The organism is Nocardia exalbida NBRC 100660, assembly GCF_000308575.1.
GTDB lineage: Bacteria > Actinomycetota > Actinomycetes > Mycobacteriales > Mycobacteriaceae > Nocardia > Nocardia exalbida.
The window spans coordinates 113,817-170,544 of the sequence record NZ_BAFZ01000099.1 but is presented as its reverse complement, the minus strand read 5'-3'; the positions used below and the strand labels follow the sequence as shown (position 1 = coordinate 170,544).

Annotated in this window: 54 protein-coding genes (2 of these 54 only partly in view); 25 read left to right on the top strand and 29 right to left on the bottom strand. The window is 69.1% G+C overall.

The genetic code is table 11. The features are described 5' to 3' along the window. Nucleotides 1-700, bottom strand: the 5' portion of a protein-coding gene (locus tag ON29_RS24015) for a helix-turn-helix domain-containing protein (RefSeq protein WP_040869652.1). It extends 482 nt beyond the left edge of the window; the window shows 700 of its 1,182 coding nt (coding positions 1-700); it begins with the start codon at nt 698-700; its stop codon lies beyond the left edge, outside the window. 390 nt (nt 701-1,090) lie between these two features. On the opposite strand from ON29_RS24015, the gene ON29_RS24010 reads away from it, so the two are divergent. Next, nucleotides 1,091-1,270: a hypothetical protein gene (locus tag ON29_RS24010; RefSeq protein ID WP_157172881.1), complete on the top strand. Its 180-nt coding sequence runs from the start codon at nt 1,091-1,093 to the stop codon at nt 1,268-1,270. 429 nt (nt 1,271-1,699) lie between these two features. Here ON29_RS24010 and ON29_RS24005 read toward each other — a convergent pair whose 3' ends face one another. Both ON29_RS24005 and ON29_RS23995 read right to left on the bottom strand, forming a co-directional pair. Then, nucleotides 1,700-2,479: a hypothetical protein gene (locus tag ON29_RS24005; RefSeq protein WP_157172880.1), complete on the bottom strand. Its 780-nt coding sequence runs from the start codon at nt 2,477-2,479 to the stop codon at nt 1,700-1,702. Nucleotides 2,480-3,313: 834 nt separating this feature from the next. Next, nucleotides 3,314-4,117 (bottom strand): SDR family oxidoreductase, encoded by an 804-nt coding sequence (locus ON29_RS23995; RefSeq protein WP_040869647.1) that lies wholly within the window; start codon nt 4,115-4,117, stop codon nt 3,314-3,316. Nucleotides 4,118-4,580: 463 nt separating this feature from the next. Between ON29_RS23995 and ON29_RS23990 the strand changes: the two genes are divergently transcribed. Both ON29_RS23990 and ON29_RS23985 read left to right on the top strand, forming a co-directional pair. After that, entirely contained in the window at nt 4,581-5,984 is a 1,404-nt protein-coding gene (locus ON29_RS23990) for a three-helix bundle dimerization domain-containing protein (protein ID WP_245549086.1), read from the top strand. Between the two features lie 96 nt (nt 5,985-6,080). Further along, nucleotides 6,081-6,416, top strand: a complete 336-nt coding sequence (locus ON29_RS23985; RefSeq protein WP_051175533.1) for a hypothetical protein — start codon at nt 6,081-6,083, stop codon at nt 6,414-6,416. A gap of 6 nt (nt 6,417-6,422) precedes the next feature. Here the strand turns inward: ON29_RS23985 and ON29_RS23980 are convergent, their stop codons facing one another. The 5 genes from ON29_RS23980 to ON29_RS23960 form a co-directional block, all read right to left on the bottom strand. Further along, complete coding sequence (locus ON29_RS23980; protein ID WP_051175532.1) at nt 6,423-12,500, bottom strand: non-ribosomal peptide synthetase; 6,078 nt, start codon at nt 12,498-12,500, stop codon at nt 6,423-6,425. Nucleotides 12,501-12,775: 275 nt separating this feature from the next. After that, nucleotides 12,776-13,327, bottom strand: coding sequence for an Rv2240c family protein (locus tag ON29_RS23975; RefSeq protein WP_040869757.1), 552 nt, complete (start codon nt 13,325-13,327; stop codon nt 12,776-12,778). A 137-nt stretch (nt 13,328-13,464) separates the two neighbouring features. After that, the gene (locus ON29_RS23970; RefSeq protein ID WP_040869646.1) at nt 13,465-14,076 is read right to left on the bottom strand and encodes a DUF305 domain-containing protein; all 612 of its coding nucleotides are present in this window, start codon (nt 14,074-14,076) and stop codon (nt 13,465-13,467) included. Between the two features lie 87 nt (nt 14,077-14,163). Continuing rightward, nucleotides 14,164-14,658: a hypothetical protein gene (locus ON29_RS34000; protein WP_051175531.1), complete on the bottom strand. Its 495-nt coding sequence runs from the start codon at nt 14,656-14,658 to the stop codon at nt 14,164-14,166. 48 nt (nt 14,659-14,706) lie between these two features. Further along, a complete protein-coding gene (locus tag ON29_RS23960) occupies nt 14,707-15,282 on the bottom strand; it encodes an AMIN-like domain-containing (lipo)protein (RefSeq protein WP_040869644.1) in 576 nt (191 codons plus the stop codon). A gap of 224 nt (nt 15,283-15,506) precedes the next feature. Between ON29_RS23960 and ON29_RS23955 the strand changes: the two genes are divergently transcribed. After that, a complete protein-coding gene (locus ON29_RS23955; protein ID WP_040869642.1) occupies nt 15,507-16,658 on the top strand; it encodes a class I SAM-dependent methyltransferase in 1,152 nt (383 codons plus the stop codon). A 134-nt stretch (nt 16,659-16,792) separates the two neighbouring features. Then, nucleotides 16,793-17,656, top strand: a complete 864-nt coding sequence (locus ON29_RS23950; protein WP_040869640.1) for a Bax inhibitor-1/YccA family protein — start codon at nt 16,793-16,795, stop codon at nt 17,654-17,656. 57 nt (nt 17,657-17,713) lie between these two features. Here ON29_RS23950 and ON29_RS23945 read toward each other — a convergent pair whose 3' ends face one another. The 4 genes from ON29_RS23945 to ON29_RS23930 form a co-directional block, all read right to left on the bottom strand. Next, nucleotides 17,714-18,934, bottom strand: coding sequence for an acetyl-CoA C-acetyltransferase (locus ON29_RS23945; protein WP_040869638.1), 1,221 nt, complete (start codon nt 18,932-18,934; stop codon nt 17,714-17,716). Nucleotides 18,935-18,974: 40 nt separating this feature from the next. Then, nucleotides 18,975-19,826: an SGNH/GDSL hydrolase family protein gene (locus ON29_RS23940; protein WP_051175545.1), complete on the bottom strand. Its 852-nt coding sequence runs from the start codon at nt 19,824-19,826 to the stop codon at nt 18,975-18,977. A 441-nt stretch (nt 19,827-20,267) separates the two neighbouring features. Continuing rightward, nucleotides 20,268-20,564 (bottom strand): hypothetical protein, encoded by a 297-nt coding sequence (locus ON29_RS23935; protein ID WP_040869636.1) that lies wholly within the window; start codon nt 20,562-20,564, stop codon nt 20,268-20,270. A gap of 20 nt (nt 20,565-20,584) precedes the next feature. Next, a complete protein-coding gene (locus ON29_RS23930; protein ID WP_040869634.1) occupies nt 20,585-21,829 on the bottom strand; it encodes an NsdA family TPR-like regulatory protein in 1,245 nt (414 codons plus the stop codon). Between the two features lie 529 nt (nt 21,830-22,358). Between ON29_RS23930 and ON29_RS23925 the strand changes: the two genes are divergently transcribed. From ON29_RS23925 to ON29_RS23915, 3 genes are all read left to right on the top strand, one after another. After that, nucleotides 22,359-22,862 (top strand): hypothetical protein, encoded by a 504-nt coding sequence (locus ON29_RS23925; RefSeq protein WP_051175544.1) that lies wholly within the window; start codon nt 22,359-22,361, stop codon nt 22,860-22,862. Nucleotides 22,863-23,102: 240 nt separating this feature from the next. After that, nucleotides 23,103-23,414, top strand: a complete 312-nt coding sequence (locus tag ON29_RS23920) for a hypothetical protein (RefSeq protein WP_157172878.1) — start codon at nt 23,103-23,105, stop codon at nt 23,412-23,414. Then, entirely contained in the window at nt 23,414-23,713 is a 300-nt protein-coding gene (locus ON29_RS23915) for a hypothetical protein (protein WP_157172877.1), read from the top strand. The genes ON29_RS23920 and ON29_RS23915 overlap by 1 nt, the downstream gene beginning before the upstream one ends. A gap of 334 nt (nt 23,714-24,047) precedes the next feature. Here the strand turns inward: ON29_RS23915 and ON29_RS23910 are convergent, their stop codons facing one another. Continuing rightward, nucleotides 24,048-24,509 carry a hypothetical protein gene (locus ON29_RS23910; protein ID WP_040869630.1) on the bottom strand — a complete coding sequence of 154 codons (462 nt, stop codon included), beginning with the start codon at nt 24,507-24,509 and terminating at the stop codon, nt 24,048-24,050. 103 nt (nt 24,510-24,612) lie between these two features. On the opposite strand from ON29_RS23910, the gene ON29_RS23905 reads away from it, so the two are divergent. Beyond that, nucleotides 24,613-26,001 carry a cystathionine beta-synthase gene (locus tag ON29_RS23905; protein WP_040869628.1) on the top strand — a complete coding sequence of 463 codons (1,389 nt, stop codon included), beginning with the start codon at nt 24,613-24,615 and terminating at the stop codon, nt 25,999-26,001. A gap of 13 nt (nt 26,002-26,014) precedes the next feature. On the opposite strand, the gene ON29_RS23900 is transcribed toward ON29_RS23905, so the two are convergent. Beyond that, nucleotides 26,015-26,494, bottom strand: coding sequence for a DUF4254 domain-containing protein (locus ON29_RS23900; protein WP_051175529.1), 480 nt, complete (start codon nt 26,492-26,494; stop codon nt 26,015-26,017). A gap of 278 nt (nt 26,495-26,772) precedes the next feature. Next, entirely contained in the window at nt 26,773-28,404 is a 1,632-nt protein-coding gene (locus ON29_RS23895; protein WP_040869627.1) for an HD domain-containing phosphohydrolase, read from the bottom strand. Nucleotides 28,405-28,683: 279 nt separating this feature from the next. Here ON29_RS23895 and ON29_RS23890 point away from each other — a divergent pair, with 279 nt between their 5' ends. Continuing rightward, nucleotides 28,684-29,670 carry a mechanosensitive ion channel family protein gene (locus ON29_RS23890; protein ID WP_245549085.1) on the top strand — a complete coding sequence of 329 codons (987 nt, stop codon included), beginning with the start codon at nt 28,684-28,686 and terminating at the stop codon, nt 29,668-29,670. A 96-nt stretch (nt 29,671-29,766) separates the two neighbouring features. Here ON29_RS23890 and ON29_RS23885 read toward each other — a convergent pair whose 3' ends face one another. Beyond that, complete coding sequence (locus ON29_RS23885; RefSeq protein ID WP_040869626.1) at nt 29,767-30,942, bottom strand: acyl-CoA dehydrogenase family protein; 1,176 nt, start codon at nt 30,940-30,942, stop codon at nt 29,767-29,769. A 231-nt stretch (nt 30,943-31,173) separates the two neighbouring features. On the opposite strand from ON29_RS23885, the gene ON29_RS23880 reads away from it, so the two are divergent. Beyond that, nucleotides 31,174-32,316, top strand: a complete 1,143-nt coding sequence (locus ON29_RS23880; RefSeq protein ID WP_040869624.1) for a cystathionine gamma-synthase — start codon at nt 31,174-31,176, stop codon at nt 32,314-32,316. A 97-nt stretch (nt 32,317-32,413) separates the two neighbouring features. Here ON29_RS23880 and greA read toward each other — a convergent pair whose 3' ends face one another. Continuing rightward, nucleotides 32,414-32,908, bottom strand: a complete 495-nt coding sequence (greA, locus tag ON29_RS23875; protein WP_040869622.1) for a transcription elongation factor GreA — start codon at nt 32,906-32,908, stop codon at nt 32,414-32,416. A 297-nt stretch (nt 32,909-33,205) separates the two neighbouring features. Continuing rightward, nucleotides 33,206-33,676, bottom strand: a complete 471-nt coding sequence (locus ON29_RS23870; RefSeq protein ID WP_083864031.1) for a DUF4307 domain-containing protein — start codon at nt 33,674-33,676, stop codon at nt 33,206-33,208. 102 nt (nt 33,677-33,778) lie between these two features. On the opposite strand from ON29_RS23870, the gene mca reads away from it, so the two are divergent. From mca to ON29_RS23845, 5 genes are all read left to right on the top strand, one after another. Further along, a complete protein-coding gene (mca, locus tag ON29_RS23865) occupies nt 33,779-34,663 on the top strand; it encodes a mycothiol conjugate amidase Mca (protein ID WP_245549084.1) in 885 nt (294 codons plus the stop codon). Continuing rightward, a complete protein-coding gene (locus tag ON29_RS23860; protein WP_040869618.1) occupies nt 34,660-34,938 on the top strand; it encodes a hypothetical protein in 279 nt (92 codons plus the stop codon). The genes mca and ON29_RS23860 overlap by 4 nt, the downstream gene beginning before the upstream one ends. A gap of 159 nt (nt 34,939-35,097) precedes the next feature. Next, entirely contained in the window at nt 35,098-36,408 is a 1,311-nt protein-coding gene (locus tag ON29_RS23855; RefSeq protein ID WP_040869616.1) for an FAD-binding oxidoreductase, read from the top strand. Between the two features lie 424 nt (nt 36,409-36,832). After that, nucleotides 36,833-37,411, top strand: a complete 579-nt coding sequence (locus ON29_RS23850) for a TIGR03086 family metal-binding protein (protein WP_040869747.1) — start codon at nt 36,833-36,835, stop codon at nt 37,409-37,411. Nucleotides 37,412-37,882: 471 nt separating this feature from the next. After that, nucleotides 37,883-39,937, top strand: a complete 2,055-nt coding sequence (locus ON29_RS23845; protein ID WP_040869615.1) for a thioredoxin domain-containing protein — start codon at nt 37,883-37,885, stop codon at nt 39,935-39,937. Between the two features lie 46 nt (nt 39,938-39,983). Here the strand turns inward: ON29_RS23845 and ON29_RS23840 are convergent, their stop codons facing one another. Beyond that, nucleotides 39,984-41,609 carry an adenylate/guanylate cyclase domain-containing protein gene (locus tag ON29_RS23840; protein WP_083864030.1) on the bottom strand — a complete coding sequence of 542 codons (1,626 nt, stop codon included), beginning with the start codon at nt 41,607-41,609 and terminating at the stop codon, nt 39,984-39,986. Between the two features lie 45 nt (nt 41,610-41,654). Beyond that, on the bottom strand, nt 41,655-42,293 hold the full coding sequence (gene trhA, locus ON29_RS23835) for a PAQR family membrane homeostasis protein TrhA (protein WP_040869744.1): 639 nt from the start codon (nt 42,291-42,293) through the stop codon (nt 41,655-41,657). 262 nt (nt 42,294-42,555) lie between these two features. On the opposite strand from trhA, the gene ON29_RS23830 reads away from it, so the two are divergent. Together ON29_RS23830 and ON29_RS23825 are read left to right on the top strand one after the other, a co-directional pair. Further along, entirely contained in the window at nt 42,556-43,335 is a 780-nt protein-coding gene (locus tag ON29_RS23830) for an isoprenyl transferase (RefSeq protein ID WP_040869614.1), read from the top strand. A gap of 60 nt (nt 43,336-43,395) precedes the next feature. Continuing rightward, the gene (locus ON29_RS23825; RefSeq protein ID WP_051175528.1) at nt 43,396-43,986 is read left to right on the top strand and encodes a hypothetical protein; all 591 of its coding nucleotides are present in this window, start codon (nt 43,396-43,398) and stop codon (nt 43,984-43,986) included. Between the two features lie 14 nt (nt 43,987-44,000). On the opposite strand, the gene coaA is transcribed toward ON29_RS23825, so the two are convergent. Further along, nucleotides 44,001-44,933: a type I pantothenate kinase gene (gene coaA, locus ON29_RS23820; protein WP_040869612.1), complete on the bottom strand. Its 933-nt coding sequence runs from the start codon at nt 44,931-44,933 to the stop codon at nt 44,001-44,003. Between the two features lie 181 nt (nt 44,934-45,114). Between coaA and ON29_RS23815 the strand changes: the two genes are divergently transcribed. Beyond that, nucleotides 45,115-46,314: a hypothetical protein gene (locus ON29_RS23815; RefSeq protein WP_040869610.1), complete on the top strand. Its 1,200-nt coding sequence runs from the start codon at nt 45,115-45,117 to the stop codon at nt 46,312-46,314. A gap of 13 nt (nt 46,315-46,327) precedes the next feature. Here ON29_RS23815 and ON29_RS23810 read toward each other — a convergent pair whose 3' ends face one another. Both ON29_RS23810 and ON29_RS23805 read right to left on the bottom strand, forming a co-directional pair. Next, a complete protein-coding gene (locus ON29_RS23810; RefSeq protein WP_040869608.1) occupies nt 46,328-46,777 on the bottom strand; it encodes a nitroreductase family deazaflavin-dependent oxidoreductase in 450 nt (149 codons plus the stop codon). A 16-nt stretch (nt 46,778-46,793) separates the two neighbouring features. Then, entirely contained in the window at nt 46,794-47,252 is a 459-nt protein-coding gene (locus tag ON29_RS23805; RefSeq protein WP_373283909.1) for a PaaI family thioesterase, read from the bottom strand. A 94-nt stretch (nt 47,253-47,346) separates the two neighbouring features. Here ON29_RS23805 and ON29_RS23800 point away from each other — a divergent pair, with 94 nt between their 5' ends. Continuing rightward, entirely contained in the window at nt 47,347-47,925 is a 579-nt protein-coding gene (locus ON29_RS23800; RefSeq protein WP_051175527.1) for a TetR/AcrR family transcriptional regulator, read from the top strand. A 114-nt stretch (nt 47,926-48,039) separates the two neighbouring features. Then, entirely contained in the window at nt 48,040-49,335 is a 1,296-nt protein-coding gene (gene glyA, locus ON29_RS23795; RefSeq protein WP_040869603.1) for a serine hydroxymethyltransferase, read from the top strand. A gap of 111 nt (nt 49,336-49,446) precedes the next feature. On the opposite strand, the gene ON29_RS33995 is transcribed toward glyA, so the two are convergent. From ON29_RS33995 to ON29_RS23770, 5 genes are all read right to left on the bottom strand, one after another. Beyond that, nucleotides 49,447-50,187 (bottom strand): ESX secretion-associated protein EspG, encoded by a 741-nt coding sequence (locus tag ON29_RS33995; RefSeq protein ID WP_051175526.1) that lies wholly within the window; start codon nt 50,185-50,187, stop codon nt 49,447-49,449. After that, entirely contained in the window at nt 50,184-51,380 is a 1,197-nt protein-coding gene (locus ON29_RS23785) for a hypothetical protein (RefSeq protein ID WP_040869602.1), read from the bottom strand. The genes ON29_RS33995 and ON29_RS23785 overlap by 4 nt, the downstream gene beginning before the upstream one ends. A gap of 18 nt (nt 51,381-51,398) precedes the next feature. Further along, nucleotides 51,399-51,938 (bottom strand): DUF3558 domain-containing protein, encoded by a 540-nt coding sequence (locus tag ON29_RS23780; RefSeq protein WP_245549083.1) that lies wholly within the window; start codon nt 51,936-51,938, stop codon nt 51,399-51,401. Nucleotides 51,939-51,991: 53 nt separating this feature from the next. Then, nucleotides 51,992-52,378: a hypothetical protein gene (locus ON29_RS23775; RefSeq protein WP_157172876.1), complete on the bottom strand. Its 387-nt coding sequence runs from the start codon at nt 52,376-52,378 to the stop codon at nt 51,992-51,994. Between the two features lie 199 nt (nt 52,379-52,577). Next, nucleotides 52,578-53,774 (bottom strand): FAD-dependent monooxygenase, encoded by a 1,197-nt coding sequence (locus ON29_RS23770; RefSeq protein ID WP_040869600.1) that lies wholly within the window; start codon nt 53,772-53,774, stop codon nt 52,578-52,580. A 111-nt stretch (nt 53,775-53,885) separates the two neighbouring features. On the opposite strand from ON29_RS23770, the gene ON29_RS23765 reads away from it, so the two are divergent. Continuing rightward, on the top strand, nt 53,886-54,602 hold the full coding sequence (locus tag ON29_RS23765; RefSeq protein WP_040869598.1) for a TetR/AcrR family transcriptional regulator: 717 nt from the start codon (nt 53,886-53,888) through the stop codon (nt 54,600-54,602). A gap of 23 nt (nt 54,603-54,625) precedes the next feature. Beyond that, entirely contained in the window at nt 54,626-55,048 is a 423-nt protein-coding gene (locus tag ON29_RS23760; protein ID WP_040869735.1) for a limonene-1,2-epoxide hydrolase family protein, read from the top strand. Nucleotides 55,049-55,055: 7 nt separating this feature from the next. On the opposite strand, the gene ON29_RS23755 is transcribed toward ON29_RS23760, so the two are convergent. Next, on the bottom strand, nt 55,056-55,328 hold the full coding sequence (locus ON29_RS23755; RefSeq protein WP_039800723.1) for a hypothetical protein: 273 nt from the start codon (nt 55,326-55,328) through the stop codon (nt 55,056-55,058). A gap of 86 nt (nt 55,329-55,414) precedes the next feature. On the opposite strand from ON29_RS23755, the gene ON29_RS23750 reads away from it, so the two are divergent. Together ON29_RS23750 and phoH2 are read left to right on the top strand one after the other, a co-directional pair. After that, the gene (locus ON29_RS23750) at nt 55,415-55,783 is read left to right on the top strand and encodes a DUF488 domain-containing protein (protein ID WP_040869595.1); all 369 of its coding nucleotides are present in this window, start codon (nt 55,415-55,417) and stop codon (nt 55,781-55,783) included. A gap of 266 nt (nt 55,784-56,049) precedes the next feature. Beyond that, nucleotides 56,050-56,728: the start of an RNA 5'-3' helicase PhoH2 gene (gene phoH2, locus ON29_RS23745; RefSeq protein ID WP_040869593.1), read on the top strand. Its footprint extends 707 nt past the window's final position; only the first 679 of its 1,386 coding nucleotides appear in the window; its start codon is at nt 56,050-56,052; the stop codon falls past the right edge of the window.

The window sequence follows — 56,728 nt, the reverse complement described above, 5'->3', positions numbered from 1 at the left end:
CAGCCTCTCCATTGCCTTCGATTCCGTCGAGCGCGTCTTCAACCAGCCGTAGGCCTGTGTCGTTTGCGTTGTGGTACATGAGAACTCGCGCCCGCTTGACCTTGGCTTGCGCCTGATACAGCGGATCGTCCGCTGATTCGGCGGCCCATTCCAGACGGTCGAGCACAGTCGGCGCGAGCTGAATGAACCCGAATCTCCTGCACAGCCGTTCTGTCGTGACGTACGCAGCACACATCAGCGAGAACACTGCACCGCGCTCATCTTCGCGAGCCTCGTGCAGCGCTCCGTACAGGTTCCGCAGTAGGCCGGGAATCCGCGCAAGGGCAATGCGGCCCCTATCATTCCGATACGCGAGGTCCACAGCAGCCATTTCGGCGGCAAGCTCGGCCAACGGGAGCGGTTCAACAGCCCGCACGTATCGGCCTTCGGCAAGCACCGCGCGCAACTCGGCAAGCCCGTCCAGCGGGCCGTCCTTCTCGATGAGATCGCGGTATGGTGCGCCGGTCAGCCGTTCGGGTTCCACCCGGAGCACCCGCGCGGCGGCAGCGAGGAAGGCCGGGCTGGCAGGCTCCCGGCCCTGCTCAACCGCCTTGACCATAGCCAGGCTGTAGTTGGCGCGGTCGGCTAGCTGTAGCTGGCTCAGGCCCGCGATTTTCCGCTCGGCCGCGACGGACTGACCGGCGTGGGGCGAAGGGCTCATGTTTCCAGGGTACGTCCCTATTCCAGGGTGCCGCCCTTGTTCGGATGCGTCCCTATTCCGGACCTATCCCTTCGGGTGATGAAGGTTTACGAGGCTTCTCCTCGGCCCCACCGCCCGGTGCAACGTCGAAGTCCCTCGGCGGTGGGTGCATGCCAACTCATCAGGGTGGAACAGGCGACAGGGGAACGCGATGGAATGGCTTACCGATTCACCGACATTGCGCCGCGTGGTTGCAGGGCTGCGGCGGCTGGAGATCTATCCGCCAGCGTGTAGGTGGACAGACCCATTGCGTGGGCGGTCGCACGCCCATCACGTCATGGCGATCCACGCCGGACATCGCTGCCCTCGGTACTCGATGGCCGTCGCGTACCTGGAAAAAGGGAGTTGGTCGTGATCACTCTGGGCTACGCAGTCGCTATCGGCCTGCCGCTGGTTGTGCTGGTGCTGGCGATCTTCTGGCCGCCGCGCATTCCCCAGGACCGTACCGTGGACGCGATCCGCCAGCGCATCGAGGAAGAGGATGACTCGCCACCTGCGCAGTACGGCCCCAGCTCCGGCCCACCCCGGTAGGGGCTCTGCCGACCCGTACGGGGTCGGTGCCAACCCTCGCAGACCCGGGCAAGTTTGAGGCAAACCCGCGAGCCGAGAGTGACTTTGGGGAGTGTCGTCGGACATTTCCGCAGGTGGCGGGCCGACTTGTCAGGCGACCCGGAGGTTCTTAAATCCGCCAAGTGTCGGTTCGAGTCCGACTCGGGGCACCAGCGAGGTCGCGGATAGATCCGCTTTTTGTCGTCAGGCTTGCCGGTGTCGGCGTCCTCGGTCCGCAATGCGTCCGCAGCAGGGATGAGCGCTCCTCGGTTCATCGAGTCCGCGACCACATCCAGGTCGTCATCGACTAGATGCCTACCGTGGCGGCTCTTCGAACGTCAAAGGTGCACCCGAGTTTTCTCGGGTCGCGCCACTACGTCCGACCTCTACACGGAAGCTTGGGTGCCTGCGCTAGGGCGTCGGCCCGCTCCAGGAGAACTCCGCCGACCAGGTCAACCCTGCCGTGTGGTCGGTAAGGATCAGCTCGAAATCCCAGGGTGGGTCCGCGATGTCGTCCGGAATCGGAGCCTGGAAGGTCCTGATCGTTCGTGTCGCCGAGGTCGATTCACCGGCCACTACCTCCGATGTCCCGAAGTTGGAGCGCAGGACGGCATTGACCTCGTAGTCCCAGATCGAAGGCGCGCGTTCGTCGAGCGCGGTCGCGGTGTAGAGGAACTCGATTCCGTTGGGATCGAGCGTGATCGGTCCGATCCAGGCCTCGATCGGACCTTCATCGTCGCTGACGAAGGCTGGATCCGTCAGCATGGCCAATCGTCCCCGTGGATCGCACAACGGCGCGGAGTAGACGGTGTCATTCGGCCAAGACAGTCGCCTCACCCAGGGGCCGTCGGTGGTGACGTCGTCGATGGTCAACTCGATGTCGACCGGTGCCATATCCACGTCGAGATCCGGCAACGTGAAGGTGGTACCGGCGTGGGTGTCGGACGAGCTAGTGCCCCAGCCGACCTCGGTGGCCACACCGTTGGCCAGTGCCGACACCCCGACCTGGTAAGTCCGCAACGACGGCGCGGCACCGCCGACCGCTTGCGCTGCGAGGGACAACCGCAACCCGGTCGGCGTACGCAGCGCCGGTCCGACCCAGCTCAGAATTCCGTTGCTGCCGTCGGACACGAATTCCGGGGGTGCCCACACGGCCAGGACACGATCGGTAGTGCGCTCGCTCGGTGACATCGTCGGCTGTGCTCCTCTGGATCGCGGTGGTGGACGCGGAAACGGCCGGTTCGGCCCGGCAATCGGCCTCGATCAACGTAACAGTGACGCGCACCGGCCGCTTCTGCTGTGCACCGGTCCCCTCGGCATGGGCGGCGATCGGGTGACGATCACCCGATCACGTCGAACTGGCCGCGGTTATCCTCGCCCCTCGACATCCCCGCAGGGCAGCGAGGCCACCTCCGACGTCCCGGAGGTCGCGTGCTTACCGGCGCTGATCCAGCCTTTCGCCCGGTACCTGTTGGTGGTGTTCGTCCGACACCGATCGTTGTGATACTGCAGGACAACCACCGGCTTCCCTTCATCGAAAGCGGGGCTGCTCCTGCGTAGCACCTGTACCCACGAGTCGCCGACCTGCGTCTCGAGCTGTACGGTGACCTTGTGCGGGTGCCAGTCGTCACCGGTGCACTGGGACGTCAGCCCCCATTCGATGTACCCGTTCACGGCCCTGATCACATGAAAGTTCCCGGCACACGCCCCAGACGCCGCAGTCGCCGTGGCCGGGCCGGTGATCACCCCCGACGCTGTAAACGCGCCGATGGCAAATGCCGTCACAACAGACTTACGAATCTTCATAGACTTCCCACCCCGATAAATTGTGTTGCGCCGTCACCCTTTCGATGTCCGCCCCGCTGAGAACTGTGGTGACACTAAATATGACGCACCGCAACGCCGACCGGTTCCATCGATCCGCGATCTTTTAGAATCCGCCCCGGGTGCCGGTTCGAACTGTCCGACCCAGCGTTATCGTTCCCGATGACGGTCGGATCATCACGGGACGTAGCTGCGGCGCGATCAGCGTGAAAGGCCGTGGGCGCGGGCGATGACGCGCTCCATGACCGTGCGGGGGAGGAGGCGGCGGAGGGTGAAGAGGGCGGGGGCGTTGCTGCCTACGGCGTAGAGGGGTTGGGGGCGGTCGGCTTCGATCGCTTTGACGATCGTGGTGGCGACCTTCTCCGGGGTGATGCCCTTGCCCTGCTTGTCGTCCAGTTTCGCCATGAAAGTTGTGAAATCGGCGGTGTGGGGGGAGTTTTCGGTGAGGTACTTGGTGCGGCGCTCGCGCAGGCCGGTGTCGATCTGGCCGGGCTCTACGGCGGTGATCCAGACGCCGAAGGGGGATTCCTCGAAGCGGGCGGCCACCGCGAAGCCGCGCAGGGCCGCCTTTGTGGCGACGTAGGACGAGCGGTAGGGCATTGGGAAGCTGGCGAGCATCGATCCGACCATGACGACGCGGCCGTACCGGCGTTCCCGCATGCCGGGCAGCACCGCTTTGGTCAGGGCGACCGGTCCGAGCACATTCAGCTGGAACAGTCGTTCGACGGCGTCGGTGGGTAGTTCGGCGAGCGGGCCCGCCTGGCTTTCGCCCGCGTTGTTCACCAGTACGTCGACCTGGTCCAGACCGGCGGTGAAGGCAGCGATCGACGCCGGGTCGGTGAGGTCGAGCGCCCGGTACTCGACGCCGGGCACGACGGCGTCGGAGCCGATGGTGGCGGGGTTGCGGCTGGTTCCGATCACGCGATATCCCCGCCCGGCCAGTGCGGCGGCCGTGGCCTTCCCGATTCCGGACGACGCACCGGTGACCACAGCGACGCGAGACATAGGGCTCCTTTCGACAGCAATATGCTGACGATATCGTCAACTACTCGGTGCGCGCTACCCGGAAGTAACTTTCTGCCGCTGACTAGGGCGTCCGGTGGGGTATGGAACCGAGCGCCACGAGTATGGCGTCGATGAGCCGTCACGTCCGCGCGGCGGCGGGAAACGGGAATACAACATGTGGTGGCGGGTCGGGGATTGCCCATTGAATTCTCCATGGCGGGTTCTGCGCCGCCCGCGGTGGCACGGTGCCGCCGCGAGCGCTCCGCTCGGGTCGATCGCGAGCCTGTGAGCTGGGCAGACGGACCCGCGCGTCGTCGTGAGATGCGCACCGGCGCAGCCGAAATCGTTCACCGGAGGGAAGTCTGCGTGGATGTCGGCGGTCGCGTGATGGGGCTAGTGTTGGCCGGCGCGGTGCAGGCCGGAGACGCTGCCGCGTTACCCCCCCGACGCCGAGGAGACTGTGGTGGTTGTCGATACCGTCCGCGAGGAACAGGCGATCCGTCAGATGACGGAGCGGCTGGTCGAAAACTACACCGAGACATATTCTCCCGAGCATATCGAGAGCACCGTGGGCGCGGCCCGGCGGAAGTTCGCGGGCCATCCGGTGCGGCAATTCGTTCCGATCCTGATCGAGCGAGTGGTGCGACGGGAGTTGGAGAAGTCCCCCGAAGCGGAGGTCCAACCCGCCACGGTCCCGATGGACAAGACGCCCGAGCCCTCCGCGAGCCCTTCGGGGCCACTGTCGCGGCTGCGTGACTTGGGGTCGTCGAAGAAGCGTTTCGCACCCTATGCGGTGGGCGCCGTCGTCATCCTGACGGTGATCGCCGTCGTTCTCGCCGTGCGGCAACCCGGTCCCGAAGCGCCCGCGGCCGCTCCGGCTCCCGGCGCGCCGCTCACGGTTGTGCGCGGCGTGGTCGGGTCGGAGAAGATGCCGTTCTTCCAGGACCAGAAGGTGATCGACGCGCTGGCGCGAGGCGGCGTGCGCGTTGAGGTCGAGCCCGCCGGGTCGCGCCAGATCGCCACGTCCATCGATCTCGCGAAATTCGACTTCGCCTTCCCATCCAGTGAGCAGGCGGCCGAGCGAATCCAGCGGCAGCGCAATGTGACCGCCAAGTACACGCCGTTCTCCTCGCCGATGGCCGTCGCGACGTTCGCGCCGATCACCGATCTGCTCACCCGGGCGGGCGCGGTGCGCCCAGGCCCGGTGCCGACGCTGGACCTGCGCCGCTACCTCGAACTCGTTCGCAACGGCACGCGCTGGGACGAGCTGCCCGGCAACACCGCCTACCCGGTGCGCAAGAACATCTTGATCTCCACCACCGACCCGCGTAGCTCGAATTCCGCCGCCATGTATCTGGCCGCGGCGAGCTATGCCGCGAACAACAACGCGATCGTGCAGGGACAAACCGCCGAGCAGGCCGTCCTGCCCGCGGTGTCGCGGCTGTTCGTGGGCCAGGGCTACACCGAGAACACCACCGAGGGCCCGTTCAACAACTACCTCGCCACGGGGATGGGCCCGACGCCGATGGCGTGGATCTACGAGGCGCAGTACGTCGAGGCGCTGGTGCGCGGCCAGATCAAACCCGGGATGACGCTGGTGTACCCCTCCCCGACGGTGCTGTCCCGGCACACGCTGGTGCCGTTCGGCGAGACGGGTGACCGGCTCGGTCGCCTGTTGTCCACCGACCCGGAGTTGCAGCGGCTGGCCGCCGAGCACGGCTTCCGGACCAACGACGGCGCCCAGTTCGCGAAGGTCGCCGCCGAACGCAACGCTCCGGTGGCCGCGGATCTGCTGGACGTCGTCGCCACCCCGACCTACGACACGCTCGAGCACCTGCTCGAGGGAGTCACCAAGACCTACAACTGAAGCCGGGGGCGGCGGTTTCGGTGTAGATGATGCGGGCATCCTCTCCGCATCAGGTACCGGAAGAAAAGTCCGGTATCGCGGCGGGAGGAAACACCGGTGACAGCGGACGACGGGCCATGGGAGATCCCTCCGATCGATAACGCTCCGGACATCGCGCGCGACCCCGCGCCCGCGCCCGGAGCGACGATGGCCGACACCAGGAACTGGCCGGGCTACGGGTTGCTGCTGGTCGCGGCGGCAGTGGCGATAGCCGCCGCGGTACTGGCGGGCTGGGGGCTCGCCCAGCTATCGGCCGTAGCCGCGATCATCGCGGCCGTCTTCCTGGTGATCGGGGTGGGCCTGATCGTGCTGGAGCAGGTGCGCGCACGAGCGCGGGCCCGCGAGCACGCCGAGCAGCCTGCCGAGCGGGCCACCGTCCCGCCGGGGTACTGAGCCTCCTCAATCCCGGGGCAGGAAACCGGACTCGATGAACTCGCGGACGAAGGTGTCCACCACCGTGCGGTCCACCTTCGGGCAGTCCACGCCGGTGCCCGCCAGCGCCGCGCGGGTGTGCTCGTCGGCCCAGTCGAGGTGACCGGCGAGTTCGGCGAAATCGTGACTCAGCAGCGCCGCGCGCACCAGCGAATCGTCGCCGAGCGCGTCCCGGCGGCGCGCTTCCCTGACCAGACCCGCGCGCACGGCGTCCTCCGGCATCGTCGCCACCGGCAGGCCGTGGGCGCGCAGACTGGCGAGAATGTCGCCGACCGCGACGGGGGCCCGATTGACCAGGTGGAACACGGTTTCCGGACGCGGTCGGGCCGAAATCTCCACCACCGCGCCCGCGACATAGCTCACCGGAACCAGCGATACGGTGGCGTCGCCCACATCGGGCGCCATACCGAGCATCACGGCGGCGCGGACCATGTTCCACAGCGAATCGTCCGGGCTGTTCACCCCGACCTCCGGGCAGCCGCAGATGGTGCCCGGCCGGTAGATGGCGATCGGCAGCCCGCGCTCACCGGCTTGGCGGACCAGTTCCTCGGCAACCCATTTGGACGCCAGATAGCCGTTTTCGGGCACCTGGTCGGCACGCAAGCGGACGCCCTCGGCGACCACCGGAGATTCCGGTGCAACGCCGACGGCCGCGCCCATCGTGGAGATCAGATGGAACGGCTTCACCCGGCGAGTGGTCGCCAGCCGCAACAACTCCCGGGTGCCCTCGACGTTGGCCTGCCGTAGCCGGGCGTAGGGGTCGACGTGATTGACGCGCGCGCCGTTGTGGTAGATCGCATCGATACTGTCGGCCAGGCAGTCGTAGTCGGCAGGATCCAAGCCGAGGCGCGGTGCGGTGAGATCGCCCGCGACGACGACGATCCGCTCCGCGGCGGTCGTCCCGGCGAGCCGGTAGTGGTTCAGCGCACTCAGGATCCGGTCGATGCCCTCTTCGGCGTCGTCGGCGCGCACCACGCACCAGACGCGCGCCTCGGTACGATCCAGCAGTTCTTGCAGCAGGTGCGCGCCGAGAAAGCCGGTGGCGCCGGTGAGCAGGACCTCCTGCGGCGGCCCGCTGTGCGCGGGTGCGCAGCCCCCGATGCCGATTTCCGGCTCGAGGACGGCGTCGCGTTCCGGCGTCGGCGCGGCGGGCGCGCACTCGCCCGTCAGCCGCGCCGCGAGGCCGCCGACGGTCGGTGCCGCGAGAATCGCCGACATGGGCACGTCGCGCCGCAGCCGGTCCGACAGCCGCTGGTGCAAGGTGAACGCGAGCAGTGACGACCCGCCGAGTTCGAAGAAGTCGTCGCCCACCCCGATCGGGGACACGGCGAGCACATCGGTGAAGACCTCCGCGATCGTGCGCTCCAGCGGAGTGCCGGGGCGCACGCCGGCGCGTGCGGTGAACACCGGCTGAGGCAGCGCGGCGCGGTCGAGTTTCCCGCTGGTGTTCACCGGGAACGTGTCGAGCGCCAGCACTGCCGACGGCACCATGTAACCGGGCAGCACCCGGGCCACCGAGTGACGCACCGCGTCCGGATCGACCGTGGCCCCCGGTGCGGCCACCACGTAGCCGACCAGCCGGTCTCCCGCATCGGAGCCTTTGACCGCCACCGCGGCCCGGCCGACCGCCGGATCGGCCAGCAAGGCCGCTTCGATCTCGCCGAGTTCGATGCGATGGCCGCGGACCTTGACCTGGAAGTCGGTGCGACCCAAGTAGTCCAGGGTGCCGCCGCGGTTCCACCGCACCAGGTCGCCGGTCCGGTACATCCGCTCTCCGGGGTGCAGCGGATCTGCGACGAACCGGCCCGCGGTCAGGCCGGGCGCGCCGTGATAGCCGCGGGCCAGCTGAACGCCACCCAGGTAGAGTTCGCCCGCCACGCCCACCGGAACCGGCCGCAAACGGTCGTCCAGGACATGGCAACGCGAATTCCATTCCGGCACACCGATGGAGACGCCGGGAGCCGTGCGGTCGGCCGCCGAGACGGCGTGCCGGGTGATGCTCACCGCGGCCTCGGTCGGTCCGTACAGGTTGTGCAAGTCGGCCCGGGCCACGCTCGCGAAAGCCCGCGCGGTCTCCGGAGGCAGCGCTTCACCGATGACGAAGACCGCGCGCAGCGAGGACAGTTCGTCCTCGGTCGCGTGCTGGGCGAAGACGGTGAGCATCGCGGGAACGAAATCGGTGAGCGTCACCCGGTGCTCGGCGATCAGCCGGACCAGCGCCGCCGGATCGCGATGCTCGTCCGGCCCGGCCAGGACCAGCCGCGCGCCCGCGCGCAGCGGCAGGAAGTAGCCCCACAGGGACACGTCGAAGGTCGCGGGGGTCTTGTGCAGATAGACGTCGGTGGCGTCGACGTCGTATTCGGCCTGCATCCAGGCGAGTTGGTGCACGATCGCCCGATGGCCGACCACCACGCCTTTGGGGCGGCCGGTCGAGCCGGAGGTGTAGATGAGGTAGGCGGGCTGATCGGCGCGCCATGGCGCTCGGCGCTCGGCGTCGGTCACGGGCTCCGGACCGAAGCGGTCGAGGTCCAAGGTGTCGATGTCGTACGCCTCGGCGGCCGTGAAGCCGTCTGCGGCGGTGGTGAGCACGCATCGCGGCGCCGCCGATTCGAGCACGTAGCGGATGCGTTCGGCGGGATGGCCCGGATCGATCGGCACCCATGCCGCGCCCGCCTCCACGATCGCGTTCAGCGCGACCACCTGCTGGATCGACCGCCGCATCGCCACCGCAACGACGGTCTCCGGACCCACGCCCCGTTCGATCAGCCAGCGCGCCAGGCGGGCGGTCCGCTCGCGCAGTCGCGCGTAGGTGAGGGTCTCGGTTCCGCAGACCACGGCGATCGCGTCGGGGGTCGCCGCGGCCTGCCGCGCCGTCGCGGCGGTGAGCGGCTCGGCCGGGACCTCGTGCTCGGCTCCGGCGCCCCAGGAACGGATGCGCTTGTGCTCGACCGGGTCCATGATGTCGATGTCACCGACCACGGCACCCGGGTCGGCCGCGACCTGCAGCAGGATGCGGATGTAACCGTCGAGGAAACGTTGCACGGTGTGTTCGTCGAACAGGTCGGTGCTGTAACCGAATCGGATGATGATCTCGCCCGGCTCGCCGTCGGCGTCGCGGGTGTCGACCACACCGATGTGCAGGTCGGTCTTCGCCGTGTCGGCGTCCACGTCGAGGAACGACACGCTGGGCCCCGACAGCTCGAGGGTGGCCTGCGTGAAATTCTGGAACGCGAAGCCGACCTGGTAGAGCGGATGACGCCCGGGCGAGCGGGTCGGATCGACCGCGTCGACCACGTGCTCGAAGGGCACCTCGGAGTGCGCGAAGTTGACCAGATCCCGCTCCCTGGTGCGCCGCAGCAGGGCGGTGAAACTCTCCGCGGGCTCGATCCCGGTCCGGGAGACGGTCGTGTTGACGAACATGCCGACGACGTCGGTGAGCGCGGGCTCGGCCCGGTTCGTCATCGGCACGCCGATCGCGATATCGGTACTGCCGGACAGACGGCAAAGCAGCACGGCGAGCGCCGAGCGCATCACCATGAACAGCGTCGCCCGGTGAGCGCGGGCGACGGTGAGCAGGTCGCGATGCAGGGTCGCGGGCACCGTCCGCTGGGTGGCCGAGCCGCGCAGCGTGGCCACCGGCGGGCGCGGCCGGTCGGCGGGCAGGTCGAGTTCGTCGGGCAGGCCCGCCAGCTCGCCGGTCCAGTACGCCAGTTGCCGCGACAGCGGAGAATCCGGGTCGTCGCGGGAACCGAGCAGATCCCGCTGCCACAGGGCGTAGTCGGCGTACTGGACGTCCGGCGGCTGCCAGGCCGGAGCGGCGCCCGCGCTCCGGGCGGCGTAGGCCAGGGCCACGTCGCGGGCCAGCGGCGCCAGCGAGGACCCGTCGGCGCCGATGTGGTGCAAGGCGCAGACCAGCACGTACTCGGTGGGGGTGCGCAGCAGCCGGACACGCAGCGGCACCTCGGCCGCCACGTCGAACCCGTGCCGCAGGATCGCGCGTACCCGGCCGGGCACCGCGTTGTCGGACAGTTCCTCGACCGCGAAGTCCTCGACCACCCGTTCGGTGTCGAGGATCAACTGCCGTGGTCCGGCTTCGTCGGCGGGGTATCTGGTGCGCAACGACTCGTGCCGTTCGACGGTGTCGGCGAACGCCGCGCGCAAGGCGGGCACGTCCAGCTCCGACAGCCGCAGCGCGAAGCCGATGTTGTCCACCGAGGACGTCGTGTCGAACTGGTTGCGCAGCCAGAACCGCAGCTGGGCGGGGGACAGGGGGATGCGTTCCGGCCTGGTTCGCGCACGCAGAACCGGGCGCGCGGTATCGAATTGCTGTGAGCGGATCGCCTTCGACAAGCCCGCGACGGTGGGATGGTCGAACACCAGTCGCGGCGGAATGCGCAGCCGCCAGATTTCGCTCAACCGCGCGGCGACCTGCGTCGCCAGCAGCGAATTCCCGCCCGCCGCGAAGAAATCGGCGTCGGCGCCGAAGCGCTCCCGGCCCAGCACGCGGGCGAGGACCTCGGCGACCGTTTCCTCGCCGAGGTCGGCGGCGGGCCGATAGTCCGGCTCGTCGATGGCGCGCAGGCGCAGTGCGGGCCGATCGGCCTTGCCCGTGGGAGTGCGCGGGATCCGTTCGACGACGGTGATCGTGTTGGGCACCATGTACTTCGGCAGCAGCGCGGCGAGCGCGTCGGCCAGAGCGGTGGGGTCCGGGGCGTGTCCCGGTTCGGGCTGGACGAACGCGGCGAGCGTGGTCTCGCCCACGGCGGTCTTGCGGTCGACGGTCACCGCCAGCCGGACGCCGGGCTGCGTCGACAGGATCGCGTCGATCTCGCCGAGTTCGATCCGGAAGCCACGGACCTTGACCTGGTCGTCGGCCCTGCCGAAATAGTCCAGATCACCGCTGGTGGTGCGCCGGACGAGGTCGCCGGTGCGGTACATCCGGGAACCGGGCGGTCCGAACGGATCGGCGAGAAATCGTTGCGCGGTCAGATCGGGGCGTCCGTGATATCCCCGCGCCACGGCGGGGCCGGCCACGTACAGCTCGCCGACGACGCCGATGCCGACCGGCCGCAGCCGGTGGTCGAGCACCTGGCAGCGCGTGCCCGGCACGGCAGATCCGATGGTGACCGGTGTGTCCGGCGACAGCGCCGGGCTGAGTGTCGCCACGATGGTGGATTCGGTTGGGCCGTAGGCATTGTGGAACAGGCGGCCGTCGGTGGCCCAATGCTGCGGCAACATCGGGGGACAGGGCTCACCGCCGACCAGGACCGACCGCAGGGCCGGCAGTCCGGCCGGCTCGATCGTGGCCAGCGCGGACGGGGTGAGGAAGGCATGGGTGATCGCGTGCCGCGCGAGCAGTTCCACCAAGGCGGTGCCGCCGTAGAGGCCGGGCGGGGCGATCACGAGGGTCGCCGCGGAGCAGATCGCGAGGAGCAGCTCCAGGATCGAGGCGTCGAAGCTCGGTGACGCGAAGTGCAGCACCCGCGAGTCTTTGTCCAACCCGTGCCGCGCGGCCAATTCGGTGCACAGCGGGGCGAGCCCGGCATGGGTGACGGCGACGCCTTTCGGGCGTCCGGTAGATCCCGAGGTGTAGATCAGGTAGGCCGCGTGGGTGGCTCGAATTCGCGCCGTCCGTTCGAAGTACGCGATCGGGTTCGCGGGGTTCGCGGCTACCCGCGCGATCACTTCCGCGTCGTCCAGTGCGAGCCAGTGCACCTCGGTGGGCAGCGTCGTCGCGAGCCCGGTTCGGGTCAGGCCCAGCGATGCGCCGCTGTCGATCACTTGGAACGTGATGCGCGACAACGGAAGCGCCGGATCGATCGGGACGAAGGCGGCGCCGGTCTTGGCGATCGCCCACACCGCGAGAACCGATTCGATGGATCGCGGAAGCGCCACCGCCACAACCGTTTCGGGCCCCGCGCCCGCGGCGATCAACGTGCGGGCCAGCCGGGAGGAGCGGGCGTCGAGGTCGCGGTAGGTGATCGTGGTGTCGCCATCCAGAACCGCGACGCCGTCGGGATTGTGCTCCGCGGCAGCGGCCAGCAAGGCGGCGAACGTCGGCGTGGCGGAGTCGGCTGATCTGCGGCGACGGCTGTTCCGAGCGGGTGGACGAGGATTCCGGATACCGCTGGTCATATCTTCGTCCCGTTCCGCGTGGCAGTAACGCGCCAGATGCTATAGCCGTGCGGCGGGATTCTTCACCGATGAGAAGGCGGCTGCACCGGCTTCGCGTCGGATCGGCCGGGACGCGCCGAACCGGCTGGGCCCCGTCGGATCGGCTGGGTCGCGCTGAGCCGGGTGTCGGCCGGAACCGTTACCCGTCAGCGGGTGCCGTGCCCCTGACAGGCGGTCAGCGCGGTGTTCTTGGTGGCGTTGAACCGGTCGATCACCGCGTTCAGAGTGTCGGTGTCGGCGCGGCGGGCCAGCGTGTCGGCCAGGGCGTTCGTGTCGTCGCGGTAGGCGCGCAGTGGGTCGGCGACCACGGACGGCACCTCTCTGGTCACCTTCTGGTCGACCGAGCGCGCGTTGTTGCGCAGCGTCGACACCGCGGTGTCGGCTTTGCTGTTCGTATCGGGATCGCCACGGCCTTTGGCGTTGCTGGCATCGATGTAATCGTTGAATGCCCGTACCGAGCTGCCGTTCGCGGCCAGGAAGGCGTCGCACGCCGATCCGGTCGCGCGTTCGACGGCCGCGGCTCTGGACGACGAGGCGGCGGCCGAGGAGGAAGTGACCTCCGAGGCGTACGCGGCCAGGTCGGTCCGGTTGACCTCCGCCGTGCCGGAAACTTGCTGTGCGCAGGCGCCGATGAGCAGCACGCCGGCCGCGGTGGCCACCGCGGCCGCCAGCAGGCCCGCGCGTTCGAGTCGTCGCATGGTCGGTCCCCTCATTCCCCTCGAAAGTCCGGCCGGGACAGCAGGCGCGCCGGACATTCCGACCGTACGTCGCGTGGGCGGGACACGCCCGCCCGCGCCGATATCGATGGCCAACCGATATCGGCGCGGGGTGGGGTTCAGCGCTGGCCGAGCATGGTGCGCATCTGCTCGATCTCGGTCCGCTGAGCGGCGATGATCGCCTCGGCGAGCGCCTTCGCGTCGGCATTTCGGCCTTCGGCCAGTTCCGTTTCGGACATGGTGATCGCGCCCGCGTGGTGCTCGATCATCATGGTCAGCCACTGGCGGTCGAAGTCCGGACCGGAGGCCGCCTGCAGCGCGGTCATCTGCTCGGCCGACATCATGCCGGGCATCCCGTGGCCGCCGTGCCCTTCGTTCGCGGTGGGAGCCGGCTTGCCGAAGCTTTGCAGGAGGGCGGTAATCTGCTGCATCTCCGGCGCTTGAGCTTGCTCGACCTGCGTGGCGAGCGTCCGCAACTGCGGGTTGTCGGTGTGACTCGGCACCAGCCGCGCCATCTCCACGGCTTGGGCGTGATGCGGATACATCATCTGCAGAAACATCACGTCGGCGTCGTTGTACTCCGCGCGTGCGGGTGCGCTCGTGACGGCCGAGGCGGTTGTCGAGGTGCCGTGCTCGGTGGTGTGCCCGGTGTCGGCGTCGCCGCATCCGGCGAGGCTCACCGCTGCGATCGCGGCGAGGGCGAGGATCGAGCGGGTGCGAGTGATGAACATGGGTTGCTCCTTGCGAGGTGCGAAGTCTGAGGGACGGAGTGGACAACGCCGCGACCGTGGTTCGGACACACGGCCGCGGCGGACCTGTCAGATCCGCAGAATCGCCAGTTCGGCCAAGGTGAGCATGGTCCATGGCGGTGGTCGTTCCCGTCGTGCCCGCCAGTGCCGCGGCCGCGCCGCGCCGCCGCCGGGACGATCGACAGCCATCCGGTAGAGCAGCACCAACGCGGCCAGCGCGCTCAGGCCGGTCAGGATGAACACACAGCTGTGCAGCGCGCTGTGGGCGCCGTCGCACCCGCCGCCCGCGCAGTGCGGGAGTGTTACCCGTGCGGGGCTGTCGGATGCCGAGTGGCTCGACCGGGCTACATCGTGACCGGTGGTATCACGGACTGCGGCATGCCGTGCGAGGCCGTGGGCCGGTGCTCCGGACGCGAGCGCAGGCGCGGCGTGCGCACCGGCGGCGTGGACGTGGCCCGAGGACCCGAAGACCGCCGAATGCATGACGACCACCCCGGCGAGCAGCGCAAGCATCCCCAGCAGCCGGGCAGGCCCGGTGGCGTCGAGTATGCGGCGTTCGACCACGAGCGCACAGTCTACCCCTGCTCGCATACCCGTTGGTGGTACCGGTATCTAGGGGTGCGCGATGTCCACGACGAGCCGGGTCGGGTTGGAGAGCGCGGTGACGGTGAACGGGGGCCGGTCGGCCTGTATACCGATGAACGACTGCGTCACGCCCTCGAACACCGTCGTCCGGTAAACGCCCGCGATGCCGGGGACCTCCGGGTTCACGGCTGGGTCGGGGCCCTCGTACGGCGTCACGCCGCTGTCGAACGGGTAGGCCGACCCGAGAATGCGCACTTCCAGGATCGACCGCCCCGCCACGTCCACCGGATTGCCGCTGCCGTCCTGCACGGCACGGTCGGTGTACCGGACGAGCCAGCCGGGCGTGCCGACCCCGCCGAGGTCGTAGACCACGCGATCGAAGCCGGGCTGGCGCCCCAGGCGAACGTCGGTCACCGTGAGCGCGGCGTCGCCGGAGGGCTTGCCCTGCTTCGGTGCGGTGTCCCCCGGCACAGGGGCTTGCGCGACCGCGGCGGGCGTCGCGGTGCTGGAGGCGACCGGGAGGCCCGGTTGCGAGTCGCCGTCACCGCAGCCCGCGAGCAGTGCCGTCGCGACCGCGACCATGAGCACCATCCTGTTGCGCATGGCCCGATGCTACTCAGCGAAAAGCGCCGGATGGCGTAACCGGAGGGCGTTGCGGCTGATTCGCCTGTCGTCGGCCACGGCATGGCGGCGAGCGGCAGCGCAGTGCCCGCCGAACCGCTTGTCCCGCAGCGGTTCAGTGCGCGAGCCGCGCTGTGGAGAAGGCCGCGAGAACGATTGGGCGGGGTGGGCGCGACTGTTCGGCAACGATCTAGCACACTTGAGGTGTGGGAGATGTCGAGGACGTACTGAGCCGGCTGCGGCGGTATCCGGACGTGGAGGCACTGAACCTCTACGCCGTGGACGCCGCCGATCGGCTGATCCTCGACGTCGCGGCCGATGCCCTGGCGACTGTGGATAGCGGGAAGGTAGCCGTTATCGGTGACGCCTACGGTGCGCTGACTCTCGGCGCCATCGCGGGGCACGATCTGCGCGACGTCCGGGTGCATCAGGATCTGCTCACCGGTGAGCTCGCCCTTGCCAACAACGCTCGCGCGGCGGGTCTGTCCGATCGCTATACGGCGCACCCGCTCGGCCCCGGGTTGCTGCGTGATGCCCGGGTGGTGCTGCTTCGCCTGCCCCGGGTGCTGGCCGGGCTGGCCGAGGTCGCCGATGCCATCGCGCGGTACGCGGATCCGGCGGTCGAGGTGTTCGCGGGCGGGCGGGACAAGTATCTGACCAAGTCGATGAACGACGTTCTGGCGCAATCGTTCTCCGAGGTGCGCGCCAGCCGTGGCAGGCAGAAGTCGCGAACGCTGCTGGTGGCCGGACCCAAACCCGTTTCGGATCGGCCGTTTCCGGTGCGCGATCGGCTGGACGAACTCGGTCTCGATGTGGTCGCGCACGGCGCGGCCTTCTCCGGGGCGCGCCTGGACATCGGCACCAGATTCCTGCTCGAGCACCTGAAGCTGATGAAGCCGGACGCCCGCGACGCCATCGATCTCGGCTGCGGCACCGGCATCCTGGCCGTCGCGCTGGCCACGGCGCGGCCGGGCATCAAAGTGACCGCCACGGATCAATCCGCGGCCGCGGTCGCCTCGGCGCGGGCGACCGCCGAGGCGAACGGCGTCGCCGACCGGGTGTGCGCCGTGCGTGACGACGCCATGTCCTCCGCCGCGGACAACAGCGCCGACCTCGTGCTGTGCAATCCGCCGTTCCATGTCGGCGCGGCCGTGCACACCGGATCGGCGATCAAGATGTTCGCCGAGACCGGGCGGGTGCTGCGCCCGGGCGGAGAGCTGTGGACGGTGTACAACTCGCATCTGAACTATCGGGCCGTGGTCGAACGGATGGTGGGCCGGACCGAGGTGGTCGGCCGAAACCGGAAGTTCACCGTGACTCGCTCGGTGCGTGGCCTGCACGACTCACGGCAGCGGTAGAGTCCGAATTGTCCGTCTCGGCGAGACTCTCCGGGAACTCGCGACGGATGACAAACGTTGGACAGGGCAGTTGGATATCGAGTGAACGAACTCGATGAACAGCGGCAACGACTCCAGAAAGGGACGCCGTTCACATGCGTACCACGAGCAATCCGGTTTTCAGGAACCTGCCAAGGCAGGAGGGCGGTGGATACGCCAGCTTCGGTTCGGGCGTGACCTCCGCGGGCCAGTTCGGCAACCAGTACGGCCAGTATCCGCAGCAGTACGGCGAGCACCCGCGGCCCTATCAGCAGGCTCCGGCCACCACCCGGTCGATGACCATCGACGACGTGGTGACGAAGACGGGTATCACCCTCGCGGTGCTGGCCCTGTCCGCCATCGTCTCCTACGGCCTCACCAACGCGAACACCTCGCTCGCGCCGTTGTTCGTGATCGTCGGCGGCTTGGTCGGCCTGGTGCTGGTGCTGGTGGCGACCTTCGCGAACAAGATGGACAACCCCGTGCTCGTGTTGTCCTACGCCGTCGCCGAGGGCCTGTTCCTCGGTGCGCTGTCGTTCATGTTCACCAATGTCGAGTTCGGCGGGGTCGGCGGTAGCGCGCTGATCGGTCAGGCGGTGCTCGGCACGTTCGGTGTCTTCGCGGGCATGCTGGTGGTCTACAAGACCGGTGCCATCCGGGTGACGCCGCGCTTCACCAGGATCATCGTCGGCGCCATGATCGGCATCCTGGTGCTGATGCTGGGCAACCTGGTCGCGAGCTTCTTCATCGACGGCGGCCTCGGCCTGCGCGACGGCGGCCCGCTGGCCATCGTGTTCAGCCTGGTGGTCATCGCCATCGCCGCGTTCAGCTTCCTGCTCGACTTCGACGCCGCCGATCAGCTGATCCGCGCGCAGGCTCCGGAGCGGGCGGCCTGGGGCGTGGCCCTCGGCCTCACCGTCACCCTGGTCTGGCTGTACGTCGAGATCCTGCGGCTGCTGAGCTACTTCCAGAACGACTAGCCATCCGGCAGAAGGGCGGTCACCGGAGTTCCGGTGACCGCCCTTCTCGTATCCGGGTCAGCTCAGGCGCTCGATGACCATCGCCATGCCCTGACCGCCGCCGACGCACATGGTCTCCAGACCGAACTGCTTGTCGTGGGTCTGCAGGTTGTTGATCAGCGTGGTGGTGATCCGGGCGCCGGTCATGCCGAACGGGTGGCCCAGCGCGATCGCGCCGCCGGAGACGTTCAGCTTGTCCTCGTCGATCTTCAGCTCCCGGGCCGAGCCGAGCACCTGCACCGCGAACGCCTCGTTGATCTCGACCAGGTCGATGTCGTCGATGGTCTTGCCCGCCAGCGCCAGCGCGCGCTTACAGGCCTCGATCGGGCCAAGGCCCATGATCTCCGGCGACAGGCCCGACACGCCGGTGGACACGATCCGCGCCAGCGGCGTCAGGCCCAGCTCCTTCGCCTTGGTGTCGCTCATGACGACCAGCGCGGCCGCGCCGTCGTTGAGCGGGCAGCAGTTGCCCGCGGTGATGGTGCCGTCCGGACGGAACACCGGCTTCAGCCCGGAGACCGCCTCGTAGGTGACGCCCGCGCGCGGGCCGTCGTCCTTGCTGACCACGGTGCCGTCCGGCAGCGTCACCGGGGTGATCTCCCGCTCGAAGAAGCCGTTCTTGATGGCCTCCTCGGCGCGGTTCTGCGAGCGCACGCCCCAGCGGTCCTGGTCCTCGCGGGTGATGCCGGTGGAGGTCGCCACGTTCTCTGCGGTCTGACCCATCGCGATGTAGACGTCGGGGATCAGGCCGTCCTCGCGCGGGTCGTGCCAGATGCCCGCGCCGCCCTCCGCGGTCTTCGCGGTGCGCGCCTGCGCCTCGGCGAACAGCGGGTTCTGCGTGTTCGGCCAGCTGTCGGAGGAACCGTTCACATACCGCGACACGGTCTCCACACCGGCGGAGATGAACACATCGCCCTCGCCCGCCTTGATCGCGTGGAACGCCATCCGGGTGGACTGCAGCGACGAAGCGCAGTAGCGGTGCACCGTGGTGCCGGGCACGAAGTCGTAGCCGAGCTGCACGGCGACGACGCGGGCGATATTGAAGCCCTGCTCACCGCCCGGTGAGCCGCAGCCCAGGATCAGGTCGTCGATCTGGGCGGGGTCCAGGGCGGGCACCTTGTCGAGCGCTGCCCGCACGATCTGCGTGGTCAGATCGTCGGGCCGCAGGTCGACCAGCGAACCCTTGCGGGCACGGCCGATCGGGGAGCGTGCGGTCGAAACGATGACGGCCTCGGGCATGAGGACTCCTTGGGTCGGACGGTTCTGGCGAACCCTTTTGTTACTTGTGCGTTCGTACCGAATCTACGTCCCGCCGCCGAGTACCGGAAGCGTGCGTCCCGCCCAGTGCGTCCAGCAGCACCGGCAGCAATTTCGCCGCGGCCAGTTCGTAGCCCGCGGCCGAGGGGTGGAATCCGTCGGCGGCGAACAGGAGCTCGGGCGCGGCCCGGAACTCGGGAGCGAGCAGGTAGCCCATCCGCACCGGATGGCCGCCCGCCACCGTCGTCGCCACGTGCTGCGCCTTGGCCAGCCGCGTGCTCCAGTTCTGCACGACGGTGCGCAGCGGCTGCGGGATGGCGGTCACGATGCCCAAGTTCGGGCAGGTGCCGACCACCACCACCGCGTCGGCGCGGCGCAACCGGGCGACCGCCGCGGCGAGCCTGCGCGCGGAGGCCCGGATCGAGTGCTTCTTGGTCACGTCGTTGGCGCCGACGAGGATGACCGCGGCATCCGGCGGCGGGCCCGCGACGAACATCGCGTCCACCTGACCGGCCAAGCCCTTGGAGGTGGCCCCGGAGATCGCCTTGGTGCTCAGGCGGATCCGCCGCCCGGTCGCCTCGGCGAGTCCGCGGGCCAGGCGAACGCCGGGCACCTCGTCGGCCACTGTGCAGCCGAGTCCCGCCGCGGTGGAGTCGCCGAAGATCATCAGATGCAGGTCGGCGTGCTTGCCCGCCCGCCACGGCTCGGGCTCAGCGCGGCCCGCGGTGTAGATGCCGTCGGCTTCCGGCGGCTTGGAGGTGTCCCGGCCGATCATGCCGCGCGCGACGCCCGCCTGCGCCATGAGCAGGCGATAGGTCGCCCACCACGCCGTTCCCGCACCGGAGCCGGCGAGCACGGCCGCGGCCCCGGTCATCGCCGCGGTGCGCCAGCGGAACTGAGGTGCGCTCACGTGAGAAATCTTACGAAAATTGGGCGAGACGACCAGCGACGAACAAGCGGAGGGCGGGCACCCGAGAGCCCGCTGGTGCGTCGTGTGCGCGTCGGCCCCGGCGCACCGAGTCCGGGCCCGCCACCGCGCGCACGTGTCCGATCACGTCCGTACCGCCTGCGAGGCGCAAGGCCACACCATGTGGAGTCCGCGACTCACGGCCACGGTTGGCGCGGCGCCGTACGAAGCGTCCGGGTGTGTTCGCTGCACGGGGTTCGCCCACGCAGCTGTTCCGAGCCGGACGTTTTGGTCGCGGCCTTCGACGCGCGGACGACCAGCCGACGTCAGCTCTATCCGACGAGGTCAGCCCGGTGCGACGACGCTGCGCAAGCGGGGATGCTCTCCGCTAGCGGAGAGCGACCTCCGCTAGCGACCGAGCAGGTATTCCCTCATCTTCGGTGAGCCGGTGCGCGAGGTCTCGATGATGTTCACGGCCTCCCGCCCGGTCAGCCCGAGGCGTTGGGCTATTTCGACCGGCACCACGTCAGCATCGCCCACGATTTCCACGAGCAGCCGGTTACGGGCCTGCTCGGCTGCGTGGACTTCCTCGCGGGCCCGTTTGAACTGGTCGGACCGTGACGGAGCGCGGCCGCCCTCGCTGCGGGCAAACACCTCGCCTGTGCCGAACAGGGCGGCTTTGGCGCGTTCGATCCGCGCCAACACCTCAGCTTCCGGCTCCGTAGTCACGCCACAACGATATCGCGGGCCGCGAGTCGCTCGTCCAGCTCACGAACCGCCCGCGAACCGGCCCACGGGGACAGCTCGCGTCGACCGCTGCCGATAGCGGCCGACAGCCGGGGTGATCGGTTCCGCGCGGTCAGGTCCGCTGCGTCGGCGACTGCGGCCGCGGCCTCGTCGATGTCGCCGAGCTGAATCAACGCGCGCTCCAGCTCCAGCGCCGATATTGCGCGGTCGCGGGTGTAGGTCGGGTTCATCATCGCGATTGCGCGTCGCGACGCCGCTGCTGCCGCGCGATGATCGCCGAGCAAGGTGAGGCATCCACCTCGGTAGGACTCGAGCATCGCGGACCCGACGAAGTAGGCGCGGGAAGCGGACGGATGGCATGGCTCGACACCGACGATCTCGCGGTCCGCATCGGCGAGCGCGTCGAGACATGCTCGCTTCTGCCCAGCGATGGCGGCGGCCTCCGCCATCCGCATGCTGACGTATGCGCGCAGCGGCCGGTCCTGGCTCTGGGCTGCCCATGCGCGGGCCGCGACCGCGTAGTCGACAGCGACGCGGGGGCGGCGCTCCCAAATCGCGAGCTGTGCGAGGTGGGTGAGCATGTAGGCCGCTAGATCAGCGTCTTCCGCGTCGTGTGCGATGTCGCGCGCCAGGTGGTAGAGCCGCGACGCGGTCGCAGGTTCTCCCGCGTCCCAGGCCAGGCAGCCCGCGAACCCGACCCATTCGGCGCGCAGCGAAAGCACGAGGGGTCGCAGCGCGGGCGAGCAGTCGCGCAGCATGGCCTCGGTGACGGCCTGCTGCGCGACGACCAACCCTTGCGCCGCAGGCGATCCCAGCATGTCGTCCAGCTGCATCGCGGCGTACAGCGTCGAGCGGACCACGTCCACACTCACTGTGTCGGCTCGCCCGGCGCCCGATAGCAGCCAACTGGCTCGCTCGCCCGTATCACCCAATCCGAGAGTGAGCAGCCCCGCCGCGATCGGCGCGGCTTTGAATAGCTGACGCCTATCCACGTCGCCCTCTTCGCGTAGCTGCGCGAACCGCTCGGCTACCTCCGGCGATGCCTTCGCCAGCGCGGTATCCAGGTCGGCGCGAGCTGCATGCCCAACCGGGCCGCCCGCCTCCCATCGTTTGATTGTGCGCGTGGAAACGCCTATGCGAGCTGCGAATTCGGATTGTGTCTCGCGGAATGCCTCGCGAAGTGCCGCGCAGTCTTGCCCCGTCCATGCCGCCACGGTAGCCATCGCACCCCCTGATGCGTCAGTCGTGGGGGACACGTTAGCCCCTCACCGTCCCCTGCGTGTCACCAATTGTCCCCACATCGGGCGATTAGCTAATTGCGGGCCCCGGCACCAGGTGAGAGCCCGTCCTTCATCCGGGCACACCACTGGCGCCGATGCGCCGCGGGAGGGCCGCGAGATCCCTGGTGCCGGGCGCACTTCGAATCGACATAGAGGGGAGCGGCGCAGGGAATGGGAGAGGGTGACAAGTTCCGACTGTCGAAGGTCGGGCAATGGGAAACCGTCGACGGCACGCCGTATGGGCCGCTGTCGCACGTGCGGTGTCCGGACGTCGACCACTGCCTACGTCTCGCCCCATACGAGCACGGGCGCATTGGGCCGCACATCCGCAACATGCCAGGCCCCTGCCGATGGGTCGGAGCAGCGATCGTGGATGACCGCAACGACATATCCCGCGACTGCCTGATCACCATCAGCCCGGTGACCGGTGTCGACCGCAGACGGTTTCCGCGGAAGACAGGCGGTGACCAAGATGTTTAAGAACGCAACGATTGTCCCGGACGACGCCACCGTGGTCCTGACGGACACTCCCGTCTCGCGGTGCCGGTTCTACCGGGAGGTTTGCGGGCTGCCCGCGCGCATCGACGGGCCATCGGGCCGAATGTTCCTGCCTTCGGGCAGCGTTGGCGCAATCACCGTGCCCGCGCAGTTGGGCGCGGTCGTGAAGATCCGGATGCAGAAACTCGGCGACCCGGCCGGGCCGATCATCTCGCACCCGCGTTCGAAGCGGTGGACGCTCCTGGTGCGGCCGGACATCCCGCACGACATGCCGCTGTTCTCTGAGTTGTTCCGGCTGAACGCGACCCTCGTACCGATCGGTGCGCAGATCGCTTTGCCGTCACCCGCTGATGGTGTCGGTGATCGGTTCCGGGTGTGGGCGCAGGCACCCAGCGACTCCTACCGGCCGGGCGCTCTCGCGGTGATCGGCGCTATCCGCGACTGCGTCCAGACCGGCCTGTACTTCGGAACCACCTAGAGCCGTCGGCAACCAGACGACGTCAGTGCTCACCAGCAGGCCCGCCGGTGAGCACTAACGCCGCCCCGTAACCGGCCGGACATCCCGGACCGGGACCAACAGGGAGGAACAATCATGCGAAAAGTATTAACTACGGCCGGACTGGTCGGCGCGGCCCTTCTCGCCGCTGCGGCACCTGTCGCCGCCGAACCGTCATACACTCCGGCCGCAGTCAAGATGTGCAACCTCGGGTTCATGCCAGTGAAGCCCACCGTCGGTGTGGGTTCGATCAACGGGAACGCATGGGCGCGCTGCGACATGGCACCCGAGACGCACCAAATGAGATTGAGCCTCGATCGCCGCGTCGAAGGCCAGTGGCGCGCGTCGAAACTGATCAGCGACGACCGTATCCCGGCGCCCCGCGTAACCTACGAAATCCACGTGGCATGCGAACCCGGATTGTGGCGGGTCACCGCCGAGGTGGTCGGTAGCCTGAACGGCACACCGTTCAGCTTCCGGGACTTCAGCATGGAGCGGCTCGTCTCCGCCGACGAATGCGCGAGAGGAAACTAATGCCAGTCACCACCGGTCGTTACGCAAGTCTGGACCAACCACTGAGCCTGCGCCACCGCTGGGGTTGGTTGCGACACAACACGGCTATGTGGCTGCGGGCGCGGAGACTCGACCCTCGGGACAACGGCGGCGGCTACACCATGCGCCGAGAATGGGGCGCGTGGACGCTGCGGCCGGTCACCGGGTGGCGGTCCATCCCGTGGGTCACCCCACCGGTCCACGCGACTCGCAGCGTGCCCGCCACCGAGCGCGACGCGGCGCTCGACTGGCACGCCGAGCAACTCGGGATTCCCCACTAGGAATTCCGAACTAGAAGCCTCAACCTGCCGCTCTTGGATTCCAGGGGGCGCAACACCGCCTGGTTTCTCAGATGGTGCGTAGAACACGACGGCGCTCGGCTAGGGGTCTCCTAGCCGAGCGTTTTGCGTGGGCGGTCGTCGAGTTCCTGAGCGACGTGTTCGAGGTCTTCGGACCGTAGACGCCTTGAATGGGCGAGGTCGGCACCGAGGTTTTGCGCGTGCCGCGCGAGCACACCGAGAACTGCTCCCCGTCTGCGCGTCGGTTCGATCCCGTCGCAGGAGGTTGATGTGCTGTCGCACGACCAGTCGTGCCCGGGTACCGGACCGGCAGGCGTCAGCCCGGTACGACGAAGCTGCCGCGAGCGGGGATGCTCGCCGCGTCGGTGGAGACGGTGACCTCGACGAGGCCGGGGCCGGTGTCCTGGAACAGCGCGTACTGGATGCTGCCGTAGATGCCGGTGACCACGACGTTGTCGTAGCTGCCCGTCGCGCCGGTGGTCACATTGCGCCACGCGACGGTGGTGCGGACCTCGCACAGCGGCGCCAGCGGGTAGATACCGGGCCCGATACCGTTCACGGGGAGCGCGCGGACATTGAGGATGGCGCGCCCCGGCCATTCGGGACCGGTGTCGGCCCAGGTGCGGATGCTGGTCCAGCACAGACCGCCGCGCGCGAGCGTCGGCACCTGCGGGAATTCGACGGTCGCCGCCTCCGCCTGCGCGCCGGATCCGACCACTAGAGCCAGCGCCGATCCGGCCAGAAGCGTTGCGGCGCGGGCGATGTTCGGCTGCCTCATGGCAGCGATCCTAAGGCTGCGGGCGCCGATTCGCGCGCACTCCGAGGCCGCTGCGCGCGGCGTGCGCGAACTCACAGTTAGTGCGTCTGCAACTATGGGGGCCATGCGCATCGCGGATCATGTCGTGGATCTCATCGGCAACACGCCGCTGGTCCGGTTGAACTCGGTCGTGGGACCGAACGCGGGGCTGGTCGCGGCCAAGATCGAATACCTGAACCCGGGCGGCAGTTCGAAGGACCGGATCGCGGTGAAGATGATCGACGCCGCCGAGCAGTCCGGGAAGCTGCGGCCGGGCGGCACCATCGTCGAGCCCACCTCCGGCAACACCGGCGTCGGCCTGGCCCTGGTCGCGCAGCAGCGCGGCTACAACTGCGTGTTCGTCTGCCCCGACAAGGTGAGCGAGGACAAGCGCAACGTGCTGCGCGCATACGGCGCCGAGGTCGTGGTCTGCCCGACCGCGGTGCCGCCGGACCACCCGAACAGCTACTACAGCGTCTCCGACCGCCTGGTCCGCGAGATCGACGGCGCGTGGAAGCCCGACCAGTACTCCAACCCCGGCGGCCCGGCCAGCCACTACGAGACCACCGGACCGGAGATCTGGCGCGACACCGACGGCAAGGTCACCCACTTCGTCGCGGGTGTCGGCACCGGCGGCACCATCACCGGCACCGGCCGATACCTGAAGGAGGTCTCCGGCGGGAAGGTCCAGATCATCGGCGCCGACCCGGAGGGCTCGGTGTACTCCGGCGGCACCGGGCGGCCGTACCTGGTCGAGGGCGTCGGCGAGGACTTCTGGCCGTCGGCCTACGACCCCGCCGTGCCGGACGAGATCATCGCGGTCTCCGACGCGGACTCCTTCGACATGACCCGCAGGCTGGCCCGCGAGGAGGGCCTGCTGGTCGGCGGTTCCTGCGGCATGGCGGTCGTCGCGGCAGTCGAGGTGGCTCGACGCGATCCGGACGCGGTGGTCGTGGTGCTGCTGCCGGACGGCGGCCGCGGCTACCTGTCGAAGATCTTCAACGACGAGTGGATGAGCTCCTACGGCTTCCTCCGCGAGCGGCTGGACGGCACCGCCGAACCACTCGTGGGTGACGTGCTGCGGGGCAAGTCCGGCGCACTGCCGGACCTGGTGCACACCCACCCGTCGGAGACGCTGCGCGACGCGATCGAGATCCTGCGCGAGTACGGCGTGTCCCAGATGCCCGTGGTCGGCGCCGAGCCGCCGGTCATGGCGGGCGAGGTCGCGGGCAGCGTGTCCGAACGCGACCTGCTGTCGGCGGTCTTCGAGGGCCGGGCCCACCTGACCGACTCGGTGGCCCAGCACATGAGCCCCTCGTTCCCGCTGATCGGTTCGGGCGAGCCCATCTCCGCCGCGACGAAGGCGCTCTCGGACACCGACGCGCTCATGGTCGTCGAGGACGGCAAGCCCGTCGGCGTGATCACCCGCCACGACCTACTCGGCTTCCTCAGCACGGGCAGCCTCGGGAAGTAGCCACGGCGGCGCGCTAGGCCGGTCTCCTGCCGCGCACCGTTTCGCGCACGCCGCCGGTGATCAGGTCGGTCCATTCGTCGGCCAGCAGGGCCAGCCGGTACCAGGCGGCGTGCACGCGCGCGTCGGACACCTTCTCGGCGGTGTGCAACAGGTGGCTGGCGTGGACGTGCGCGGCGGCCATGCGGTCGACCGTGGCGCCGACGGATTCGGCGCGCAGATGATCGGCCGACCGCTTCCCGGGCAGCTGGTCGATCAGAGACGCGTCGATGGTGGCGACCAATTCCGCTCGGCGGCAATCTATTTCGGCTGCGGCCAGCGGATCGCTGTGGCGCCTGCGGTGCAGCGCGGCGAGCGTCGCCGCCCAGCCGAGCAGGGGGTGGTCGTCCGCCTGATCGCTCGGATGACCGCCGAAGGCGGCCACGAGTTCGCGCTGATCCGGTAGCCGGCGGGCGACGCCGTGGGAACGTCGGGGCAGATGGTCACGCACGAACATGGCAGGCTCCCAGTGCATTCGGAACCGACCACGGTGCGCGAGGGTCGATCGTCAACGTGTGCATCTTCGCACCTCCGATGGTGTGGCGGTGGAGGCATCGCCCCAATGCCCTGGTCCCCCACTATCATCCGCGTTCCCCTTGGCCTGATGGTGACACCCATATGGCACCTGAATGACAAGAGGTAACAATCCTCTACCCATCCCGCCTGGGACTCGTGTGAGGCCGGCCTCGCGTACCCGCGCCTTGTGCGCGAACGTGTTTCGGCGGGCGAGCCGGGTCAGCCGGGCAAGAGGTGGTGGGACATGGCGAAGACGGCGGCGCCCGCCCGGGTGCGGTGGCCGGTCTTGGCGCGCAATTCGGTGAGGTGGTGGGTGACGGTGCGTTCGGGGAGGAGCAGTTCGGCGGCGATCTCCCGGCCGCGGCGGCCGCGCGCCGACAGGCGCAGGATGTCGATCTCGGTGGTGGAGAGGCCGTGGCCGCCGGGGCCGGGGCGGTCCGCGGCGGCGGCGATCACGGCGGTGCAGGCGTCACCGTCGAGGCGGCCCGCGGCGACTTCGGCCCCGAGGTGGGCCGCGGCTTCCTCGGGACGAGCGGCCGGACGATAGGGTCGCGCTTCGGTGCAGGCCGCGAAAATGTTCGCGGCCGCGAGTAATCGGGCCCCCGGCGACGCGTCCCGCTCACCCGGGGGATAGCCGCTGTCGAGCCGCTCGTGGTATCCCGCGGCGAACTCGGCCAGACCCGCCAGCCCGGGGCAGCGGCGCAGGATGCGTTCGGTCCAATAACCGCGCAGCCGTACGCGTTTCCAGTCCCGCGGTCCGAGCGGGCCGCCGCGGTCCCAGACCGTGCTGGACACCGCGGCCCGGCCGAGATCGTGCAACAGGGCGGCGGCCCGCAGTGCCGCCCGGTCCTCGGCGGGCACGCCCATCCGGTCGGCCGCGGCATCGGCCAGTCCGGCCACGTGCGCCGAATGCCCCAGCAGGTAACGGCCTTTCAGGTCGACGACCATGGCCAGCGCGAGGCCGGGCCGGTCGAGTTCGGTGGACGGAAGCGTGGCCCGCGCGCCCGGTTCGGCGGCGAGGACGGCGGCGAGCAGGTCGGGGACGTCGAGCACCGCGCGGAGGGCATCGGCGTCACAGACGGCGACCAGGTCGGGGTCGAGGTGCCCACCGGCCCGTCGCCGCAACTCGCCGAGGACGGCACCCTGCCTGCTCGCCACGGCGCTGAGCGCGGGACGCACCGGGTCGTGGACGGACCCATCCGCCCGATGCTCGGTTTCTTCGCGCGGGAAGCCGCCCCCCACCGGCAGGACGGCCGCGGGTTCCGCGCCGACCCCCTCCAGCGCGAGCACTGCCTGTTCGGCCACGTGCAGGATCCGTCCGGCCAGCGAGATGGCCTCCCCGCGCAGCCGGTCCGGCGCACCGAGTCCGTCCCAGCGTTCCTCCACCTCGGTCAGCGCGCGAACGGCGGCATCCGGCAGGCCCAGTCGCGATCCGAGCGCGCGGACCATCTCGCTCGACGAGCGCAGGGCCCGCGGGGCCCCGGTCCGCATCTGCGCGATGAATCGATTGCGCAGCGCGGATTGGGCGGCGGGCGACCAGTTGCCGAATCGGCGCAGCTGCGCGGTGAAGACAGTGGAATCACCGGGATCGAGCACATGGCACGCGCGTTGGAAGGCGATGTCGTCGGCATATGACTCCGCGTTCTCCGAGGCGCGGCCGGTACACCCGAGGGCGGCCAGCAGTGCGGCGAGGAAGACGGCGCGGCGCTCGGCGTCCGGCAGCCCGATCCGCTCGGCGAGGTGGGTTGCTATCAGGCAGGTGGCCAGCCCCTTTTCCAACGGCATCCCGGTGGCGAGATCGGTGGTCAGCGACAGTGCCGCGAGGACCTCGGCGGCGCGGATCGACGACATGCACCGACAGTAGTGTCCGTTCGCGGCGCGCGCAGGACCAATTCGGTTCTCCCGGACCGTAATCCGCGTCCGGATCACATCAAGGGACCGAACCCGCGCCGGCTCGCCCCACTGGACGGCCGTTCGGCCCGGAGGGGTCCATTTCGGTGTCGCGTCTCGTTCATCAGATTTTGGCAACTTATTCGCAAATCGCATTGCCGAGCGAAGTCCAGAGGTATAACCGGGCAATATGTCATCGTGGCAAACGTCATGTTGTCGACGGATAGCGAAGGGCAGGTAATGCGCACCTCCAGTTCGGCTATCGATTACCAGCAGGGATTGTCCGACGCGTGGAGTTCCGTGGCGAGGTTCGTGCCCCAGCTCGCCGGGTTCCTGCTCGTCCTGCTCATCGGCTGGCTGGCCGCGAAAGCGGTCGCCACGATCGTGGGGAAGGTGCTGGAGCGGGTCGGTTTCGATCGCCTCGCCGAGCGCGGCGGGATCCGCCAGCTGCTGTCGCGCAGTCGCTACGACGCCCGCGATCTGCTGGCGAAACTGGCGTACTACGCGATCCTGCTGCTCGCGCTGCAACTGGGCTTCGGGGTCTTCGGGTCCAATCCGGTGAGCGACACGATCGACGGCATCGTCGCCTGGCTGCCCAAGGCGGGCGTCGCGATCATCATCCTGGTAGTCGCGGGCGCGGTCGCCCACGCGACGCGCGAGATGGTAGGCAGCCTGCTCGGCGGTCTGTCCTACGGCGCGGTGCTCGGCCGGATCGCGGCGGTGTTCGTGTGGGGTATCGGCATTGTGGCGGCGCTGAACCAGATCGGCGTCGCCACCTCCGTCACGCTGCCGATCCTCATCACGGTGCTCGCCACCATCGGCGGCATCCTGGTGGTCGGCCTCGGCGGCGGTATGGTCCGCCCGATGCAGCAACGCTGGGAGAACTGGCTCAGCGAACTGGAGGAGGAGATGCCCGCGGTTCGCGGACATGCCGCGGCCTACCAGCGCGGCCGCTCGGACGCGGCTCGTGAGCAGCTGTGGATGGATCAGCAGGCGGCGCGGGGGCAGCAGTGGGAAGACCGGCCGGATGCCGGTGCGGAATGGCAGTGGGACCGGCGGGTCGATCGCGGGGAAGGCGCGCCGTGGCAGGACGGTCCGGGGCGGCAACGCCGCCAGCACGGTGCGCGAACTCGGGGACAACACCGGGGCGATGGGGCGAGGTCCGGCGGTGCCCACCCCCCGGCGCGCGAGTTCTTCGACTTCCCCGACGAGGACGATTTCCGTTAGATCAGCAATTTTTCAGTTTTCTCCGGTCCCGTACCGGCCTCTAAACAGCGCCGTTATTCGAATGCGATTCAGCAAATATTCTTCCGAAATCGCTTGTCAGCGGAAGGCATTCGCGCCGGTCAGGGCCCGGCCGAGCACCAGCTGATGCACCTCCGCGGTGCCCTCGTAGGTGAGCACCGACTCCAGATTGTTGGCATGGCGGAGCACGGGGTAGTCGAGCGTGATGCCGTTGGCGCCGAGGATGGTGCGGCATTCCCGGGCGATGGCGATGGCCTCGCGCGTGCTGTTCAACTTACCCGCGCTCACCTGCTCCGGTGTCACCACGCCGCGGTCCTTCAGCCGCCCGATGTGCAGCGCGAGCAGCTGCCCCTTGCCGAACTCCAGCGCCATGTCGGCCAGCTTGGCCTGGGTGAGCTGGTAGGCGGCCAGCGGCTTGTCGAACACCTCGCGGGTCCTGGCGTACTCGATGGTGGACGCCAGGCACTCGCGTGCCGCGCCGAGCGCGCCGAAGACGATGCCGAAGCGCGCCTCGCTCAAGCAGGCCAGCGGCGAGGCCAGCCCTCGGGATCCCGGCAGCACCGCGTCGGCGGGCAGGCGCACGTCATCGAAGTCCAGTTCCGCGGTGACCGACGCGCGCAGCGACAATTTCCGGTGCATCTCCCGCGCCGTGAACCCGGGCGTCCCCGCGGGCACCAGGAATCCGCGGATCACCTGCTTGCCCTCGTCCTCGGTCTGCGCCCAGACCACCGCGACGTCGCTCACCGACCCGTTGGTGATCCACATCTTCGCACCGTTCAACACCCAGTCCGCGCCGTCGCGCTTCGCCCGCGTGCGCATGCCGCCGGGGTTCGAGCCGAAGTCGGGTTCGGTGAGCCCGAAGCAGCCGATCGCCCGTCCCGCGGCCAGTTCCGGCAGCCACTGCTGCTTCTGTTCCTCCGAGCCGAATTCGTGGATCGCGGTCATCGCCAGCGAACCCTGGACCGAGACCATGCTGCGGACACCCGAGTCGACCGCCTCCAGTTCCTGGCAGGCCAGGCCGTAGGTGGTCGCAGACATGCCCGCGCAGCCGTATCCCTCCAGATGCATGCCGAGCAGTCCCAGCTCGCCCAGCTCCGGGGCGAGTTCGCGGGCCGGGAAGGTGCCCGCCTCGAACCAGTCCGCGATGTGCGGCCGCAGCCGCCGAGCCGCGAAGGCCGCGACGGTGTCCCGGATCTCGCGCTCGTCGTCGGACAGCAGTGCGTCGGTAGCGAACAGTTCTTCCACAGTGACCATGGATTCAGCCTAAATGGGGCGAGTCCCGTGAGACCGAACTCACGTCCCCTGCCAGCGGTCGAAAGATTTCCGACGTAACTACGGCAGTCCCGTAAATCGACCGGACCGGCGGAGCGGGATCCCGCTGCGTCGACGCCGTCGCGGAGGTTTGCCCGATTCTCCTGCGGGCGCGGCCGAGATATGCGCACACCTGGAAGTTGCCCGGGGATCGCCCCGATTAGGCTGACTCTCATGAGCGAGCTGGGATTCTCCACACGGGCCGTGCACGCCGGGTATGAACCCGATCCGCAGACCGGCGCGGTGAATGTGCCCATCTACGCGAGTTCGACGTTCGCCCAGGACGGCGTGGGCGGTTTGCGCGGCGGTTTCGAGTACGCCCGCACCGGCAACCCGACGCGCTCCGTGCTGGAGGCGAACCTCGCCGCGCTGGAATCGGGCCGCTACGGCCGGGCGTTCGCCTCCGGCATGGCCGCGACCGACTGCGCGCTGCGCGCCACGCTGCGTCCGGGCGATCACATCGTGATCCCCGACGACGCCTACGGCGGCACCTTCCGGCTGATCGACAAGGTCTTCAGCCAGTGGGGGATCGAGCATTCACCCGCGCACGTGTTCAACGTCGACGAGATGCGCGCCGCGATCCGGCCGAACACCAAGCTGGTGTGGATCGAGACCCCGACCAACCCGCTGCTGAGCATCGGCGACATCCCGGCACTGGCCGAGGTCGCGCACGCGGCGGGCGCGAAGCTGGTCGTCGACAACACCTTCGCGACCCCCTATCTCCAGCAGCCCCTGCTGCTCGGCGCCGACATCGTGGTGCACTCCACCACCAAGTACCTCGGCGGCCACTCCGACGTCATCGGCGGCGCGCTGATCACCGACGATCCGGAACTCGACGCGGCGTTCGCGTTCCTGCAGAACGGCGCCGGCGCCGTCCCCGGCCCGTTCGACGCTTTCCTCACACTGCGCGGTATCAAGACCCTCGCGCTGCGGATGGACCGGCACTGCGACAACGCCGAAACCGTCGCCGAGTTCCTGTCCCGGCATCCCTCGATCTCGCAGGTGATCTACCCCGGTCTGCCGGAGCACCCGGGCCACGCTGTCGCGGGCAAGCAGATGCGCCGGTTCGGCGGGATGATCTCGGTGCGACTGCACGGCGACGTGGAGGCCGCGCGCAAGTTCTGCTCGCGGACCGAGGTGTTCACCCTCGCCGAGTCGCTGGGCGGCATCGAATCGTTGATCGAGCATCCGGCCGCGATGACGCACGCCTCCACCGAGGGGTCCGAGCTGGAGGTGCCCGCCGATCTGGTGCGGCTCTCGGTCGGTATCGAGGATGTCAGCGACCTGCTCGCGGACATCGAGCAGGCTTTGAGCTAGGTTCACGGATATGAGGAAGCGGCCGCACCCGATGATCGGGCGCGGCCGCTCGTGTCCGCGGGGGTGTCGGCCGGGCGCGGGGCCACGGCCGAGTGCGTCAGCTGTGGTAGGGCTCGGCGCTGATCAGGGTGACCTTCATCGTGTTGCCGTTGGGCAGGGTGTATTCCCTGGTCTCGCCCACCTTGGCGTCGATGAGCGCGCCACCGAGCGGGGAGTTCGGCGAGTAGGTCTCCAGCTTCGAATCGCTGAGACCCTCCTCACGGGTGGCGATCAGGAAGGTTTCGGTGTCCGTCTCGTCGCCGTCGTAGTAGACCTTGACGACCGACCCGGGAAGCGCGACGCCGGACTTGGTCGGTGCGACGCCGACCTTGGCATTGTTCAGCAGTTCCTGAAGCTGGCGAATGCGCGCCTCCTGCTGACCCTGCTCCTCGCGGGCGGCGTGGTACCCGCCGTTCTCCTTGAGGTCGCCCTCTTCCCGGCGTTCGTTGATCTCGGCGGCGATGACCGGACGGTTGGCGATGAGCGCGTCGAGTTCGCTCTTGAGCCTGTCGTGCGACTCCGGGGTCAGCCAGGTCACTTGCGTCTCAGTCATCTCGATCACTCCCTAGTAGTTGTTCCCGGCAGGCCGGGATTCCCTGAGCACTGGCGTGTACCCACCCGGAAGCGGGCATGCACCAGTCGACGGCTAGAGCGATCCTGGGAAGTTCATCGAACCCCGACAGGCCCTGGTCGCGGGCATGCTCGCAAGCCCGAACCGTCAGCGCTGGCCGCCAATGCAGCAAACACGGCTCCGAGCCCCGGAACCGTGTATCACGCCATTTTAGCATGATTCACAAATGTGCAGGTCGGAGTTGATTTCGTAGGCAGGTCGCCGGTGTATGCGCGGAAATCAGCCAGCTCGCAGGTAGCCGGGTACCCGATCGCTGCACGCGTACACACTGCTCGACGCGGGCCGCGCCGACGAGCGCACGACGGTGGTCAGCTCCACCGTCCCGCTGCTCGACGGTTCGATCAGCACTTCGCGTCGGCCGAGTTCGGAGCCGTCGCGCGCCATCGCGCGGACGAAACACACCACCGGCCGCTCCGGGTCGGCGCGGGTGACCTTGAGCCGGATGGTCATGGTCGAGTCGTCGACGACGACATAGCCGAGCTGCTCGGCCTCGATGTCCTCCGGCCCGTACTTCTGGTACCCGAGATAGGCCACGCCGAGTCCGGCGAGCACCACCAGTACGCCGAGCACCGGCACGATCCAGCGGCGCGGCTCGCGGGGCCGGGTGCCGTACCGGTCGGCGGGAGGCAGGCCCGGTGACGCCGCCGCGGCCTTCGCGTCACCGCCGGGCTCCTGCGCGGGCTGGCTCATGGTGATCGCTCCCGGGGGGTACGTCGGAACAAATGTGGGTCGAATGGAACTATAGGTAACGAAGCCCCGACACCCGCGACCGAGAGCGACGGAGAACGAGACGTGAGTGGCCTTCGCCTCATGGCGGTGCACGCCCACCCAGACGACGAGTCCAGCAAGGGTGCCGCGACGACCGCCCGCTACGCAGACGAAGGACACGACGTCCTCGTCGTGACGCTGACCGGCGGAGAGCGCGGAAGCATTTTGAACCCGGCCATGGACACCCCCGGCGTCCTGGAGCGGATCCACGAGATCCGCCGCGAGGAGATGGCCGCCGCGGCGCGCGCGCTCGGCGTGCGCCAGCACTGGCTCGGATTCGTCGACTCGGGGCTGCCCGAGGGTGACCCGATGCCGCCGCTGCCCGAAGGCAGTTTCGCGCTGGTTCCGCTGGAGGAGGCCACCGAGGCCCTGGTGCGCGTGGTGCGCGAGTTCAAGCCGCACGTGATGACCACGTACGACGAGACCGGCGGCTACCCGCACCCCGACCACATCCGCTGCCACGAGGTGTCGATGGCGGCGTTCGAGGCGGCCGGGGATCCCGAGCGCTTCCCCGAGGCGGGGGAGCCGTGGACGCCGCTCAAGCTGTACTACGACCACGGCTTCAGCATGCGGCGGATGGAAACCTTCGCCGCGGAGTACGAGCGTCTCGGCGAACCGTTCCCGATGCAGGAATGGCTGGACCGGATGCGCAAGTACACCGCCGAGCGCGGTGACATGTTCGCCCGGATCACCACCCAGATCGAGTGCGCCAAGTACTTCCCGCAGCGCGACGACGCCTTGCGCGCGCACGCGACGCAGATCGACCCGAACGGCGCGTTCTTCGCCGTTCCGCTGGAGATGCAGCAGCGGTTGTGGCCGACCGAGGAGTTCGAGCTGGCCAAGACCCGGGTGCGCACCGAGCTGCCGGAGACCGACCTGTTCGCGGGCATCGAGGACGAGCGGTCGTGACGCTGGTCCTGCTCGCCCAGACGCCCGGGACGCCGACCGGCCCCGAGTTCGGTAAAGCGTCGCCGCTGGGTCTGGTCATCGTCCTGCTCCTGCTCGCGGGGACCTTCCTGCTGATCCGCTCGATGAACCGGCACATCAAGGGCCTGCCCGCGACGTTCGAGCCCGAGCACCCCGAACCGGACCAGGAGGCCGACGAGGGGACCGAGCACGGCATCACCCATCGTGCCGACGGGACCGAGGGCGCGGGCCCGGAAGGGCGCGCCGAATCGAGCTGACCGGGCGCTGAGCCCGCTGATCCGCTCTTTGTCACTTTTCCGCACTCTCTTTCGTCGATGAGGTAGTCGCGGCACGAATCACGGCCCGTCCGTCCGGAGGGCCTGCTCACGCATTCGTCGCTCGCGTCTGCTTCCGAACGCTGAGAGTCAGGACGAGCAATGACATTCGACGAACTGCGCGCCGCGCTGCCCGGTCGCGTGCTGGTGGCGGGTGACGAGGGTTTCCAGGCCGCGGCCAGGCCGTGGACGACGACGGTCACCCAGCCGGTGGCCGCCGTGGTGCGGGCCGCTGACGCGGGCGACATCGCGACCGTCGTCCGGTACGCCGCCCGCGTCGGCGCGCCGGTGGTGACCCAGCCGACCGGTCACGGCGCGTCCGGCGGAGTGCCCGACGCGATCCTGGTGCGCACCGGGCAGCTGGACGACATCGAGATCGATGCCCAGCGGCGGGTGGCGCGCGTCGGCGCCGGAGCGGCGTGGGGCCGGGTGCAGGCCGCCGCCGCCAGGCACGGCTTGACCGGCCTGGCGGGCAGCAATCCGGTGGTCGGCGTCACCGGCTACACCCTCGGTGGCGGTATGGGCTGGTTCGGCCGCAAGTACGGCTGGGCCAGCGACGCCGTGCGCGCGTTCGAGGTGGTGGACGCCGACGGCGCTCGGCGGCGGATCACGACCGAGGACGATCCGGACCTGTGCTGGGCGCTGCGCGGCGGCGGTGGCGACTTCGCCGTGGTGACGGCGCTCGAGTTCGACCTGTTTCCCGCGCCGGAGCTGTTCGGCGGCCGCACGCTGTGGCCCGAAGCGCGGATCCGCGAGGTCTTCGACGTCTTCCAGGAGATCACCGCCGCCGCGCCCGAGGACCTGAGCGTGTGGTTCCAGCGCTTGCAGATCCCCGACGCACCGCCCATGGTCGGCCTGGACGCGGTATACCTCGGCGATCCGGATCGCGGGCGTGCGTTGCTCGCGCGGCTCGACGCCATCGGGAACCCGATTCTCGACCGGCGCGGCGTTTTCGGGCCCGCCGATATCGGCGCGGTCACCGGCGAACCGACGGACCCGAGCCCGGCGCTGTCGCGTGCCGAGCAGCTCACCGATCTCGGCGACGCCGTGGTCGAGACCCTGATCGATGAGCCGGTCGCGCCGCTGGCGAACGTGCAGATCCGGCACCTGGGCGGCGCCATGGCCACCGCCCGGCCGGACGGTGGCGCGCGCGGCCCGATCGCGGAGCCGTACCTGCTCTACTGCCTCGGTCTCGGGCTGCCGCACCTCGCCGACGCGGTGACCGCGCGGCGCACCGCCCTCGTCGACGCGGTGAGCGGGCAGATCAGCGGCAGCAAGCCGTACACCTTCCTCACGCCCGGCGAAACCGCCTCGGCCGCTTTCGATTCTGCGACGCTCACCCGGCTGCGCGAGATCAAGCGCGCCCGGGACCCGCACGGTGTTATCCGGGCCAACTATCCGGTGCTCGGATAGACCGGCGGCGGCTCGGCCGAGGCCCGCTGGTGGTCTCGGTCCCGCCGCGGTTCCCAAGCGCCGGTCGGCGTCGCGGGCCGCCTCGGGAAGCGGGATCATCCGGAACACCGCGTCCGTTCCCCAGCCATTCGGTTGTGCGCACCCGGTGTTTTCCGAGTGCCCGAGAACCGAGTCCCGTAGTCGCATCCCATTTCTATCGCGGGGTTTCACGAGAAAGGCGGCGACGGCCTGCTACCGCCTCGAGAACGGTCCGGATTCGAATCGGGACCTCCGGTCCCGAGGTAACCGTGGCCCCCGCACGCCGGCGATCTCGAGAAGCACACTGCCGGCAATCATTCCGGCGCAAGGTGGTGTTCGCATTACCGCGCACTTGTCGGCGTCCTGTGTTACCAATTCAGCCAAACCGCTCGACCGAAGGATGCTCATGGACAACGTGATCGGACAGATCGACCGTGCACTGGATGCGACCGGAGCGATCGTCGCCGCCGTGGGAGGAGCGGGCCTGGCAGCGCCGACGCCGTGCCGGGAGTGGGATGTCCGCGCCGTGCTCAACCACACCGTGGGCGGCATGCACATCTTCGCGGCAGCGCTGAGCGGCACGGACGCGGGCGCCGAGCACGAATCCGACTGGCTCGGCGGTGATCCGCAGGGCGCCTACGCCGCGGCGGCCGAGGTGGACCGCGCCGCCTGGCACCGGCTCGACGCGCTGGACGGCACGGTGGCCATCTCGCTCGGGGAACTGCCCGGTCCCGCGGCGGCACTGGTGCATCTCACCGAGCTCCTCGTGCACGGCGTCGATATCGCGGTGGCCATCGATCGGCCGGATCTGGCCGACGACGAGCTATGTGGCGAACTGCTCGCCACCATGCGAGCAATGGGAGGCATCGACACATTCCGCGGGCCCGGCGTTTTCGGGCCCGAAGTCGCGGTCGCCGACGACGAACCGGCGCACCGTCGGTTGTTGGCGTACGTGGGTCGAGAGGTACTCGCCCGAACCGCCTAGTCGGCGGGAACGAGCCCATCCGTCGCGGCAGGGGGCTTGCGCACTCCATCCGGTTTGCCGTGAATTCCCCATAGGGCCCGGTACCCGTTCCGGCTGCGTGATCGGGAATGACTCCGAGCCGAAATTTCCTACTGATAATCGATATTCGCATTTCCCGTGCGGGAGCGGCCGAACCGAAATCGGCCGCTCCCGCACGGCACATCGGACGCCCGCGATCTCCAAGCGACGAAATACCGGCCCGAGCGAATCGAGCCCGACGGATCCGAGGACCCTGCCGTGGACCGCTCTACCGATGCAGCCACCGGATCGCACCGATCCGGACGAGGCGTAGGCCGTCCGGTGGGTTCGTACCGCGGTGGCGAGAGCGCCCCGGCCGCCTCAGCGGTGATGTAGTCGTTCGCGGCGGATGTCAGGACCACGAGTCGAGCCGTGCCGCCCGCGCGGCACCGGGATGCGCCGTACGGTGGAGCCATGAACCGGCTCGGAGAGGCGACGTCCCCGTACCTGCGCCAGCATGCGGACAACCCGGTGCACTGGCGGGAATGGGATGCCGAGGCACTGGCCGAAGCGCGCGAGCGGGACGTGCCCGTCCTGCTCTCGGTGGGGTACGCGTCCTGTCACTGGTGCCACGTGATGGCGCACGAGTCGTTCGAGGACATGGCCACGGCCGAGCAGATGAACGAGAACTTCGTCTGCGTGAAGGTCGACCGGGAGGAGCGGCCCGATCTGGACGCGGTGTACATGAACGCCACGGTCGCGATGACAGGTCAGGGCGGCTGGCCGATGACCTGCTTCCTCACCCCCGACGGCGAACCGTTCTACTGCGGCACCTACTACCCGAAGCTTCCGCGCGGCGGCATGCCGTCGTTCACCCAGTTGCTCACCGCGATCACCGAGACCTGGCGCACCCGGCGAGACGAGGTGAACCAGGCCTCCGCGCAGGTGGCGGCGGCCCTGCGCGACCAGACGGCGGGACTGCCCGACACGGACCTGACGATCACCCCCGAGTTGCTCGCCCACGCCGTCGCCGCCGTGCTGCGCGATGAGGACGCCGAGCACGGCGGGTTCGGCGGCGCTCCGAAATTCCCGCCGTCGGCGCTGTTGGAGGGACTGCTGCGGCACTGGGAGCGGACCGGTGACGGCGCGGTGATCGACGTGGTGGCCCGCACCGCCGAGGCGATGGCGCGCGGCGGCATCTACGACCAGCTGCGCGGAGGATTCGCGCGGTATTCGGTCGACGCCGCATGGGTCGTGCCGCATTTCGAGAAGATGCTCTACGACAACGCGCAACTGCTGCGCGCTTACGCGCACCTGGCCCGGCGCAGCACCCCGGCGCCTCCGGAATCGTTGTCGCGGCGGGTGACCCGGGAGATCGTACGGTTCCTACTGGACGACCTGGGGACCGCACAGGGCGGCTTCGCCTCCGCGCTGGACGCCGACACCCACCTGGAGCCCGGCAAACCCGGCGTCGAGGGCGCGACGTATGTGTGGACGCCCGCCGAGCTGGCCGGTGAACTCGGGCCGATCGACGGGGCATGGGCGGCCGGATTCTTCGGCGTCACCACCGCCGGAAACTTCGAACAGGGCACTTCGGTGCCGACCAGGTACGTCGAGCCCGCCACGGCGGAGGACGCCGCGCGGGTGGAACGCGTGCGAGCGGCGTTGATCGCCGCCCGCGACCGCCGCCCCCAGCCGGACCGGGACGACAAAGTGGTCACCGCGTGGAACGGAATGGCGATCACCGCGCTGGCCGAGGCCGCGGCCGCACTGGACGAGCCGGAGTGGACCGCCGCCGCTGTCCGGTGCGCGCGCTTCCTGCTGGCCGAGCACGTGGTGGACGGGCGGCTGCGGCGCGCATCGCTCGGCGGCGTCGCAGGCGCCGCGCCCGGCATCCTGGAGGATCACGCCTGGCTGGTCACCGGCCTGCTCGCGCTGCACCAGGCCACCGGTGAACTCGGCTGGCTGGAAGACGCCCAGCGCTTGCTGGACCTCGCGATCGAGCACTTCGCCGACCCGGACCAGCCGGGCAGCTGGTTCGACACCGCCGACGACGCCGAAACCCTCGTCGCCCGCCCGCGTGACCCGGTCGACGGCGCCACTCCCGCGGGCGCCTCCGCGCTGGCCGAAGCGCTGCTCACCGCCGCGGCCACGAGCGACCCCGAACGAGCCGTGCGCTACCGCGAACTCGCCGACCGCACCCTCGAGCGCGGTGCGCTCGTGCTGGCGCGCGCGCCCCGTTCGGCGGGCCAGTGGCTCGCGGTCGCCGAGGCGGCCCTGCGCGGCCCCTTGCAGGTCGCCATCGCCACCGCCGAACCGGCCGCCCAGCCCACCGAATTGCTCGCCGCGGCTCGTTCGGCCGCCCCGGGTGGCTCGGTCGTCCTCGCCGCCGCGCCGAACGCCGTGCCGCTCCTCGCCGATCGGCCCTTGGTCCGTGATGCGGCCGCCGCCTACGTCTGCCGCGGCTCCGTGTGCGACCTCCCGGTCTCCACTCCGGACCAGCTCCGGGCGGCGCTCCAGCGGAACTAGCGGCAATCAGGCGATCGATGACTTCCCGCTTCGAGGGTGCCAGGGTCTAGCGACGAGGTGGGGCGTCGAGTTCGGTGTCCGGTGTCCTGGCGCCCCCGGGCTCGGGTGCGGTGTGGATTTCGATGACGGGATTGGTGTCCGGCGGCAGCTCGGGCTGATCGGTGCGGGTGTTCGTGGACTCGGGCCGCGTGCCCGAGCTGTCGATGTCGGTCCAGCAGACCGTCGGCTCCTTCATGCCGCGTAGCACGATGGTGTCGTAGAACGTCCATTTGGCGCGTTCGTGTTCCGCGCTCGCTTCGATCACCGGCTGGCTCACCAGGATCCGCCGCGGCACTTCTTTGGCCGCCGTGGTCAGGCGGGCGGCCTCGTTGACCGCGTTGCCGATCACCGTGAACTCGAGCCGGGTATCTGAGCCGATGTCGCCCGCGAAGACCGGTCCGCGTGCGACGCCGATCCCGATGTCGAGTTCGCCGGTGGCGAGCACCTCGTCCCGGATGCGCCGCGCCGCCCGCAGGGCCGGGGTCGCGTTGTCGCGCAGCGCGATCGGCGCACCGAACACACACAGTGCCGCGTCGCCCTCGAACTTGTTGACCAGGCCGTTGTTCTCCTCGGTCGCCGCGACGACGATCGCGAGCAGCCGGTTGAGTTTGGCCACGAACTCCTGCGGCGGCAGCCCGGTGGACAGCTCCACCGACCCGGTCACGTCGACGAACAGCGCCGAAACCTCGCGCACGTCGCCGGTGAGATCCGCCCCGCCCGCGAGCGCGCGCTCGGCCACCTCCGTCCCGACATGCCTGCCGAACACCTCCCGCATCCGCTCGCGTTCGCGCAGATTCGCGGCCAGCTCGTTGACCGAATGCTCCAACCTGCCGATCTCACTGGTACTGCCGATCGGCACCCGGGCTCCCCAGTCACCCTGGGCGATCCGGTCCAGGGCCTGACGCAGGGTGCGCATCGGCGCGGCGACCGCGCGAGCGAGGAATGCCGTGGCCAGCGCGCCGACGCCGATGCCGACCCCGGACAGGTAGATGGCGGTGCGCACCCGGTCGGACACGGCCGCCGCTGGGTCGGCCAGCACGACGATCAGCATGAGCAGCGGAAGCGCCGCCGCCACGGCCCAGGTCAGCACGACCCGCACCAGCACAGAGGAACTCCAGTGCATGGTCCAGCCGAGCACTCGGGCCACCACCGGAATGGTCGGGCGGATCAACCGGTCCACGATCAGGAAGGTGACCGCCGCCGACTCGAAGGCGCCGATCGTGAACAGCGCCGCCGTCACGCCGGGGTCGTTGTGCGGGCTCAGCTGCGCGAAGATCACGGTCGCCACGATCACGCCGGGAATCCACAGCGCGAGCGCGCGCATGGTGATGGCGACGGGCAGGTGCAGCAGGCGCCGCGCCTCCACCTCGGTCGGCTTGCGCGCGGCGTCGAGCCAGCCGAAGTACGTCTTGCGGTCGCGCACCGCCAGGACGATTCCCGCCACGAACCCGACGGCGGGGTAGATGCCGACGAAGGCCAGCGCCCGCGGCCAATCCGGGCCGAGCCTGCCGAGGAACCCGTTCAGCCACAGCTGGGTGACGATCACCGCGAGGCCGCTGAGATTCGCCGTGGTGACCAGCGCGGCCAGACCACCCCTGGTTTTGAGCGCCCAGACGATGAGTTTCGCGATCATGGGATCCGCCCCTCCTCGTCCGACCTCCCCGTCGACTCTATGCGCTCAGCGCAACACGACGAGCCAGACCGCCGCGTAATGGGTCAGTGCCGCGAGCACCGTGGCCGCGTGGAAGAACTCGTGGTGGCCGAAGACGTCCGGCCACGGGTTCGGCCACTTGGTGGCGTAGAGGATCGCGCCGCCGCTGTAGAAGAGGCCACCGATGAGCAGCAGAATCAGCGGCGCGATGCCGATCTGGTTGTTCAGCTGTCCGGCCACCGGCACGATGGCCCAGCCGAGCAGCAGATATAGCGGAACGCCCACCCAGCGGGGAGCGGTCGGCCACAGGAGTTTCAGCGCCACTCCGGCCAGTGCGCCCGCCCAGACCACGGCCAGCAGGGTCTGTCCGGTGCGTCCGGGCAAGCCGAGCAGGGCGAAGGGGGTATAGCTGCCCGCGATGAACAGGAAGATCATCGAGTGGTCGGCTCGCTTCATCCGGATGCGAGCGCGAGCGGTCGGCCAGGTCACGCGGTGGTAGACGGCGCTGACGCCGAACAGCCCGCACACGGTGAGCCCGTAGATCAGCGTGGACCAGCCCGCGGTCGCCGAGATCGTCGCGGCGGTGGCGATCAGCGCGATCGCCGCGATCGCCGCGACGCCGACGGCCCAGGTATGGATCCAGCCCCGCATGCGCGGCTTGACCAATGCCTCGGCGAGCGCTTCGCCCGCCGAACCGGGAACCGGCGTGACCGGTGCCGAGTGGGTGGCGCCGACCGATTCGGACACGAGTACCTCCTCGAAGGGGCAGCCGGACGAGTCTGTTCGCGGCCCCGCGCTGGGCCCGGTATCGACGAGCCGGCTAACCCGTCAGTAACCTACGCAACCGTAACTTGTGCGCTCCCGGCCACTCTACCGGCCTGTCGCGGTCGATGCCGTGATCGTGCCCCCGAGGCGTAGGGTTGCCCGCGTGGAACTTCCGAGTCAGGTGCGGGGTCTGCCGTATCGCATCTACGAGGCCCGGCTGTCCAGGCAGCTGGCCGGCAAACAACATCCCCGGCACGTCGCGGTGATGTGTGACGGCAATCGCCGCTGGGCGCGGGAGAACGGTTTCACCGACGTCAGTCACGGCCACCGGGTCGGCGCGCTGAAGATCGCCGAGCTGGTCGGCTGGTGCGAGGCCGAGGGCATCGAGATGGTGACCGTCTACCTGCTGTCCACCGAGAACCTGCAGCGCGATCCCGACGAACTGGAGACGCTGTTCGAGGTGATCACCGACGTGGTCGAGGAGCTGTCGGCGCCGGAACAGAACTGGAGCGTGCGCATCGTCGGCTCGCTCGACGGCTTCCCCGAGCTGATCGCCAAGCGGCTGCGCACCGCGGCCGAGCGCACCGACGGCCGCGACGGGGTGCACGTCAATGTCGCGGTCGGCTACGGAGGCAGGCAGGAGATCGCCGACGCGGTGCGCTCGCTGGTCCGCCAGGAGATCGCCGCGGGCGAAACCGGCGAGGACCTGGTCCAGTCGATCACGGTGAACGCCATCGGCCAGCACCTCTACACCTCCGGTCAGCCCGACCCCGACCTGGTGATTCGCACGTCCGGCGAGCAGCGGCTGTCCGGGTTCCTGCTGTGGCAGAGCGCATACTCGGAGATATGGTTCACCGAGGCGTATTGGCCGGAGTTCCGCCGGGTGGATTTCCTGCGGGCGCTGCGCGACTTCGCCGCGCGCCATCGCCGTTTCGGCGTCTGAGTCGATCTCGGCCCGGTGAATTCGGCGCCACCTCCGCCGTTCTCGCGTCCGTGCGGTCTCATGAGCGCGTTCGGCCAACGGCCCGCCGAAGTCGTCCGGCGCGAATCGGGCGACTTCATCAGCTATGCCGAGTTCGGTAGCCGCTTCCTGGAGTACGCCGCCTCCGAAGAGCGCATCTCCGGCGCGTTCGCACAGTTGACCGGCACGGCCTTCGATTTCGGCCCGATCGGCGTCGGGCCGGGCCGCCTGGCCAAGGTGACCGCGGAGGTTCAGCTCGGCGCGTCCCGGCTGCGCCGTCACGGCGAAGAGACGATCGCGTTCGAGCTGATCATCCCGCTCGAGGTCGACCTGCTGCTGGACTTGACGGTCGATCGGCACCGCTTCCACGTCGAGGGCACCGTGCACCTGCACCTGACGGTGCGCACGGCCGCGCCACTGCGGGTGGTGATCGATATCGCCGAACCGCGGCCGAACGACGTGCGCGTCGATGTGGCCGCCGCCACCAAGCGCGGACAGCTGCTGCGCATTCTCGCCAGCGTCGATCACGAGATCAAGCGCTTCGTCGCCCGCTACATCTCCGCCGAGATCCGTAAGCCACACATCGCCGCGGTTCGAGATATCGATGTCGCCCGGCGCCTGGACGAGGCGTGAAATTGTAAGCGGAATCACAATTTCCGTAGCCGCAGCCGGTTGATGCTGTGATCGGCGTCCTTGCGCAGCACCAGGGTGGCGCGCGGACGGGTGGGCAGAATGTTCTCCACCAGATTCGGCCGGTTGGTGTTGTTCCAGATCTCCTGCGCGGCGGCGGTGGCCTGTTCGTCGGTGAATCCGGAGTAGTGGTGGAAATGCGCGTTCGGATCGGCGAAAGCGGTGTTGCGCAGGGTGAGAAACCGTTGCACGTACCACTTCTCGATGTCCTCGATGCGCGCGTCGACGTAGATCGAGAAGTCGAACAGATCCGAGACCATCAGGCGCGGACCGGTCTGCAACACGTTCAAACCCTCCACGATCAGAATGTCGGGCTGCCGCACGCAGTGCTGCTTGCCCGACACGATGTCATAGGAGATGTGCGAATAGACCGGTGCGCAGACTTCGGCCGCACCGGATTTCACCTCGGTGACGAATCGCAGCAGCTTGCGGCGGTCGTAGCTCTCCGGGAAACCCTTGCGGTGCATGATGCCGCGCCGGGTGAGTTCCGCGGTGGGATAGAGAAATCCGTCGGTGGTGACCAGGTCGACCCGCGGGTGATGATCCCAGCGCGCCAGCAGCGCCTGCAACACGCGCGCGGTGGTCGACTTGCCCACCGCGACACTGCCCGCGACGCCGATCACGAACGGTACCTGCTGGTCGGGGTGGGTTTCGCCGAGGAAGGTCGCGGTCGCGGCGAACAGCCGCTGACGGGCGGCCACTTGCAGGTGGATGAGACGAGCGAGCGGAAGATAGACCTCCGCGACTTCCTCGAGATCGATCTGTTCCCCGAGACCGCGCAGGCCGATCAGTTCTTCCTCGGTGAGCACCAGGGGAGTCGATTTACGCAGGGTCCGCCACTGTTTCCGGTCGAATTCCACGTAGGGACTCGGCTCGCTCATTCGTGCCACTTACCCGACGCTCCATTTCGGCAAACACGCACAGTGCGGGTGCGGATCCGGTGAGATTCGGTCTAGCTGTCGCCGCATAGCCGAATTCTGCTCCGCGTCAACATCGTGGGATGAGCGGGGTACCACTACCCGTTGGTAACCGACTCGATGCCCCAGGTGTGAACCGCTAATGTCGGCTGGCATGGATGCGCATCCGCTCGTGACCGAATACTTGCGGCTCGGCCTCGCCTTCGACCGGCTGGAGGAAGGGTTCGTCGACGCCTATACCGGCGACCCCGCCCTGCGCCGCGAGGTGCAGAACGCGCCCGCGCCGCAGCCGCGTGAGCTGGCTCGTCGCGCCGCCGAGTTGCGTGCCGCGGTGCCGGAGGCCGGGCTGGCGCAGCAACGCGCCGAATTCCTCGACGTGCACCTGCGCGCGCTCGAGTGTTCCGGGCGGAAGTTCGCCGGGGACGACATCGGGTTCGTCGAGGAGGTCAGCGCCTACTTCGACGTCGATATCGCGCCCGGCGAGGTGGACGACTACCGCGACGCGCACCGGCAGATGGACGAGGTGCTCGCGGGGGACGGTCCGCTGGCCGAACGGGTGGCCGCGCACCGCAAGGCCGATGAGATCCCGCCCGAGCGCCTGCAGGTCTGCGTCGAGGCGTTCTCCGGCGCGCTGCGCGAGTTGGTCCGCGCCCGCTATCCGCTGCCCGACCACGAGCACGTCACCTACGAGGTAGTCGGGGACAAGCCGTGGTCCGGGTTCAACTACTACCTGGGCAACTACCACTCCCGGGTCGCGATCAATTCCGACCTGAAGCAGCACATGGCGCACCTGCCGCAGCTGATCGCGCACGAGTCCTACCCGGGGCACCACACCGAGCACTGCCGCAAGGAGGCCGGGCTGGTCGCCAACGGGCAGGCCGAGCAGACGCTGTTCCTGGTCAACACGCCGCAGTGCCTGATGGCCGAGGGGCTCGCGGATCTGGCGCTGCGCTCGATCGTCGGACCCGGCTGGGGCAAGTGGGCGCAGGAGATCTACGCGGACCTGGGGCTGCGCTTCGACGGTGAACGAGCCGAACGCCTTTCGAACGCCTCCGCCAAGCTGCTGAGCGTGCGCCAGGACGCCGCGCTGCTGCTGCACGATCGGGGGCGGTCGCACGACGAGGTGGCGGAGTTCCTGCAGAAATGGAACCTGACGACGCCCGAGCGGGCGCGCCAGTCGCTGCGCTTCCTGTCCTCCCCGCTGTGGCGGGCGTACATCTCCACCTACGTCGAGGGGTACCGGCTGCTGGGCGGGTGGCTCGATCGCGCGGCCGACGCCGAGGACCGGGCCGACCGCTTCCGCAGGCTGCTCGACGAGCCGCTCACGCCGGGAGCGTTGCGCGCGGCCGCGTGATGCGATCGCGGGTTCAGGCGCCCGCGAACGTGATACGCACGGAAATCGGGTCGCTCTCCAGGGCTTTCATGGTTCGTTCGGCGACCGCGGCCTTGACCCGCCCCTTGGCGAACGTGCGCGAGCGGGCCACCACATCGTCCTCCGGTACGAAGGCGGCCGTGCCGGTATGCCAGTGGCTGCCCTGCCGCAGCCGCACGTGCGGGTCGGCGGCGATGTTGCGGGCCCACCCGGAGCGGTAACCGTGCTGCGAGATCAGCCACGCGCCCGCCTCGTCGATCGACGCGGTGACCGGCACCCGCCGCGGCCGACCCGATCGCGCGCCGACGGTTTCCAGTTCGGCGATCAGCGGCGACCGGACGCCGAGCCGGTCGAGCAGGCCGACGGCCGGGTTGACCAGATAACGGCCGATCAGGCGTTCGCGCCGGAATTTGCGTACCGCGGCGCTCGGTGTTCGTGTGGCCATGGCAGTGCTCCTCGGGTCACTGTTGTGCGCGAAAGATGACGCAGGTGGTGGTGGCGTGCGCGACCAGGCGGCCCTGCTCGTCGACCACCCGTCCCTCGGCGGTCGCGGTGGTGCGCCCGACGTGGATCGTGGTGCCGGTGGCGGTGAGGCGCTGTCCGCCGGTCGGCACGGCCCGGATGTAGTTGATCTTCAGCTCCAGCGTCGTGTACCCGACGCCGGGCTCCAGCGTGGTGTGCACCGCGCAGCCCATCACCGAGTCGAGCAGGGTCGCGCAGATGCCGCCGTGGGTGGTACCGAGCGGGTTGGCGAAGTCGGGCCGGGTGCGCAGCGCGAAGACCACCTTGCCGTGTTCGAGTTCGTCGACCTCCATGCCGAGCAGATCGCCGATGAACGGCGGGCGATCCGTCCGGCTCATCGCGGTGCGCAGGAGTTCGAGACCGGACAGGCGCGCCGGGTCGACCGTGGCTTCGGACATCAATCCCATCCTTTCGATGAACCGATCGGTCCACATCTGAGATGATTGCAACATGGACCGATCGGTTCACGCAACCCTCGAGCAAGGAGTTCGCATGACCGCAGGGCCGCGCGCCAGGCTGATCGAAAGCGCCATCGACCTGGTCCGCGAGCAGGGTGTGCACGCCGCGGGACTGACCACCCTGCTGGAACGCAGCAACGCCTCGCGCAACTCGCTCTACCAGCACTTCCCGGCGGGGAAGAGCGAGCTGGTCGAAACCGCCACCCGGGTGGCGGGCGCGCGGATCGGCGAGGTGATCGACAAGGTCACCGCCGCGCCGCCGCGCCGCTGGTTCGATTCGCTGCTCGGTTGGTGGGTGCCCGCGCTGCGGAAGACCGGCTATCGCGCCGGGTGCCCGGTCGTCGGGGCGGCGCTGGCAGAGTCCGAGCCCCGGGTGCAGGCGGCCGCCGGAGAGGTATTCGCCGCCTGGCACGAGCGGCTCGGCGCGGCGCTGGTCTCGGCGGGCATGACCGCCGCCGACGCGCGCTCGTTCAGCAGTTTCGCGTTCAGCGCGATGGAGGGAGCCATCATCCAGGCGCGGGCCATGAAGTCCACGCGCCCGCTGGAAGACGCCCAGCGGCATCTCGCGGTGCTGTTGGAGAGCTACCTCCCGGAGGACGGCGACTCCCGCTGACCGCGGGGTGGCGGCATGCGCGGGCGTGTCACACGTCACGGCCGTACCGCGCGACGCGCCAGCGGGGTGAACCCCCTGCTCGAGGGCCGGGCCCGCGGCCCATAGACTGAGGTCGTGACGCAGACGACCGCCTCTGTCAATTCCCAGTCTCTCGGTGAGCTCGATCCGGAGCTCGCTGCCGCGATGGCAGGCGAGCTCGCCCGCGAACGCGACACGCTCGAGATGATCGCCTCGGAGAACTTCGTGCCGCGCGCGGTGCTGCAGGCGCAGGGCAGCGTGCTCACCAACAAGTACGCCGAGGGGTACCCGGGGCGGCGCTACTACGGCGGCTGCGAGCACGTCGACGTGGTGGAGACCCTGGCGCGCGACCGCGCCAAGGAGCTGTTCGGCGCCGAATTCGCCAACGTGCAGCCGCATTCCGGCGCGCAGGCCAACGCCGCGGTGCTGATGTCGCTGATGGACCCGGGCGACAAGCTGCTCGGCCTCGACCTCGCGCACGGCGGTCACCTGACCCACGGCATGCGCCTGAACTTCTCCGGCAAGCTCTACGAGGTGCACTCCTACGGGGTGAGCAAGGAAGACCACCGCGTCGACATGGACGAGGTGCGCGAGATCGCTCTGCAGGCGCGGCCGAAGGTGATCGTGGCGGGCTGGTCGGCCTACCCGCGTCATCAGGACTTCGCGGCGTTCCGCTCGATCGCCGACGAGGTCGGCGCGTACCTCTGGGTGGACATGGCGCACTTCGCAGGCCTGGTCGCCGCCGGTCTGCACCCCTCGCCGGTGCCCTACGCAGACGTGGTGTCCTCCACCGTGCACAAGACGCTCGGCGGTCCGCGCTCCGGCCTCATCCTGGCCAAGCAGGAGTACGCGAAAAAGCTGAACAGCGCGGTGTTCCCGGGCCAGCAGGGCGGTCCGCTCATGCACGCCATCGCCGCCAAGGCCGTCGCCTTCAAGATCGCTGCGGGCGAGGAGTTCAAGAATCGTCAGGAGCGCACCCTGTCGGGCGCGAAGATCCTGGCCGAGCGGCTCACCGCCGCCGACGTCAAGGACAAGGGCGTCAGCGTGCTCACCGGCGGCACCGACGTGCACCTGGTGCTGGTCGACCTGCGCAACTCCGAACTCGACGGCCAGCAGGGCGAGGACCTGTTGCACGAGATCGGTATCACCGTGAACCGCAACGCCGTTCCCTTCGACCCGCGGCCCCCGATGGTCACCTCCGGCCTGCGGATCGGCACCGCCGCCCTGGCCACCCGCGGCTTCGGCGACACCGAGTTCACCGAGGTCGCCGACATCATCGCGAGCGCGCTGGCCGGCAACGCCGACCTGGACGCACTGCGCGCCCGGGTGAGCAAGCTGGCGCAGGACGTTCCGCTGTACGACGGCCTCGAGGACTGGCGCCTGCTGGGCTGACGCGGGTTCCGCGCAGCGGCGCGAGGTGAACCGCGAGTGGCGCAGCCCGGAGGTCCCTTCCCGGGAAATGCCGCGAGCATGTGCCACTCGTCGCCGCTGGGGCGAGCGGGATCACCGGTCCAGGCGCGCCTTGGCCCGCACGATCGACTCGTCCAGGTATCGGGTGATGTCGGCGCTGGTGCCGGGGCGGATCATCAGAGCGCGATTGGCGGGCACCTCGCAGTAGCGGCCATCGGGCGTGTCGATCCAGCGGAGGCGGCCGGTGCGCAGCGGTTCGGCGTTGCGCGGGCCGAGTAGCACGACCGCGGTCCCGCGAGTGGTGCACGATTGCCGCCAGAAACGCCGGTAGCGTTCCTTGGCCTGACTGGCCGGCGCGTTTCCGAACACATCGGGGCGATCGTCGTTGAGGTCGTCGAGCAGGAAACTCTTCTCGCCGACCGTTCCGGCCGGGGTGTCCGGCAGCAGGCGCACCAATTCGGTGGCGAGCTGATCGGTTCGGTAGCGGCGCAACCGGACTCGGCCGCCGTCCGGCCCCGGCGTCTGCACGGCGAGCACACCGGATCCGGTGCGTGTCCCAGCGGCGACGGCGCGCAGTTCGACGCCCTCGTGCGTGTTGTCGTAACCGAACAGTTCGATGCGCCAGTCGGGACCGGCGAGCGTGGTGATCGCGCTGCGCAGGGGCAGACGCTCGTCGCGGCCCAGCTCGTCGCGGAACTGCCGTTGATACTCCCGGTACTCGTGCAGGCCGGGGAACCGGCTGGTGAACCGGAACGGGAACGGCATGCGATCCAGCCCCGTGCCGAACCAGGCCGCGGCGAACTGCTCGGCCGACAGCGACCACTGCGCCGTCATTTCTCGCCCAGCGCGGGCGGCACGGTCGGCTGCACTTCGCCGAGCAACTCCTTCGCGTGTTCCTCGGTGCGCAGGTACTTCGGCGACTTGTGCTCGTCGTCGTCCGTGCGTCTGCCGCGCAGCCCCGGTGGGGCCATACCCGAGTACCCCGCGCCGCCGGGCGCTGCCGGGCGTCCCGCCGTGGTGGTCTGCGGATTCGCCGCCCCGGGGGTAGTGGGTTGGGCAGGACGTGAAGTGCCCGACCGCGCCTCGTTGTCCGCGACGGCGGGAGTTCCGGTCGCACCGGGCGTGCCAGGCCGGGCCGGTGTGCCGTTCGGTCTGCCGTCGAACGCTGTGGGGACGACGGCGGCGGGTGCGCTGGTAGGCGGCGTCGTCGTGGACACGAACGGCGTGCCCGAGGTTGTCGTCGTCTGTGCGCTCGTAGTGGATACCGGCGTGGTGGTCGCCGTGTCCTGGCCTTGTGCGACGGCCTGTGGCGTGGTCGTTTCCGAGGTATCCTCCGCCGCCTGCTGCGCGGGCTCGTCCGAGGTGCCTTCCTCCTCGACGTCAGCGGGCGAGGTGGTGCCTTCGGACGAAGGCTCGGCACTGGAGGAAGAGGTGTCGGTGGGGCGGTCGGCGTCCACCGGCTGTGCGCCCACGTCGGAGTTCACAGCCGTACCGGTGCCCGTCTCGATCCCCGTCGACGTCGTGGCGGCGGGACCCACCGGTGGCGGCAGTGTGGGAATGGCCGGAGCGGTAGCCCCGTACGGCTGGATGTACTGGGTGTTCATCTCGTCGCGGGCCTGTTCCTCACGCGAGTTGCGCTGTTCGGCATTCGTCGCGCCTGCCGAGGCGTCCACCAATTCCGGCACCGACGCCTTGAATTTGGCCGCCGCGTCCGCTGCCGCCGACAGTGGCAGGCTCTGCGCGCCGAGGGCCTCGCCGAGTTCGCCCACCCGCGCCGCGTAGTCCCGCACGCCGCGCACCGCGCTGTCGGCCGCCGCGCCCTCCCAGTTCTGTTCCACCGCGTTCTTGATCGCGTTCTCGAACTGCTGGCCCGCGTTCGTGACCGCCGCCGCGATGGCCGACCACGCCGCGAACGCCCCTTCGAGCCCGGCCGGATTCATCGCGTCGGCGGCCTGCTTGATCTCCGCGTGCGAGAAACTGTGCGCGTTCTCCGGATTGGTGATCGCGCGGCCGTCGGTCTGTCTCATGATCGCTTCCCCCGGTGTTCAGCTGCCCGCGGGCAGCAGTGGTGCGATTGCTCGGGCGATATCGGTGGCGTTGTCACACGGTGACAGGTTGCGTGGATGCTTGCCGCTCGGGTCATCGACGAGGATGTACAGGGAGCCGTCGTGTATCTCGATGTTGATCGTGCAGCCGCCGGGGACATCCGGTCGAGCTTCGTACCGCAACGCGTTCCGGCTTCCGACGGGAATTGCTGCGGCCGAAGGAAACTTCTCCTTCACCTGGTCGAGCGTCCCGTTGGTTGTCTGGATCGTGAAGCTGTACCCGGCTCGCGCCACATACCGGCAGCCTTTCCAGCTGATGCCGCCGGTGCTGTTCTGCTTCGGTGCGGGCGGCAGTGCGTCCCACTGATGCTCGGCCAAGAACTGCGGCGTCAGGGCGGTGCAGGGATCGAACGCTGTACGCGGGGCCGCCTCGACGCTCGAGCTTGCCGCGGTGCCCGGAACATTCGCCCCCGTCATCGATGTCGGCGGCTCCGACGACGTGGTCTCGCCGTTGCAACCGGTGAGCAGAACAGTCAGCACGGAGGCGGCGACGAAACTCGCCCTGGGCCAACGATGTATGTATCCACGGCCGGTCATACGCGGAGTTCCCGCATCTTCGCTGCGAACTCACTGTCGGTGCGTTGATAGGCGTCGCTGATCGCCTTGAACATGGCCCGGATTTCCTCCGCGACTGCGAGGTACTCGTTCAGAGTGTCGTAGGCGTTGTTCGGGCCGCCGAACCCTTTCTCCCGGAACAGCCGGACCAGTTCTGCCGCCGACGACAGACGCGGGTTGTCCTCGCCCAATCCCCACTGCGTCTGCTCGCCGAGTTCACGAGCATCCGCACGAGCGCCGGTGAGCTGGTCGATCAGCTCCTGGCACGCCTGGTCGATCTCCACGAACCCTTGCGGGTCCATCCGTACCCGCAGCGCCCCGGTTTTCGCAGCTTCGATGTACCCGGGAAACGGGCTGTCCGCCATCGCCGCCCCTTCCGTCAGTGCCGTCTGACCTTATAGACGCGTCCCGCCGCACTCCGGTTCCATCGAAACACAGCCGACTTCTCGGTGCGCCCCGTCGTGCCGCTCGCCGTAGGCGGCGCGACGGTTCCGAACTGGGCGGTTGTGCCGAATCCCGATGGGCGCGGCCGATCCGATCGTTGTCAAGGCCGCTGACGAATGCTCAGCGCGCGTTCGCCGCGCCGACCAGTGCGGGGTAGTCCTTCAGATCGATGTCGTTGGCTGCGTTGTCGCTGTATTTCGTCATCAGCGCGAACAGCCGGGAACCGAGGAACCAGTTGCGCATCCTGATGCCGCGCGCGGTCTTGGGCGCCAGGAAACGACCGGCGTTGCTGTTGCCCGCGATCTTCGCGTAGCGCTTCATGATCTCGTCGTAGCGGGCGAACGCCACGGTGTGATCACCGCCGGCCGATGCCAACTCGCCCGCGATGACGTACGCGCCGACGACGGCGAGCCCGGTGCCGAAGCCTCCGAGCGTGTTTCCGTATCCGGAGTCGCCGACCAGCGCGACACGGCCCTTGGTGTATCCGTCCGGCATGCGCACCTGGCTGATCGTGTCCATGTAGAAGTCGTCGAATCCGGCCAGCTCGGTGAGCATCCGCGGTACTTCCCAGCCCACCTCGGCGTAGGTCTCGGCGAGGATGCGGCGCTGGGCCGCGCTGTCGTCCCGGCCGTAGTCGAGTTCGGGGGAGGCGAACATGTACATCTGCTGTGCCTTCGGGCCGCCGCTGATCGCGAGTCGTCCGGGAGCGTTGTGGGCGTGCGCGGTCACCCGCTCGCGTGGTCCGGTGGTCTTGCCGCTCCATGGGCTGGCGCCCGCGACGGCGTAGTAGTAACCCAGGTATTTCACGAAGTCGCGCTCCGGGCCGAAGGCCAGCCTGCGGACCCGCGAGTGGATGCCGTCGGCGCCGAAGACGAGGTCGAAGGTGCGGGCGTCCGCGTGCTCGAACTCGACGTAGACGCCGTCCGCGTTCTCGGTGAGGGCGGTGATCGAATCGCCGAAGAGGTATTCGCACCGGTCTGCCGTGCGCCGGTAGAAGATCTCGGCCAGGTCGCCGCGCAGGATCTCGACGTCGCCGCCGGTGAATTCGCCCGACATCAGGGCCAGCCGGGTGCCCTGCTCGTCCACGAACACGGTGTCGGTGGTGCCCGTCCTGCGTTGCTCGATGTCCTCCAGCACGCCCATCCGCTCCAGCACCGTGCGGTGGGTACGGCCCTTGAAGTCGATCGCCTGGCCCCCTGGGCGCAGCGCGGGAGCGCGCTCCACGACGGTGACCGCGAACCCGTAGCGGTGCAGCCAGTAGGCCAGCGCGGGTCCGGCGACGCTGGCGCCGGAGATGAGAACGGTGGTGTTGCGCATGATGAACTCCTGTCGAAATCTGCGTCCATCGGAAACTGTATCCGTAGGACTCGAATAAGAGTATGGTGGACACAGTTTCACGTCAAGACGTTCTCCGGAAGGATTTCGGGCATGCCGACACCGACCGCACTCGAATTGCTCTGGGGCACCGGTCAGCGCCCCAAGCGGGGCCCCAAACCAGCGCTGTCCTTGGAGCGGATCGTCACGGAGGCCATCGAGCTGGCCGATGCCGAAGGACTGGCGCACCTGTCCATGCAGCGGCTGGCCGAGCGGCTCGGCTTCACGAAGATGTCGCTGTACCGCTACGTGCCCGGCAAGGCCGAGCTCGTCGCGCTGATGCTGGACACGGCGCTGGGCGCGCCGCCGGAGATGAGCGCGGGCGCGGAGACGTCGCAGGAAGCTTGGCGGGATCTGCTGGCCGTGTGGTGCGAGACGATCTATGAACGCTTCCGCGCTCACCCCTGGTCGCTGGAGGCGTTGGCGGGCATGCGGCCGATCGGCCCGAACGAGCTGGCCTGGATGGAAGCCGCGCTTGGCGCGCTCGCCGGGACCGGGCTCACCACCGCCGAACGTCTGGACACCATCGTTCTGCTGACCGGGCACGCCCGCAGCCTGGCGCAGCAGGTGCGGATGGCGGACGCCGCGGAGTTCGAGAAACAGATCGCGGGGCAGTTCGCCGAGATGGTGGCGGCCGCGGCCGAACGATACCCGGCCGCGGCCGCCGCGTTCGCCGAGGAAGGCGCGGTCGCGGGAGGGGCGGGTGCGCTGAGATTCGGCATCGCGCGCATTCTGGACGGACTGGCCGTGCTCATCGCGCGCCGCGGATGACCGGCGCGGCCTACGCTCGGACCATGACCGACGAACCCGACCTGAGACAGGACTCGATCACCACCGTGCGGGAGTTCTTCGCCGCGCTGGAGATGGGCGCCTCCGAGGAGGCGATCGACCTGCTGCACCTGGACATCGTCTGGAAGAACACCTCGCTGCCCGACCTGCGCGGCATCCGCCGGGTCGGCGGCGTGCTGCGCGGCCTGAGCCGCGACTCGATCGGCTTCGGGGTGGACCTGCACCACATCGCGGCCGATGGCGACGTCGTGCTCACCGACCGCACCGACTACCTGCGCTTCGGGCCGGTGCGGGTCGGTTTCTGGGTCACCGGCACGTTCGAACTGCGGGACGGCCGAATCATCCTGTGGCACGACCACTTCAGCTGGGGGAACTTCCTGCGCGGCACCGCCGCCGGCCTCTGGCGGGCCGCGCTCACCCGCGGCTGACCCGGCTTCAGGAGTGCTGGGCCAAGTAGTCCAGGTAGACCGGCCGCAACACCTCGGCGACCGCGCCGTCACCCGCGTGGACGTAGTCGTCGAGCATGGGCAGCACGTACTTGATGTCCGCCTCGCTCTCGCCGACATTGCCCGCGGCGGCTTCCGCCGCCGGGATCGACGTGAGCAACCGCCACAGGAACTTCACATCACCGCGTCGCACGGCGAGCTTCATCGCGCGGTCGTGCAGCTCCTTCGACGACAGCTTCTCCAAATCCTCGTTACCGGACATACCAGCGACTCTATCCGTCGAATCGGCCGACAGCGACGGCGTGGCGAATCCCGTAGCCGCTCGGACCCCGTGCTGCGATCACTGCTATGACCCCGCAACCGCAGCCCGGTTTCCGCGTCAAGCGCGTCTACGACAGCCCCGACCCGGACGACGGCGCCCGGGTGCTGGTCGATCGGCTCTGGCCGAGGGGTATCACCAAAGCGCAAGCGCGGGTCGATCGCTGGCCCAAGGACCTCACCCCCTCCACCGAGTTGCGGCGCTGGTTCCACGCCGACCGGGACGCGCGAGGCGCGGAATTCGCCCACCGCTACCGTGCCGAACTCGCCGCGCCGGAAGTTCAGCAAGATTTGCGGGATTTGCGGGACCTGGCCGCCGAAGGTCCGGTCACATTGCTCACAGCCGTACAGGATCCGGCGCACAGCCATGTTCCGGTGCTGCTGGACATGCTGCGGTGAATAGCCGCGACGTGCCGGTTTACGACAAGTTCACGGACACGCCTCCCGGTCCCCGAGCGCGGACATGGTAATCGGAGGTAGCGTCGGGTGTGCGGGCCGCGGCGGTGTGGCTCGTACGGGAGGTCCTGACCGTGACTGAGCTACTCAGTACGAGGGGGCCGGGACCCGGCCCTCGTGGCACCTGACGGCAACGTCGGGTCCATCAGGACGGACCGGTCCAGCGAGATCGTTCGTGCGACTGCCGCGCGAACACAGAGGAGCCCACCGTGACTGCTGCACGCTCCGTTTCCGCTCCCTCGGCGAACTCCAGCTCCGCGAAAGGCGGAGCCGCCGCGAAGGGGGCCCGCCCCTCGCAATCAGCCGGCACAACCTTCGTCGTCGACACGTCCGTCCTGCTGTCGGATCCTTGGTCCTTCACGCGGTTCGGCGAACACGACGTGGTATTACCCCTGGTGGTCATCAGTGAACTCGAAGCCAAAAGGCACCATCACGAACTGGGCTGGTTCGCGCGAGAAGCCCTGCGCAATCTGGACGATCTGCGCCTGCAGTACGGCAGGCTCGATCAGCAGGTGCCGATCGGCACCGAGGGCGGCACGTTGCAGGTGGAACTGAACCACACCGATCCCGCGGTCCTTCCGGTCGGCTTCCGCACCGACACCAACGACTCCCGGATCCTGGCCTGTGCGCTCAACCTCGCGGCCGAGGGCCGCGAAGTGGTGTTGGTGTCCAAGGACATCCCGCTGCGGGTGAAGGCCAGTGCGGTGGGCTTGCACGCCGACGAGTACCACGCCCAGGACGTGGTGACCTCCGGCTGGTCCGGCATGGTGGAACTCGATGTCAGCACCGCGCGCATCGATCAGCTCTACGCCGAATCGGTGATCGATCTGGACGAAGCGCGAGAGCTGCCCTGCCACACCGGCGTTCGGTTGCTCGGCGTCAGCTCCA

Excerpts from the sequence above, each read along its gene's own strand:
- ON29_RS23855 (WP_040869616.1), top strand. The coding sequence starts at position 35,098 with ATGACATTCGACGAACTGCGCGCCGCGCTGCCCGGTCGCGTGCTGGTG.
- ON29_RS23805 (WP_373283909.1), bottom strand. The coding sequence starts at position 47,252 with ATGTCCGAAGCCACGGTCGACCCGGCGCGCCTGTCCGGTCTCGAACTC.
- ON29_RS23905 (WP_040869628.1), top strand. The coding sequence starts at position 24,613 with ATGCGCATCGCGGATCATGTCGTGGATCTCATCGGCAACACGCCGCTG.
- ON29_RS23930 (WP_040869634.1), bottom strand. The coding sequence starts at position 21,829 with ATGGCTACCGTGGCGGCATGGACGGGGCAAGACTGCGCGGCACTTCGC.
- ON29_RS23815 (WP_040869610.1), top strand. The coding sequence starts at position 45,115 with ATGGATGCGCATCCGCTCGTGACCGAATACTTGCGGCTCGGCCTCGCC.
- ON29_RS23850 (WP_040869747.1), top strand. The coding sequence starts at position 36,833 with ATGGACAACGTGATCGGACAGATCGACCGTGCACTGGATGCGACCGGA.
- ON29_RS23760 (WP_040869735.1), top strand. The coding sequence starts at position 54,626 with ATGACCGACGAACCCGACCTGAGACAGGACTCGATCACCACCGTGCGG.
- ON29_RS23940 (WP_051175545.1), bottom strand. The coding sequence starts at position 19,826 with ATGACCGGGGCCGCGGCCGTGCTCGCCGGCTCCGGTGCGGGAACGGCG.
- ON29_RS23895 (WP_040869627.1), bottom strand. The coding sequence starts at position 28,404 with ATGTCGTCGATCCGCGCCGCCGAGGTCCTCGCGGCACTGTCGCTGACC.
- ON29_RS23775 (WP_157172876.1), bottom strand. The coding sequence starts at position 52,378 with ATGGCGGACAGCCCGTTTCCCGGGTACATCGAAGCTGCGAAAACCGGG.
- ON29_RS23880 (WP_040869624.1), top strand. The coding sequence starts at position 31,174 with ATGAGCGAGCTGGGATTCTCCACACGGGCCGTGCACGCCGGGTATGAA.
- ON29_RS23885 (WP_040869626.1), bottom strand. The coding sequence starts at position 30,942 with ATGGTCACTGTGGAAGAACTGTTCGCTACCGACGCACTGCTGTCCGAC.
- ON29_RS23810 (WP_040869608.1), bottom strand. The coding sequence starts at position 46,777 with ATGGCCACACGAACACCGAGCGCCGCGGTACGCAAATTCCGGCGCGAA.
- ON29_RS23840 (WP_083864030.1), bottom strand. The coding sequence starts at position 41,609 with ATGATCGCGAAACTCATCGTCTGGGCGCTCAAAACCAGGGGTGGTCTG.
- ON29_RS23870 (WP_083864031.1), bottom strand. The coding sequence starts at position 33,676 with ATGAGCCAGCCCGCGCAGGAGCCCGGCGGTGACGCGAAGGCCGCGGCG.
- ON29_RS23900 (WP_051175529.1), bottom strand. The coding sequence starts at position 26,494 with ATGTTCGTGCGTGACCATCTGCCCCGACGTTCCCACGGCGTCGCCCGC.
- ON29_RS23785 (WP_040869602.1), bottom strand. The coding sequence starts at position 51,380 with ATGAGACAGACCGACGGCCGCGCGATCACCAATCCGGAGAACGCGCAC.
- ON29_RS23845 (WP_040869615.1), top strand. The coding sequence starts at position 37,883 with ATGAACCGGCTCGGAGAGGCGACGTCCCCGTACCTGCGCCAGCATGCG.
- ON29_RS23890 (WP_245549085.1), top strand. The coding sequence starts at position 28,684 with ATGCGCACCTCCAGTTCGGCTATCGATTACCAGCAGGGATTGTCCGAC.
- ON29_RS23910 (WP_040869630.1), bottom strand. The coding sequence starts at position 24,509 with ATGAGGCAGCCGAACATCGCCCGCGCCGCAACGCTTCTGGCCGGATCG.
- greA (WP_040869622.1), bottom strand. The coding sequence starts at position 32,908 with ATGACTGAGACGCAAGTGACCTGGCTGACCCCGGAGTCGCACGACAGG.
- ON29_RS23960 (WP_040869644.1), bottom strand. The coding sequence starts at position 15,282 with ATGCGCAACAGGATGGTGCTCATGGTCGCGGTCGCGACGGCACTGCTC.
- ON29_RS33995 (WP_051175526.1), bottom strand. The coding sequence starts at position 50,187 with ATGACGGCGCAGTGGTCGCTGTCGGCCGAGCAGTTCGCCGCGGCCTGG.
- ON29_RS23755 (WP_039800723.1), bottom strand. The coding sequence starts at position 55,328 with ATGTCCGGTAACGAGGATTTGGAGAAGCTGTCGTCGAAGGAGCTGCAC.
- ON29_RS23925 (WP_051175544.1), top strand. The coding sequence starts at position 22,359 with ATGTTTAAGAACGCAACGATTGTCCCGGACGACGCCACCGTGGTCCTG.
- ON29_RS23765 (WP_040869598.1), top strand. The coding sequence starts at position 53,886 with ATGCCGACACCGACCGCACTCGAATTGCTCTGGGGCACCGGTCAGCGC.
- ON29_RS23825 (WP_051175528.1), top strand. The coding sequence starts at position 43,396 with ATGAGCGCGTTCGGCCAACGGCCCGCCGAAGTCGTCCGGCGCGAATCG.
- ON29_RS24005 (WP_157172880.1), bottom strand. The coding sequence starts at position 2,479 with ATGTCACCGAGCGAGCGCACTACCGATCGTGTCCTGGCCGTGTGGGCA.
- ON29_RS23750 (WP_040869595.1), top strand. The coding sequence starts at position 55,415 with ATGACCCCGCAACCGCAGCCCGGTTTCCGCGTCAAGCGCGTCTACGAC.
- ON29_RS23945 (WP_040869638.1), bottom strand. The coding sequence starts at position 18,934 with ATGCCCGAGGCCGTCATCGTTTCGACCGCACGCTCCCCGATCGGCCGT.
- ON29_RS23970 (WP_040869646.1), bottom strand. The coding sequence starts at position 14,076 with ATGTTCATCACTCGCACCCGCTCGATCCTCGCCCTCGCCGCGATCGCA.
- ON29_RS23975 (WP_040869757.1), bottom strand. The coding sequence starts at position 13,327 with ATGCGACGACTCGAACGCGCGGGCCTGCTGGCGGCCGCGGTGGCCACC.
- ON29_RS23770 (WP_040869600.1), bottom strand. The coding sequence starts at position 53,774 with ATGCGCAACACCACCGTTCTCATCTCCGGCGCCAGCGTCGCCGGACCC.
- ON29_RS23800 (WP_051175527.1), top strand. The coding sequence starts at position 47,347 with ATGACCGCAGGGCCGCGCGCCAGGCTGATCGAAAGCGCCATCGACCTG.
- ON29_RS23950 (WP_040869640.1), top strand. The coding sequence starts at position 16,793 with ATGCGTACCACGAGCAATCCGGTTTTCAGGAACCTGCCAAGGCAGGAG.
- ON29_RS23915 (WP_157172877.1), top strand. The coding sequence starts at position 23,414 with ATGCCAGTCACCACCGGTCGTTACGCAAGTCTGGACCAACCACTGAGC.
- ON29_RS23995 (WP_040869647.1), bottom strand. The coding sequence starts at position 4,117 with ATGTCTCGCGTCGCTGTGGTCACCGGTGCGTCGTCCGGAATCGGGAAG.